Genomic DNA, 57,671 nt, shown 5'->3' on the forward strand with positions numbered 1-57,671 from the left:
GGATGCTCAATGGGTTCAGCTACAAACGCTCCATCCAGTTCATACTGAAGAACTCCTTGAATATGTTGGTCGGTAGGCCCTGTTTTTAAAGTGAGATCAACGTCTGGGTAGTCTTTATGGTATTTTGAAATGAGAGCCGGTAATCGAACGGCAGCCGTTGTTTCCATCGAGCCGATAACTAAAGGACCCTTTGGTATGTGATCATCATTGATTACACTTTTTGTTTCTTCTATGAGATTAAATATTTTTTCTGTATACGCTAATAACATACTTCCTTTAGCCGTTAAGGTCGTGCCGCGATTATGTCTATAAAATAAAGTTGTTTGAAGATCCGTTTCCAGCTGCTGAATTTTCATGGTGATATTAGGCTGTGCATATTGGAGTTCCCTTGCTGCCTGAGAAATACTACCTAACTTTGCAACAGTTTGGAAAATTTTTAACGCATGCAAATCCATAAAACCTCTCCTCCAGATATGTCCTTTTATCTATATATCTTATTAATAACAAATAACTTTTATATACATTATATTATATAGCAAAATAAGGGTATGCTTAAAATCCAATCGAGCTTAACTGGAGACAAGCCGTTTAAAGAAGTAGCCGTTCAGAACTTTTATGATGTATATAGATTCATAGATCCTCTTCTTTCAAGGTACTCTTCTATATATATTTTATTGATACCTGTAATCATTTTTATATATTATGCTATATATCAAAATAAAGGTATGCTTGAAATATAATATATGGACAAATAAAAACCCTGAGGTGGAACTTATGTTACAGAATGAAATGACAAAACGCTTGAACATTCAGTATCCAATTATACAAGCCCCTATGGCTGGCGGAATCACGACTTCGAAATTAGTGGCTGAGGTTTCTAATACTGGCGGTTTAGGAATGATTGGCGCAGGCTATATGACTCCTCTTCAAACAAAAAAACAGATCAGGGAAATCAAACAGTTAACACCCAATCCTTTTGGCGTCAACTTATTTGTACCCAACGAATTTTACGTGACAGAAGACCAAGTGCAGTCAGCTAACCAGCTTCTACACCCTGTTCGTACGCAATTGAATATTGAGCCAGCCGATCACCCTGATATTCCGGAATTCAGCAGTATTTTCCAAAGCTTTACGGAACAAATTAGCGTGATTATTGAAGAAAAGGTCCCTGTTTGTTCCTTTACGTTTGGTATTCCTTCCAAGGAAGTAATAGCTGAATTAAAGCAGCATAACATCATCCTTATCGGAACAGCTACCACGGTTAGAGAAGCTATTGAAAATGAAAAATTGGGAATGGACATGGTGGTCGTGCAGGGCAGTGAAGCGGGCGGGCACCGCGGGAACTTTATCGATGAGCACCAAGAGAGCTTAATAGGTTTAATGTCTCTCATCCCGCAGGTTGTGGACCATGTAAGCATTCCTGTTATTGCTGCTGGAGGCATTATGGATGGAAGAGGATTAATGGCTTCTATCTGCTTAGGAGCAAAAGGTGTCCAAATGGGGACAGCTTTCCTGACTTGTGTAGAAAGCGGCGCACACAAGGTACATAAAGAAGCTATTTTAAATGCGGCTGAAGACCAGATGACGTTTACCCGTTCTTTTTCAGGCAAATGGGCAAGAGGCATCCAAAACAAATTTATTGCAGATATGCAGGAGCACGAAATGCTTGTGCCTGATTTTCCTGTTCAAAATCAACTCACGCAAATGATTAGAAAAACGAGCAGTGCACAAAACAATCAAGATTTTATGTCCCTTTGGTCTGGCCAGAGTCCGAGATTAGCCAAAAATCAAACCGTTGGAGCATTAATGAAAGAGATCATAGAAGAAGCGAACAAAATGGGTGTCCATATATAATAGTTTCTTGCTCTCCATTGCTTCTTATTTAACTCAGCTGCTTCCACCAGAGAAGCATAAAAAGCCGAAATACTTTTCGTATTTCGGCTTCTGTTTATCATGCCCGGCGAGAACAGCGGACGTTCATTTACAAAAGCGTGACTTGCTCGCCATAGGTTGTGCTTAAAGCTCAAGAGACGGCTGCTCTTTCACCAGTTTAGAAGGATTGTTGATTTTATACGGCACCGGAACATCTACCATAAACTTTTCTTCAACGTCTTTTCCTTTTGGGAAGCTCTTTTTGACAATCTTCCCGTCAAATTGGAGGTTTTCTCCCGGCTGCAGCTCCAGCTTTTTAAGCGTCTTGCTGTGACTGCACCATGCAAAGCCAATACTCACGGGTTCTTCCTGTTCTTGTACAATCCGAACATCTTCCAGTACGACTACTTCATCGTTTTCTTCACTGAAATGGTTCCAGCTTAGGGCAAACTGCTTCACTGTGGCGGTAAAATGAACTTTTTCTGCCGGCAGCTCAAGAGCAGGCTGCTTCGACTTTTTGGCTTTAGGTGCTGGCTGAGGGGTGCTCTCTTCTGTACTTTTAGCTCTTTCTTTTTTGGCAGGAGGCGTAGCATCAGCAGGAGGTTCTCCCCCTTCTGCCACGTTCACTCTGCTTTCTTTCCCGAAATTAGAAGACTGCATATCCTTTAAATAGTCTGGATAAATACAGCTTAAATGGCCGTCTTGAAATTCAATGACCAGAATATTAACGGCGTTTTCGGTGCCGTATTCCTCGTAGCCTTTTATTGTCACGAGCCGCTTATACGTTTTTCCTTTGTACCAAAATTCTTTTTTCGCTTCTTTTGCGGAAGAAAGCCCCCACTCTCTTACCTTTTTCGCATAATCCTCTTCATTTTCAAACACCTTATATTCCCCTTTTGGCGGAATATAGGATGTTAAATTTGAATCCTCAATATGGGGATATGTAATAGCCATATATGATACGTCCTCTCTGTTGGTTCTCTCAAAGATATTGTTTATTTTAACAGAAAGTCTACTCTTTTTATCGAGTTTCTTTATAGGATGATCATCAGCTCTACACTAATCTCGTTCGTCTTCCGGTAACTATTTTCTCTTCTTTAATAAACCATTCCATAAACAAGGCAGCTACATCTTTAAGTAATATAGCCCTTACACCTGCTAATCATTATCACTCTCTATGAATTGTTTTAAAGCGGACAGCTTTTCATCCCAATATTGCTCAAAAAAGAAAAGCCATTCTTTTAATTCAATCAGCGGTTCCGAGTGAAGCCTGTACCGGGTTTCCCGCCCGATCTTTTGACTGGTCACAAGGTTCGCATCGGCAAGCACTTGCAGATGCTTGTTCACAGCAGTGCGGCTTATAGGGAAATATTCTGTTATGGCGGCAATAGACATTTCCTTGTCAGCAAGTAATTGTAACAAACTGCGGCGAGTAGGGTCCGCAATGGCTTGAAATACATCGTGCTTAGGCGATGATGCGGTCATGTTTAAGCCTCGATATGTTTTGGAAGCTTTTCTTTGATAATGCTCTCCCAGCCGCCATCCATAATTCCACGAACGACTAAGTGCGGCTGTCCAAACTCCGTGACTTTTTCTGCATCCCATCCGGAATGAATGAGTGTGAATTCCGTTTTGTTCTCTTCAAGCTTTTTTAATTCAAAAGCAAGATGCCAATCCTTACCCCAATCAAATCCAAGGCGATGAGGAGGATCGAGTTCTGTTACTGTACAAGGTGAATCACCAAATGGACCTGCATGAAGAATAAATTCATGTCCTAAAACAGGTTCAAAGGTGTTTGGCATCCACCAGGCCGCAATCCCTTCTGATGTAGAAACGGCTTTCCATGCCTTTTCAATCGGGGCATTGAGTACAACTGTTTTACGGATTTCTGTTACATTTTCATTTTTGTGCATGATAAACCTCCACGTTTAAAAATAACACCAAATGGTGTCAAATCATTATAACACCTTTTAGTGTTACTTTATAATCTCTAGTTGAATATAATCAAAAGCCATTATTTCCTGAAGAAATGGCTACTCAAGCACGAAGCTCAAGAGTTACACATGTTTAAAACAACTGATGCATACTTTTGAAGTGGAATTCATTTAGCATTTTAAGGGGGGTCAAATGATGGCGGAACTTTTTGTAAGCCGTTCTTTAGACGAAATACGATTCTGGTCCAGAATCATGAAAGAACATGCCTTATTTTTAAGTTTAGGTTTTACCTATGAAGATAAACAATTGATCGAGGAAGCAAAACAGTTTATTGGTGTATTTGAACGGATTGAACAAGAACTAAGCACATACACCGTTGATGCTGATCCCCAGCTCATTAAACAATTTAACAGCAAAGTGTATCAGGCCACCGCCTCTATATGGGCTTATAAACGTAAAGTGTTAGGCTTAATTTTACGCTGTCAAATCAGGTCAAATAATTATGCCCTATTAGTGGATCATACAAGCCGTGAAGCCGCTTATTTTGCTAAGCGTTTAAAAGAATTAAACGAAGGAAAATTAAAGCCTTTGCCAGAAGCGATTATTAAAGAAAATGTATTTTTCCTTAAAATCATGGCCGATCATGCGAAATTTATTGGTCATTTACTGGACCCATCTGAGAGAAAACTGGTGGAGCAGGCACGGGAGTTCAGCCATGACTTTGACCAGCTGCTTTATCAAGCAATCGATTTGGATTCTATGCGCCCGCAGTCCGAAACAGCCCCTCTTCTAGACCAATTTTTAGATCAAAATCGGGTTTCGGTCGTTTCGCTGCGAAACTTTAAAAAGACAGCAAGAGACTTGATTGAAGAATGTAGAATTAAAAGTAACATCCATCCCCTCCTGGCCGACCACGTTTTTCGTGAAGCGGAAAGATTCTTGCACATCATTGATACGTTTGAAGCCAGCTTAACGAAAGAAAATGACCAGAAAAAATAACAATAATGGACAAGGATTCTATAATATATGAAACGCCCATCTTTATCCTAATACACACTCGTACTGTAAGTGCTGGCCGTATTGCATGATGTATAACTATTTTGATCATCGGATCACTCGTTTTGATAAATGAAACGTCAAAGCCCCTCACGCAAGACAAATAAAAAGAGGGAGAATACTTCTCCCTCTTTGCTGCTTAAGCTGCTTTTTTAGTGAATGTCATTTTAGATACTTTTGTTTTTGCGAAGATTATCGTTAAAATAAGTGGTACCACAATCGCGGCAGCCATCGCTACTGCGAACATGATCATGTGCTGCGGCTGGATCGACAGAATACCAGGCAAGCCGCCTACCCCGATGGAGTTTGCCATTACCCCGCTTCCTACAGAGATAATCGCAGCAGTCAAAGATCCAATCATGGCTGCTAGGAATGGGAACCCGTATTTAAGGTTGATACCGAAGATAGCCGGTTCTGTTACCCCCAGGTAGCAGGAGATGGCAGCTGGAATTGATACCTGCTTTTCTTCTTCATTTTTTCTATTAATGTAAATCATGGCCAAAACAGCAGAACCTTGTGCAATATTGGACAAAGCGATCATCGGCCATAGGTTTGTGCCGCCGAGTTCACTCATAAGCTGAAGGTCGATTGCATTCGTCATGTGGTGCAATCCAGTAATAACGAGCGGCGCATAAGCAAATCCAAAGATAGCCGCAAACAACCAGCCAAATGATGAAGTTAAACCTGAATACACAACGTCAGAAACAAATGATCCAATGCTCCATCCAATAGGACCCAGCACCGTGTGTGCAATTAAAACGGTTGGAAGTAAAGCGAAAAACGGTACGACAATCATAGAAATAGCATTTGGAACGATATCACGTAATTTACGCTCTAAGAACGCCAACACAAGACCGGCAAGAATCGCAGGAATCACTTGTGCCTGGTAACCGATCATTTCAATCTGCGCGAAGCCAAAATCCCATACAGGTATATCGCTGGCTTTGGCTCCTGCTACTCCATATGCGTTAAGAAGCTGAGGAGAAACAAGGGTAATACCAAGAACGATACCAAGAATTTGTGACGTTCCCATTTTCTTTGTAATCGCCCATGTGATCCCTACAGGCAGGAAGTGGAATACCGCTTCACCAATTAACCATAAAAACGCATGTACACCAGCCCAAAACTGAGAAACCTCTATCAGTGACTTTGTTCCGTCTTCGAGCATTTTTATGTCACCGATTACATTTCTAAAACCTAAAATCAAACCGCCGACTACAAGCGCCGGAATCAGCGGCGTAAAGATATCCGCAAGGTGAGCGATCATTCGCTGAATAAAATTCATATTTTGCTTTGCCGCCACTTTTGCTTCTTCTTTGGAAGCGCTGTCTATATCAGCGTATTTAACAAACTCGTTAAAGAAGGAAGAAACCTCATTTCCAATGATGACCTGGAACTGGCCCGCTTGTGTAAAGGTGCCCTTTACAAGCTTAATCGCTTCTATTTCTTTCACATTTGCTTGTTTCGGATCTTTTAAAACGAAACGCATTCTCGTTGCACAATGTGTAACGGCAGCGACGTTTTCTTTTCCTCCAATGCGTTCCAGCAGTTCTTTCGCTGGATCTGTATACTTACTCATTCCCTTATCCCCCTGATGAATTGGAGTAACTCCAATCCTTTCTTAATTGTATAATAATCAAACCTTTGTATATAGAAGATATTGACGCTTTCAAACTAACTCTTTCCCTGTATATACAAGCATCTGTTTACGCTTTCATTTTATCTTGTATATACAGGGTTGTCAACAAGGATTTTTAAAATGATTTTCAAAAAATGAATGCTTATAAATAAGGATCCGGATATTTTTATACAGCCACTCACATCTTCAATATCTTTGCTTTTACATTGGCCGCATCGCTTAACTGGCGCGAATAGAAAAACACCTCCAAGTTGGTTTTTTAGGTAATTACATACCCGCTTCTCAACTTAAAGGTGTTTTTATTTGGCTCGCCCGGTGCCGTAAACTGATGTCTAATCCACAATCAGTGAAGTTTATATGTATGGACGAGCTGTTTAGTGAAATTTGAGTTCCTATGTTTTAAACGGTGAAATTCATATTTTATAAAAAGAAACAGAAGACCGTTCTGGGTTTCTCTGTTTTATTCAATAAAAGCATCTATAGTTTATATTTTTTAACTCTCTCTCGATCACTCGGCTATTTGTTAAGAATGTCAGTCCTTTAGCTGCTTCCGCAACATCTTCAAATTTCATCTATAACTTATTTTTTAGTTAATAGCTATTCTTCAATAAGATCTTCAACGTTTGCTGATCATGACGACCTTATATACCGGTTTGTTAAAAATAGTTAACCCAACTAAGTAGATAAATAACAGCATTGCATCATTCTTATCGTAATGGGATAAATTGATTGTTGGTTGACTTCTAGCTTTGTGTTTAAATGGAAAAGTCTTATTCAGTCAATCAGGAATTTTAGGAGGAAACATGAAGAAAATTATTGCCGCAACACTGCTTACCGTCTCTCTAATGCCATCTCTTGCCTCAGCAGCCACCACCTATACGGTTCAATCTGGAGATACAATGTGGAAGATTGCCAGTAAATATAAGGTTGGAACCTCAGAAATTATTACAGCAAATCCATCGGTAAAGAACCCAAACATGATTTATCCGGGCCAAACGCTAAACATTCCGACGGTTTCCACAGCTGTAACAAATGCGGAAGCAGAAGTGATCCGTTTAGTTAATATTGAGCGTCAAAACGCAGGCCTTAAGCCGTTAACACAAAATTGGGAGCTTTCTCGTGTCGCTCGAATCAAATCTCAAGACATGATGAAAAATAATTATTTCGCCCATAATTCACCTACATATGGTACTCCATTTAACATGATGAAAAATTTCGGTATTACATATAAATCAGCAGGAGAAAATATCGCCAAGGGGCAGACAACGCCTGCAGCAGTCATGAAAGCTTGGATGAATTCTCCTGGTCATAGAGCAAACATCTTAAACAGTAACTTTACTCAAATTGGTGTAGGCTACGAGCCAAACGGAAATTACTGGACACAGCAATTTATCCAGAAATAAGGGGAAAAGGGCAAGCTAATTAGCTTGCCCTTTTTGTCTTTATATTGAAAAATACTTGTTCTGTCGGTGTGTATCAATCAAATTTTACGCATATTTTAAAACAAAGACAGAAAAAAGAGCGGTTCAACAAGCCCACTCTCTTCCCTACTAAGATGTTTAGGATTTTGCGAATACCATCGCCGTTTTTTTATTGTACAGGTGCATTCTATAAACCATTAAAGCAAATTGACCTCTTGTTAAAGGCTCAGTTGTACCAAATCGGTTGTTCGATTTTCCTTTAATGATACCACGTTCTACAAGGGAGTTTACAGGCTGTACATAGCGGCCTGTTAAATCTGTGAATTTGGTTGATGTGCTATTTTCAGAAGTGCCTTCAAGCAACTCCATTTCAAACGCGTTCATAAAGATAATAGCTGTTTCGCCTCGCGTTATGTTGTCCACAGCTCCCAAGTATACATCTGACTTACCATTTACAATTCCAGCATGTTTAAGAGCAGCCACGGCTTGAGCTGCACGAGCCAGCACATCTTTAAAATTCGTCTCAGGGGCATTCTGGAGATCAAGTTCCAAGTATTTGGCTATCATAATAGTAGCATCCACTCTTTTAATTGGCATCTCTACTCCGAATACCTCGGATTAACCATCAGAGATATAATTATCCATAAGGAAATCTACAGCCTCTTCGTAAATTGTCCCCTTAGTGTGCGGACGCTGGTGAAATGGACGACGTGAAAATGGCTCCTGCTACTAGTGATGCAGCTAAAACATGTAACGGCTTTTTCATTATGCCTTTCTCCTTATATCAGCTTTGATTCTACAACCTAGTACAATAAAACAATAAATGGATGAACATACAAAAAAAGTATTACTTTCTGTTTTGCTCTTAGGCTCAATATTCTCACTTTTTCCTTTGCTGCTTTTCAATTGGTATAATAAAAGCAAAAACTAAGGAGTTTTATAAGTGAATCATTCAGCTTTGTACCTGGTAACGGATCCAGCAGTTAAACAAACGAATCCGGACCAACATGTGTTTATGGAATTTGAGCGGCTTTACTATGTAACGAATCCCATTAATCGCCATGTCAACTTAATTGGAGAAAAAGCCCTTCGAGAACCTTCTGATGAGCTGAATTTCATTTTCGGTGTTCCAACTATGAAAGATGTCGCGAAACTGGTAAAGCATGATCGTGTGTTTCGTCAGGCTGTAATGGAAGTGTATGATGAAATAGACAGCGAAGATGAGATAAGGATAGATATGGTTGTTCGCTTGGTTTGTCTTGACGAGCTGCTAGGATTCTTGGACGGGGCTTTTAAATTGTTTTCCTATATAGGTGATGTATCCGAGCGGTTCACTACCCCCTACCCTAAGCAGATTCTCATACAAGAAGGCCCTTATCAGTGGGATGATGAGGGCTGCTGTTATAAAGAAGTCTTGCCTAGTACAACAATAGACTGAGCTCTTCTGTTTGGTTTTGCAACGACAACAAAAAAGAGCGGCTTCTATTTAAGACTGCCGCTCCCCTATTTATTAAAATGCAGACATAAGAGATGTAACCATCACGAACAAGTTAACGCATGAAGCCATCGTTACCAGGCGAAGAATCCCTTGCTATTTCCTCCCACAGCTGCTCTGCCTCTTCCATTTTCCCCAGATCGATTCAATCACTTATCCTAGAACACATGCAAATAAATAAGCCAGGGTGATAGCAGCAGGCCTATAAATAACATTTTTGTCACTGTAGTACACCCTCTTCACAACATCTTTATCGCTTCTCTTTCAAAAAGTCAGCGCTTACAAAGAAAAACAAAGTATATATGATTAATCTTAAATAAAGTCTACTGCAGCCATCTAGCACATTTGAGCGTAATTCCATATGCTATCCAAATTCCTGGTATGCTTTGTTTCCCTGACTAAAAATGGGATGAAGCATGTTAAGGCCTGTAATTTGTCTATTCTTAGAAGACCCTTTATGGTCTTTCATTAACCGTTTGAATTATTTTTTTAACTAATGCATTTACATTCTTTGCTTCAATTGTCGTTAACTGAATTCGGCAGAATGGAGTCACCCGACATTCTAAACATCGTTTAAAACAACCAACTACTATGGGTTCTACTATACCTTGATAATCACGTTGCAAAATGTTTATCACTTTTCCAGCTTCGGTTGCTTCAATATTGCGCTTACAAAACTTAGCCACCCGCATTCTTTAACGTCCTTCCATAATATGCAACCAAATATTAGCTTTACTTATCACTGATCGTAATGAGTAAATTGAATGTCTAAAGTACGTAGATACGTTTGAAGCCCCGCATCCTGAATCGGTATAATGTATGCGGCCTCTCCAGACTCATTGTGATGGGAATGCCACAACCCAGGAGGTGTAACGAAAGCTTTTCCTGTCACCCAATCGATGCGAACAGGATCAATGATTTTCTGAGAATCTGGGTCTATCTGATCTCCAACCAATGTGTACGTACCAGGTGCTGCATAAGCAACAAAATCAAGAGCAACTGATTTATGGCTGTGAGGAGCTTGATTAGATCCTACTGGAACAATCCCAAACATTGCCCATAATACATGCGTAATGGTTAATGTTTGATCGAATTTTTGGTTATTTAGCAAGATAGAGATACGGTTTTTTAAATGGGCATCGGGTGCATTTGCTACTTCATCCAAATATGCTTTAGCTTGCTCTGCCGTATAAAGTGTTGGTGTAAAACGGGCTTCTGTTGCTTTTACACCTAGATAATCTAAAAGAGGAGTATCTAAAATGTAGTAGATCGTTGTATCTTCCGCTGCAGTATGAATGCTGAGTGATCCTGATGGAAGTGTTAAAAAATCTCCTTTTTTCCAATTGATCACCTGGCCATTTGTTTCGGTACTGCCAGCACCAGAGATAATGTAATATAATTCACTCGTTGCATTTGGCTCTGTTTTAATCAAATCTCCTGCTTTTATGCGTATGAAGTGTGCAAGAAGAGAAGGGCTGGTTGCTGGATAGTCTGTTCCTAATTCTTCACTTAAATCCAGCGTTTCAATTCGGGTTTCTCCAGAATTGTATAACTCCGGTTCGAATTCTTTAGCGGGAATCGGGCTAATAATTCCGCTGCCGATTGGATCAGCAGCATTCGTGTACTCGTAAAAGCGGGCATCTCCAGTCCAGTTCTCTTTTACCTTCCCAACAGATAATTGACCTGGCTTTGCATTTGTAGTCATGTGTAAGCCTCCTGTCATAATTTATACAGTTAGTTTATCTTGTGAAGAGATGCGAGTAAATTATATAATTTATATAACTATTATATGTTTTTTAAATAACTGAATATCAGGTGACGGAAAATGGAACTTAGACAGCTGGAATACTTTATGGCTGTAGCTGAAGAACTTAATTTTAGCCGTGCGGCGAAACGTCTTCGAATTACACAGCCCCCATTAAGCTTACAAATTCGGAATTTAGAGAAAGAGTTAGAAGTCATTCTTTTTTACCGTAATAATCGGCATGTGGAATTAACGGAAGCAGGAAAAGCATTTTATAAGGATATTTCGAAACTATTCGATCATCTTCAGTGTGCTGTTGAGAATGCTCAACGCAGCCACGAAGGAAAGCTTGGAAACCTTCGAGTAGGTTTTGTTGGTTCAGCGACCTATGATATTCTTCCTTCTGTTCTGAGAGAATTTCGTTGTCTATTTCCGGACGTTCAAGTACACCTTCATGAACTATCGACCCCGCTGCAAGTGGAAGCATTACGTCAAAACGAAATTGATATAGGCGTTTTAAGACCACCTGTGCTGGATCATTCTTTATGTACTGAAATTGTGTCCATTGCTCCTTGTGTATTAGCTGTTCCAAAACAGCATCCATTACTAAAAAAACAAAACATTTCCCTTGCCGATCTTAAACCTTATCCATTTGTTATGTTATCGCCAAAAACGTGGGCAGGTCTGTATAATGAAATTTTGGGTTTATGTAATCCTATTATTCAACAAGAAGCTCTCGAGTTCCAAACCGTTATTGGATTGGTTGCCGCTGGAATGGGAATAGCAGTGGTCCCTCAATCAGCTACAAATCTTCATACCCAAGAAGTAGTCTACAAAGATATAAACAATCAGTTACCCCTTGCTTCCATGGGGGTTTCTTATCGACGGAACGATCAGTCTCCTCTCGTTAAAGCTTTTGTCAAGATAGCACAAGAAAAGGGCTAATATAAAATCAGTTTGTAGTGAACCTCTCCACCTAAATCAAAGATTTTGATGGAGAGGTTCACCCGGCCCGAGCTAGTTTAAAGACCATTTTTTTACTGCCGCACTAACTTATTTCTATAATAAAAAGAGCCGCCCGTAGGCAGCTATAAAATAGCGATTATGAATACAATTAACTCTCCAATCTACTTCGTAACTGTGGCAAAAGTAGCTTCAGGTCTCGCTACCTTTTCATAGAAATCTACAAATCTATCCCGGTCTGCACTATCCCGGTAAGCCATAGCGACACGCGGATGTTCATTGAGCACACCAGATATCATATAAGGAATAATGTAGCCCCATTCCCATTTTTGACGCATATCCAGCATGTACTTTTCAATGATGCTAAGGACTGGTTTAAGCTCATAGCTCGGTTTTGGAATATAGCTAATGAGAAGCTCTGTGTTGCAATTGCCAGCTGCACGCCCCATTCCGTAAACAGATGAATCAAGAAACGCAACCCCATTTTGAAACGCAGTTAATGTATTGGCAAATGCCAGCTGCATGTTGTTATGCGTGTGGACGCCAAGCTGTTTGTTGGGAATCATGGATTGAAACTTGTTCACCTGATGCTCGATATCTGCCGGTTCCAAACTGCCAAAGGAATCTACAATATACACAACATCTACCGGACTTTCTTTCACCATTTCAAATGCTTCAATAAGTTGATGTTCAGGTGCACTTGATAAAGCCATAATGTTGAGCGAAGTCTCATAACCTAAATCATGAAACATTTGTACAAGCTCTAAGCCTTTATTTACTTCACGGATATAACATGCCACCCGAATCATATCCAAAACACTTTGCTCCCGCGGCAGAATGTCGCTTGGATCTACTCGGCCAATATCCACCAAAGCAGACAGTTTTGTAAACTTTTTCTCAGGAATAATTTCTTTCAGGAAATTATCATCAAGAAATCTCCATGGGTTAGGCTCAGATACATTCAGAAGTTTAGCAGAGTTTTTATATCCGATTTCCATATACTCAACACCTGCCGCACTTAAACCGTTATACAAGTCCTGAACAAATTCAACACTGAAATCCCAATTGTTGACCAAGCCCCCATCACGAATAGTACAATCTAAAATTTTGCTGTGATCATTCATAATATCAACTTCTCCTTTTGTTTGTGCTTGTGAGTCACCCTATTGTTTTAAACATGTATGTTTTGTATTGTAATTCTTTAAAAAGCATTAACTTCAGGTTTTCAAATGTTGAATATTCAAAGCTGGACTTGAACTAAGTGCCTTTTTGCCTTCGGGAACCGGAAAAAATGGAGTAAATCCTTCACCAAATACCTCAGTTGCCTCGCACAAGATGATAAAAGCATGAGGATCAATTTCCTGTACAGCAGATCTTAAGTCTTTTACTTTTGATTGCTCAAGGACAATCATCATAATGACTCGTTCACTACCGCTATAACCCCCTGCCCCTGATACTTTCGTTAAACCCCTGCCTAATTTATGTAGAACCCAATTGGCTATCCTTTTTTCAAAATTTTCAGAAGATATAACATAGACTATATTTGACTTCGTGTTTTTCCCTTGAATAATGTCCATTGTCTTTCGAGTTACAAACGCTCCAGCCAGAGCATACAATGCTTTTTCGGGAGAAAAAATAATCCCTCCTGCTATCATAACGGCTGCATCCATATACATAATCGAAGTACTATGTTTAACATTCTTTATTTTATGTAGAATTTGAGCAATTAACGTAAAACCCCCGGTATTCCCACCTGCTCGAAAAACCAGCCCCAAGCCGGCCCCTACCCCCAGACCGCCGCAGATAGAAGCCAATAGAGGATCGTTCGTAAGCGGGGGCAAATCGTTTGTAAGGTAAACAAAAAACGGAATTAGCAGAGATCCAATCACCGATTTTAAAATAGAATGCACGCCTAAAAAGTAACAACAAACAACTAATAAAAACAAGGTGGTTATCCATAAAATGATGGCTGAAGGAGCGTTGAATATAGAACTAAGAACAAGAGAGGCTCCTGTTAAACCTCCAGAAGCTATTTGATTTGGCCCCTGCAGGAGTGTGAAAGATAAGGCAATAATAAACGTGCCTGCTAACATAGAGGTATAGTGCTTTACTTGATTCATAATGCAGCTCCTTCCTTTTAAGAGATTATATTTTTAAAATGATTTTCACGCAAAGACTCCAATCAACGCTTTGCTGTTTTCTCGCTTTTACGCTTTTACTCACTAAATTGCAAAAGTTTATTAATAAAAAAATAGAAAAGATACAAAAATATCTCCAAAAACATGCATGCTTTATTGCGTTAAAATCATGATGCTGTAAAGAGTATTCGCGTTAAAACAAGCGTTTGCTTGATACATTTTTATGTATTATGATTTGAACCATTACCACCTGTAAAGACGAAAAATTCTAACAAATTGACAGGCCAGAAAGAAACAGGAGTTGAGCGAAAGACCTGGTCTCCTTCTAAGTTTCATTAATAAAACCGGAAACAATTTACACGTCCTCAAGCAGGAACTAAAAAGAAAATCTGCGACAATCAAAAATTTGAAAGGAAAGTGAAGTAATGAAAATTATGCTGCCCAAAAATGATCAGGATCTAAAGGTTTCCATGACGACAGATCTATTCGAAAAAATGCAGGAACATGAGCAGGTCGTGTTTTGTAATGACCCGGAAACCGGCCTAAGAGCCATCATCGCTATTCATAACACTACAGCGGGTCCAGCCCTCGGAGGGACTAGAATGCGAAATTATGAAACTGTTGAAGAAGCATTGGAAGATGCCTTGAGACTGTCTAAAGGCATGACATATAAATGTGCTGCTGCCGATCTAGACTTTGGCGGCGGAAAAGCAGTTATAATTGGAGACCCTGCCAAAGATAAAACACCAGAATTATTTCGAGCATATGGACAATTTATTGAATCGTTAAACGGAAGATTCTACACAGGAACAGACATGGGCACTGTACTAGAAGATTTTGTACACGCTTCCAAAGAAACACGCTGTATTGCTGGTTTGCCAGAAGAATATGGGGGTGGCGGCGAAACTTCTATTCCGACGGCACTTGGCGTTCTTTATAGTATAAAAGCTGCTGCAAGCTATTTATGGAACAGCGAAGATCTATCCGGAAAAACTATTTCGATTCAAGGTTTAGGGAAAGTTGGATTTAAAGTAGCTGAACATTTGTTGAATGAGGGAGCAGATTTATATGTAACAGATGTAAGTTCGGATGCTATAGATCAAATTAGAATAGCTGCTGAAAAGATGGATCGAAAAGTTATTGCTTTAGAAGGCAATGAGATTTACGGGGTTGAGGCGGATCTGTTTGTTCCTTGTGCTATAGGAGGCGTTATTAATTATACAACTATTGATCAGCTCAAAGTTAAAGCGATTGTAGGAGCTGCAAATAACCAGCTTCTAAGTGAAGACTGCGCTGAGCTTTTGAGAGAAAAGGGAATCCTATACGCACCAGATTATATTGTAAACAGTGGCGGGGTCATTCAAGTGACAGATGAATTATACGGACCTAATAAAGAAAGAGTCCTTCAAAAAACGAAAACAATTTATCATACACTTTTAGATGTTCTTCACAGAGCAGAATCACATAATATTACCACTGTGGAAGCCGCAAATCTGCTTTGTGAAAGTCGAATTGAATTTAGAAAAAATAGAAACAGCTTCTTCTCACCACTAAAACGCCCGAAGTGGGTAATTGGTTCTTAAAATAAAGCAGGAAGACACATTACTTTAAAAAAAGACTTCTATCAATAAAGTGTTCTTACACGAAAATTGGTTGAATGTAAGCTCCCTGTTCCCTTTCGTTTTTTTAAAACAAGCATTATACCAATGGCTTTATATTTAGTAAATTTTAATACAAAAAAGGTGCACTTACTCGTTAGAGCAAGGCATCTTAACTAAATTCTTTTGATTTTTCAAAACCATATTTAGTTTTTAAAGAACTGAAGCCGTTTTATATATTAACTGTAATTAAACATGTTACTTCATACTTCCTTCTTTTTCTGGTAACCGTTCTAAAACCTCGCGTAAACAGCTTTTCTCTCTTTGCAGACTTTTTTTCATACGAAATATTAAGTTTGATCTGGCATTGGTTTCTAAATTAATCATTTCATATGTTTCTCCGTTCAGAATTCTTCTGGCTACATGAAACCTCTGTGTAAAAGCCTCTAGTTCTTTTAGCGTACATAAATCATCAAAAAAATCAGCACATTCTTCCATTGTATTTAATGAAAGAATAGCTTTAAAAAGTTGTTCTCTTGCTGCTTTCTTTTTGTTTTCATCCATACTTATTCTCCTGAAGTATATGAAATTTTTTATAGTTAAAGGGAAGCTTCTCTTTACCCTGGAAGCTCCCTATCTTTGTCCAAATTACTTTTGATTTTGGCTTATAAACTGGCGGCGGGCTGATATTGCATCTATCTGTCCAGTTACACTACCTTTTTTCGTAAGACTCTATGCGATCTAAGGCGATCCGATATCCATCGTTTCCATAATCCATTAGCTTTTTAATTCTGGAAATCGTTCCTGAAGCAGCTTTGGTTTCCGTCTGGATAAAGTCATAAGTACATCCTTCTTGAAGCAGCCTTGCAACTTCCAGCCTTTGTGTAAAGGCAGCCAGCTCATTCATTGTACATAAATCATCAAAAAAGGCCCTGCACTCTTCGTGTGTCTGTAAAGAAAGAATAGCATTAAACAATTGCTGTACGTTTTTTTCAGGCAATTTCTTTATATACATAGCGTATCTCCTTTAACGTCTAATACACCAATTTAACTAATATGCACATTTCGGTTGCTCAATGGCTCTATTCACAGCAAGCAGAGATCAACTTTTCGAATATTCAGTCACTGCTTGCTGTTAGATTGATTAATGCTAGTTGCGGCTCTATCTGTCTTTTTTTGATGGGTGCTCATAGAACCGACCATAATAAGGGCACCGCATAAATAAAATACACCCGACATACCTAATGAACTGGAGATTGCCCCCAACGATAAAGGTCCGATAATTTGTGTTAATTTGTTAAACATCAGCCGCAAGCCAAGCCCCTCTGCCATTCTTATGCTTGGCAAAGATTCTATGGTCATAAAAATAGACAGCGGCTGTCCAATCCCTGTAAAAAAGCCAAGGATAAAAGATAAAAGACTAAGCCCGATTACGTTGTCTGTTAAAGGGTGGAACAAGTATATTAAACCTGAAATGATGATAGATACTGTCATAACTAGATTTCTTTTAAAAAGATGAGAAAGCCACGGCAAAATATTATGAATTAGTATACCTGCCCCTGCATTCAATGCGATAATGACCCCAATAGCAGCGTTTGAAATTCCTTTATCTGCTGCCAGCAATGGAAAAAAAGCTGTGTATGTTTCACGCGCAAGTAAAATCACGGAACTTACCATAATCGCTTTGCGCAAATTAGATATACGCACCAAATTGAAAGAGTTTTCCGTTTGCATCTTCGGTTTATCTAAAAACGATTTTTCTTTTTTGAACAAAAAAGAGGCCGGCAATAAAAGAAAGAGAATAGCACCCAGCAAAAGAAAAGCATAGGTGTAGCTGTAAATATCCGATAGAAAGCCTCCAATTAAAGGTCCTATAAAACTCCCAAATGCAATTCCAATACTTAATAAAGTAATGTAATGTTCACGAAGCTTTCTTTTTAAAAACTGACCTGCATAAGCCTGAATAGCGAGAACAAATATTAATTGCGAAAGGCCGGAAAATACTTGGGAGACGTATAAGCCTAAAATATTGGTAAACACAGAAAGCAGGATCATGGAGGCACTCCCAAAGAGAATACTGACAGCTATCGGAATTTTTATCCCAATCCGATCTATAATTTTTCCTGACTTAATAGATAAAAATAGCGGCAGAAAAGAAAACAACGCCACGATAACACCGATTTCAGCATGACTGGCACCTAGATCATTTGCATACAGGGGAACAAGAGGACGGCTCCCCGCAATGCTGCTCATAAATATGCTGGTACAGATAAAAACGAGATATTGGTCAGGCCTTTTCCATTTTTTCATTCCATCTACCTTTCAAAACAATTTATAGAAAATAAGCAGACTCGTCTTACATGGGACGGTCTGCTTGATAACTGTTTCTACAAAGGCAGAAATTATTTGAGAACATTTTCTTTTTCGATGATGTCCTTCTCTTTATACCTTATCCCATTTTTTACGTACTGAAGAGCTCCTTCTTTAGCACGTTCTATATTTTCCGGTGTCAGTTTTCGAATTACTTTGGCAGGAACTCCAGCTGCTAAAACGCCAGGTTCAATTACTTTCCCTTCTGGAACAAGTGCACCCGCAGCGATTAAAGCTCCTTCTCCGATGACAGCTCCATTTAAAATCGTTGCACCCATGCCAATCAGTGCGCCATCTTCCACTGTACATCCATGTAAGACCACATTGTGCCCTATGGTAACATGTTCACCCACATTAACTGGATAGCCTGGATCAACGTGAACAACAGCCCCATCTTGAACATTGGATCCTTTTCCAATTGTAATTTTCTCATTATCCCCTCTTAACACAGCATTGAACCATACGGATGTTTCCTCCTGAAGCTCTATGTTTCCAATTAACTGAGTTCCCGGAGCTATATATGCACTTGGGTGTATATTCGGGTGGTACCCTTTAAACTTATACAGCATTCTTCATGCCTCCCTGTTGAACGAATAACGATTCCTCTATAAAACAAAATTTCAAAGGAATCAATCTTGTAAAATTTTCTCTTAAACCTTTTTAATAAAGCGAAAAGAACTGATAACGAGCTTTTCGTCCACAAAAACTACACATTTTTCCGTGGTATTTTACCTTAGCAATGTGTGGAAGATGGACGACTTTCAAAGCCTCGGTTACGTGTTTTTGACAACAATACTTTCCTGCCCCCGCTTGTCCAGTAGTATGCAGCATAGATTCATTGTTAACAGCCAGCTTTTTCATATTCGTCATCCTCCACACCTCTTGATGTTTTGTTATGGTTATAAAGAAATGGTTCCTTGAAATACCCCTACAATGATATAAATCAGTAGAATCCCTACAGACCATTTAGCAGCATGTTTATGAAGGTCTGACAGACTGATCCCTGTTATGTGAGTTAATAAATAAACCGATGCGACGAGCGGGCCCATAATACCAAATGATGTTCCATATAAAGAGGCGGTTCCGAGTGCCAGAGTATCGATCCCGTATGCAGCAGCCGTTTCAGCCAGTACTGGCAAAATACCGAAATAAAATCCGTCAGGACCGATCAAAAAGAGCGCAGGAGCACTGACCACGGCAGTAATTAGTCCCATAAAGGCGCCGAGGTCTGTTGGAATAATTGCTACCAATGATTGAGCCATTGACTCAGAAATGGGGGTGCCTTTAAAAATCCCTGAGAAAATCCCGGCAGCAAGTACCATACAGACAACCGCCAGTGCATTTGGTGCGTGAGCTGCCAATCGCTCCCGCTGATCATTGATAACTGGATAATTAATCAATAGACCAAGTGCTGTACCCATAATAAAGAGAACAGCCGCCGGCAGCCATTCCAGTACAATGGCGACCATAATAACTGTAGATAAAAGGAAATTGATCCAAATTAACTTTGGACGCTTTAAACTCGAATCTGCAGAAGGAATGTTTTCGATTGTTGCACTTTCGATCGCTGCATCTTTGATTTTAGCTGTCTGCATCGAAATAAAGTCAATGTTTTCCTTTTTGCACCGGGCACGTTCTTTTAAGCCGATAAAATAGGCAACTCCAATAACATATAGCAAACTAATCAGCATTCCTGGCAGCATTTGAAGATATAGTTGAGTCGGGTCAAGCTTTAATACGCTCGCTACCCTGCCCGCAGGACCGCCCCATGGAACTAGCGTGGTAATTCCAATTTGCATGATTGTAATCGAAGCCAGAATAACCGGGCTGATGCCGAGCTTCTTATATAATGGAAGAAATGCGGTCACAACGATCATCATTGTGGTAGATCCATCGCCGTCAAATCCAATTAGCCCGGCTAGCACAGCAGTTCCAACAATGATTTTCAGAGGGTCACCTTTGGCCAACTGGATGATCTTTGATGTCAAGGGGTCAAACAATCCCGTATCCAGCATGATGCCAAAATACATAATAGCAAACAGCAGGAGAACCGCGGTAGGCGCTACACCCAAGATTCCTTCCATCATTAATTCTCCTAGCTCTGGACCAAAGCCCCCTAACAATCCATACACAATAGGCACAATGGTTAAGCCGATAAATGGTGAAATACGCTTTGTCATAATTAGAAACAAAAAGGTGAAAATCATGGCAAACCCCAAAATAGACAACATATGCTTTATTCCTCCCCACGCCCGTTTTTGGTACCGCTTTCAAGAGTGCATAAAATTCAAATCGGCTTAACCGTACCCCTTATTTAAATTTCTGATTGCCTTTTTACCAGAATTGACAAAAAGGCAATGATCAATAGGCTTAACATACTTTAATCAATTTGAATGACTATTTAGGCTGAGTTAATTTTTGACCAATGACTTCTTCGTTATGCTGTCCTAATTCGGGGCCAATCCATTCAATGCTGCCCGGCGTTTCAGATAGTTTTGGCACAATCCCAGGAACGAGCACCTGCTCTCCATCAGGCAATGTCACAGTTTGCAACATATCCCGCGCTTGAAATTGCTCATCATTCACGATATCTTCAATGCTGTAGATAGGACCTACCGGCACTCCAGCTGCATCAAGAATACTTTGTACTTCTTTTTGTGTATGGCGCTTTGTCCATTCTTCAATTACCTGGTCTAAGTATTCTGCATTTTCGGCCCGTCCCTGATTGTTTAAATAAATTGGGTTTTCAGCAAAGTCGGGACGTCCAATCGCCACTGCGAACCGCTTAAAGATACTGTCACTGTTTGCCGCAATGACAATATACTTTCCATCAGCGCATAAATACGTGTTAGATGGGGCGATACCTTCCAATGTAGCACCCGTCCGTTCTCGCACAATCCCTTTCATGTCATACTCCGGCAGAACACCCTCCAATAAAGAAAAAACAGACTCTGTCAAGGCGACATCTACACACTGTCCTCTTTTTAAGGGATCCATATCTCTAGCTCTCAATGCCATTAAGGTGCCATTCACCGCATACAGACCTGCAATTGAATCTCCAACGGCTAATCCGACACGGACTGGCGGACGATCAGGGAATCCTGTCAGGTAGCGGAGACCGCCCATGGATTCAGCAACGCTTCCAAAACCTACTTTGTCACGATAAGGCCCTGTCTGGCCGTATCCAGAAATCCGAGTCATAATGAGGCTTGGATTTATTTTCTTTAAGTCTTCATAGCCAATTCCCCATCTTTCGAGCGTGCCTGGACGAAAATTTTCAATAATAACATCTGCATCTTTTGCTAGCTCCCGGACCATTTCCTGCCCTTCTTCTTCGCGAAGGTTAAGCGTAATTGATTTTTTATTTCGTGCATGTACATACCACCATAGTGAAGTCCCTTTGTGCATAACACGCCAGTTGCGCAGAGAGTCCCCGTTCTTCGGATCCTCTACTTTAATAACTTCCGCACCAAATTCCCCAAAAATCTTTCCTGCAAATGGAGCTGCTACAAAGTTCCCCAATTCTAGTACTTTAATGCCTTCTAATGGTTTTTTCACAAGGCTCCCACCCTTCATTTATTCATTTTTTAATGCAAAGGTTGATAAATTAAGTAAAGGTTATTAAATAGACAGAATATTCTAATAATGTATGCAATTAAGATTACACTTTTTTATTTCTGCTTCTCTTACACTGTTTTGGTTAAAACTTGTGCGCTGCTTAACAATTGAGGGAATTCAATATCTAATTTCTTTAACTGTTCCAAATCTAAACCAGTTTTAATATTTTGCTGTTCTAAAAATGCTACAACACGACTTGCCTGAATATTTCCAGGAGACCCCGGAGCATATGGACATCCTCCCAGCCCAGCTTGCGCCACATCAACTAGATGGACACCTGCTTGTATTCCAGCCATAACATTTGCCAGGCCATATCCATACGTGTCATGCAAATGAAGGCCAATCGGAACATCCGGGAATTTCTCTGCCAAACGGCTGCAGTATTCGTATACCTGCCTTGGTGTTGCTTTGCCAATTGTATCTCCCAAACCTAACTCATTAATGCCATGATTGACTAGATGCTCCGCCACTCTTTCCACTTCTGAGTACGGTACAACTCCGGCAAATGGACAAACAAACGCAGTCGAAATGGCACCAATTGTTTTTCTGCCTTCTTTGTTGGTTTCATGGATTAACTCTTTTATTTCTTCTAAGGATTGGTCTGTCGTTTTATTCAAATTTGCCTGGTTATGCTCTGTACTAGCAGAAAGGAAAAAAAGTGCATTGTGGATTTTTGACTTTAGAAACCTGTCTAATCCCCTTTTATTTGGAACGAGTGCTTCATATTCTACTCCAGGAGACATTGGCAAGTTCTGCCCTAGTTCATCGGCATCTTGCATAGCAGGAACCCATTTTGGATGAACAAACGATGTTACTTCCAAGCGGTCAAACCCTGCCTCAATTAAACTTTTTATTTTATTGATCTTTTGATCAGTTTCTACAAATACAGGTTCGTTTTGTAACCCATCTCTCAATGTGACATCACGAATTTTAAGTTTTTCTGGAAAAATCATAGCGGCCACTCTCCATTTGTAAATTTTTCAGCATATCTATACTTTGTAAAGTAATAGGATTAATATTTATCCTCTTTAGCACTCGAATACATGGAGGTATAAAACTGATAATCACGCTGAATATGCACTCTCATTAACTCCTCAGCTGCTTTTCCATCCTGAGTTTGAATTGCCTGCCATATCGCCTGGTGTTCTATAGCACCTTCCTCTATGCGCAGAGGGATGTTTAACACAGCATTTCGATAAAAAGAAATTAATGAATTCAGCTGATTCATCATTTTCACTAAATATGGGTTTTCACTCGCCTCTACAATGAGGGAATGAAATTGACTGCTTATGCTTTTTAACTTTTCAAGATCTTTTTTCTCAACCATTAGATTCATTTCATCTACTACATTTGACAAACAATCACGCTGTTTATCATTCATGCGTAAGGCAGCATAATATGCCGCAGTAGGTTCCAAACTTAACCGGCATTCGTAAAGATATTTAAAATCTGAAAAACTTGCGCGATACACTCTTACTCCGCCTCTCGGACTTACGGAAACCAATCCATCACTGTTTAGCCGGCGAATTGCCTCCCGAATTGGACTTCTGCTGACACCCGTTTCCTGAGAAATTTTCTCTTCTACAATTCGCTGGCCAGGCGGTATGTTTCCGCTTACAATTTGGTCGTGTAAATACTCATACACATGATTTTGAAGAGTTTGAGACTGAGCTACCTTTGATTTCAACTTTACCACACCCATAGTCATAATTTTCAGATAATGTATACAAAAATGTTTAAAGCAAAAATGATTCGAACAGTTCTTATCTTATAACAAATTTCTACTTTTGACTACAGGATGGCTGAAATTTTTCCCAGTTCTAAAAAAATATTTGCCTTTTTTATTAGGTATCTTCCTCCTCCCCCCTTATCTAATGTGCAAATAGTGTTATTAAAACAAATTAATAGCCACTTTGCTCATTTTTCTAAATATTATAATAAGTTTTTCGGGTCTGCAAGACTACACTCAAAAGCGTTTTACCGGTGCATCATCTATCTTTCACCGCGTTAAAGCAAAAAAAATTGGTCAAAAATGAAGAGCGTGCGGGCATGCCGCATCGCTCTTTGCTTTAGGTACCCAATTTCATTTGTTCAACTTTGATGGATCCATTTTTATCAATATCAACTTCAAATAAGCCCTGCTTGGATAAAAAGATCGCATACGCATTCTTGCTAACTTTCTCATTGTTTATCTGGCGGATTGCCGAAGAGAATTTGCGTATGAAGTAATTGATATCTGTCCTTGAGACATCCACTTCGTTCATTAAATAACTACGCAGGTACACCATTTCTGTATTCGGAAATGTTTTATAAAAAAAATCAAGAAAGCTGCTTTTTTGAAAATGGTCATCTGAGGAGTAATACGTAACACGAAGCATGCCGCCTTCTGTAAACCCGGCTAGTATGTAGACAGTGGCGTAATCCTGTCCAGGGTATGATTTTTTAAACAGTTCTAATGAATGTTTAAATAATTTTTGGGATTGTGCTTCAATCTCTTTAAAAGAATGTGTATTGAGAGAAAATAATTTTAACTCTTCTATGACCATATCAATGACATTTTTAACACCCGCAAAAGCAAAGATGACATTTTGGTTCAATACGATTATCTTTTTTTCATTGTCGCTGAAATGATTCGTTCCTCGATAGGTTATTCTCTTATCGGCCATTATTAAAATACCGTTTTCGAACTTTTTCCCAATTAATGCTGTCATAATGTACCCCTTCAGAATCAAATAATGCCCTACTATCCATGCAAAAGAACAGCACTTGGAGTAGGGCTTTTACACATATTATCATAAATTGACTTTTTCTGAAGGTTTGTGTTTTTTTTAAAAGAGCAACTACTTAAGCGTCGCAGTCATCGATCAAACATTTATCACTACAATTTCTTTTTCTTTATGATTGTACCGCTTCTTCCTGTTTAAGCCCGGCCACATGCTGGTCGATTTTTTCATAAAGTTCATCTGGATCATCGGCAACAATGTTTTCACCATTTACAAGCGCAAATGGTTCCATTAAGCATTGCCCACAGTACAACAAGCATCTTTCCTCAATAACCTCCAGGTCGCTGCGCTTCATTAATTTTTCTTTAGTCGCTTCTAATTCATCCTCAAAATTGCAAGGACAGAACTTGACGTTAATTTCCATATTTAACTCCCCCTTGTTTTGATTGCCAACATTTTAAGTGGATATGCAAAAAAGATGCAAGAGTGCGCTCAAACGCATATATGCTTTAATGCGGTAAAATGCTGACGCCGCAAAGACTAAACGCGTTAAAAGGCGTGTTTGCGCGGTGAATTTTTATGTATTATGATGTGAACCATCACAGACAGCAAATTTTGAAAATTCTGTTTGTTCAATAAAAAATTTAAGGGAGCGATAAAAATGGCAGAAAAAATGGTTGCAGCACCTAAAGCGAAAAAAGAAGAATTATTTCCAGTAAAAAATGTTCATTACGTCGAAATTTATACCGGCAATGCAAAACAAGCAGCTTATTATTACGCAAAAGCATTTGGCTTTAAACTTGTAGCTTACAGAGGATTAGAAACTGGATCGCGCGATCGTGTTTCTTACGTTATGGAACAAGGTGCCATTCGATTAGTGTTAACAGGTTCTCTATCTGATCAAACTGACATATCAACTTTTACTAAACTTCATGGTGAAGGTGTAAAAGATATCGCCCTTCTTGTAAAAGATTTAGAAAAAACATATAAGGGAGCCATTGAACGCGGCGGCATCGCCATTCGTGAACCATGGGTAGAAGAAGATGAAAATGGAAAAGTGAGAAAAGCGATTTTAGGCACATACGGAGATACCATCCATACACTTGTTGAACCGATTGATTATAAAGGCGTTTTTATGCCAGGCTATGAAGCACGCAAAGATATTTTCAATGCCCAGTCTTCAGGCTTGATCGGCGTTGATCATCTTGTTGGCAACGTAGAAGTAATGGAAGAATGGACGGCTTATTATGAAAGCGTATTCGGATTTACGGTTCTTAAACATTTTGATGATGAAGACATTTCAACTGAATATTCTGCTCTGATGTCTAAAGTGATGATGAATGGAACAGGCCGCATCAAATTCCCAATCAATGAGCCGGCAGAAGGAAAACGCAAATCGCAAATTCAAGAGTATTTAGACTACTACAATGGACCAGGAGTGCAGCATCTTGCCCTTTTGACAAATGACATCATTAGCACGGTAGCTGCTTTAAGAGAAAACGGTGTTGAATTTTTGCAGACGCCTGATACCTACTACGAAGACCTTGCTAATCGTGTAGGCGATATCGACGAAGATGTAAAGCGTTTACAAGAGCTGAATATTCTTGTTGACCGTGATGATGAAGGCTATTTGCTTCAGATTTTCACAAAGCCTCTCGTAGACCGCCCTACTATGTTTATTGAAATCATTCAGCGTAAAGGTGCGCTTGGATTCGGAGATGGGAATTTTAAAGCACTGTTTGAATCTATTGAACGTGAGCAGGAACTCCGCGGAAACATCTAAATTTAATCCGGTCACGCCAAGGCTTTCTTGGTGTGACTTCCTTTCATGGGAGGTGTGAGGTTATTGTTAACAAAAATAAATGTAAAATGGGAAGAAGCCGCTGTTAGTCATTTTATGACAGAGCTTATTGACTATGCAGGACTGTTTCCGCCGGCAGCACTTCCGCTTGCAGAAGCCATTTCAAACTATCATTCTTATATCCATGGTTCTGACAGCTGGATGCTGGGCCCTTTTGTTATTCCTGCTTCACGATTAAATGAACTTCAGCCTTTTGCAGCACAATTTAATGACCAGTATCCACTGCGGTTGTCCGTTATCTTATCAAAATCAGAAACAATTGAAAAAGAGATCGAGGCCATGAATCTCTTTTTAGAAACATATGACACGGCCGGTTCCATAGAAGCAGTTGAAGTTCCGCTTCCTGAAAAAGTTGATTTTTCGTTTCTAGAAAAACTGGAACAGTATACAGGAAATTATCCAGTTTATTGTGAAATGACCGGAACGAATCAAGAGATTCTCACAACATTAGATGCTATCTCTTCGCTTAATCAAATTTCTTCAAAAAGCATCGGTGTTAAAATGCGCATGGGCGGCATTAGAGCTGACTTATTTCCATCTGCCGAGCGTGCTGCTTTCATTATTCATGAAACCCAAAAAAGAGGGCTGGCTATTAAATTTACAGCAGGCCTTCATCATCCAATCCGTCAATATCGAAATGAAGTCGAAACAAAAATGCATGGATTTGTAAATGTCTTTACAGCTTCCATTATGGCTTATTGCCGTTCAATTCATATAGAAACCATCCAAGCTATTTTACTGGATGAAGATCCTACAAACTTTTCATTTACAAAAGAGGCTCTTTCCTGGCGCAACTTTACAGTCAGCTCAGCTGAAATCGACAAAGCCCGCACTTTATTTGCGGCTTCATACGGAAGCTGCAGCTTTGATGAGCCTCGGGAAGAACTAGGAGAGCTGACTATTTTTCAAGGGGAGGCAGCACAATGAACTATTCCTTTATAGAAACCATACCAGATTCACATTTTCCCATTCAGAACTTGCCATACGGCATTTTTCAGCCCATAGGAAAAGAACCGCGTGCGGGTACAGCAATCGGTGATTATGTTCTTGATTTATCTGTAATGGATGAAGCTGGATTTTTAAATGGGACAGGTGCAGAAGGAAAAGATATTTTTTCATCCTCTTCACTCAATCAATTTATGGCCCTCGGCCGCCCTGTCTGGAGCGCAGTGCGAAAAAAACTTCAATATCTTTTAGACGCTGACACACCTGACTTACGTGATAATGAAGAAATTCGCTCACAAGCGTTTTACTTAATGAGAGATGTAGAAATGCTTCTTCCAGCAAACATTGGGGACTATACCGACTTTTACGCTTCAAGAGAACATGCAACCAATGTAGGTACCATGTTTAGAGGAAAAGATCATGCACTGATGCCAAACTGGACACACCTGCCAATTGGCTACCACGGCCGCGCCAGTTCTATCGTTCCCAGCGGAACTGCGGTACGCCGTCCTCTAGGACAGCGCAAGCCGCCAAATGAAGAAAATCCTGTTTTTGGACCGTCTGTACAGCTTGATTTCGAGCTGGAAATGGGCTGGTTTATCGGTTCCGGCAACCGTCTAGGAGAACCAATTCCTGTTAACCAGGCGGAAAATCATGTTTTCGGGCTTGTTCTTGTGAATGACTGGAGCGCCCGGGATATTCAAGCGTGGGAATATCAGCCTCTTGGTCCCTTTCTCGCTAAAAACTTTGCCACCTCTATCTCGCCTTGGGTGGTGCCGCTAGAAGCACTGGAACCTTTTCGTGCATCAGGGCCCGAACAAGAACCAAAGCCGTTCCCATACTTACAGCAAGCAAAAGATGGGGCCTTTAATATTAATCTTGAAGTTCATTTACAGCCAGAAAATACAGAGGAAGCCACAAAAATTACAAACACCAACTTCAGCTACATGTACTGGTCGATCGCTCAGCAGGTAGCTCACCACACGATTACAGGGTGCAATATTCGTCCTGGTGACATGCACGCTTCTGGTACCATCAGCGGTCCAGAACGTGCCGAACGCGGCAGCCTGCTCGAACTTTCCTGGCGTGGTGCTGAACCAGTTCAGCTTAATGGCGGCGGTCAAAGAAGCTGGATTGAAGATGGTGATCAATTGACGATCACGGGCTGGTGCCAGGGAGATGGCTACCGGATTGGTTTTGGCAGCGTCACTGGCAAGGTTTTGCCGGCTCTTTCAGAAGCAGAAATTTTAAATGCCGAGAATGTAAAAGTATAAGGTGCAATGATAAAGAAGATAAAGACAGCGAACGAAGGGAGTTTGACCAATGACACACTATGTTAAAATGGGCCGCATTCCTCATAAGCGACACACCCAATTTCGCCAGGAAGATGGCAGCCTTTACTATGAACAGTTAATGGGCACAAAAGGTTTTTCAAGCATCCAGTCTCTTATTTATCATATTAACCAGCCGACACAGGTAAAAAAAGCAGTAAAGATTCGCGATGTGAAATATGAATTTGAAGAAAAGGATGCCCTAAAACACCGGCATTTCCGTACTTGGAATACGGAAGCAGGCGGCGATTTTCTTGAAGCGCGGAAAATTTTCATGGCAAATGATGACGTAGCACTCGGCTTGGCACGGCCTAGCCGCCAGATGGATTATTTTTACCGGAACGGGGAAGGTGACGAGCTGCTGTTTGTTCATGAAGGAACAGGCAAAATTGAAAGCATCTTTGGCGAACTGAGTTTTGGACCTGGCGATTACCTCGTCATTCCAATTGGCACAACCTATCGTGTCGTTTTAGAATCAGAAGAAGCCCGCTTCTTTATTCTGGAGTCTAACTCATCAATTGTACCGCCAAAACGCTACCGCAATGAATTTGGTCAGCTGTTGGAGCACTCTCCTTTTTGCGAACGCGACTTCCGGACACCAGAAAAACTGGAACCAAAAGATGAAAAAGGAGAATTTGAAATACGGGTGCGCGCACAAGGTATGATTACATCCTATACGTACGATTTTCATCCACTTGATGCGGTAGGATGGGATGGCTATCTCTTCCCTTATGCGTTCAGCATTCATGATTTTGAACCAATCACAGGGCGTGTTCATCAGCCGCCTCCCGTACACCAGACATTCGAAGCGCACAATTATGTTGTATGTTCATTCGTACCGCGCATGTATGATTATCATCCGGAAGCCATCCCGGCTCCTTATGTACACAGCAATGTTGAAAGCGATGAGGTATTGTATTACGTAGACGGCGACTTTATGAGCCGCCGCGGAGTAGAACAAGGCTCCATTACGCTGCATCCAAGCGGCCTGCCGCACGGCCCTCACCCGGGCAAGATTGAAGGAAGCATTGGCAAGAAAGAAACACAGGAACTGGCTGTCATGGTTGATACATTCCGTCCGCTGTATATTGTAAAGGACGCCCATGCAATCGAAGATAAAGAATATATGGACAGCTGGCTAGTAAAATAACTTTTAAAAAATCATTAAATTCCGATTCCAATTAAAATAATTGATCTTCTCCCCGGATAGATCGATTTTCCCTTAATTTAAATATAAAGCCGGAGCAAGTTTCCCCCTTGCTCCGGCTTTTGTTTGCCTGCTTTTTTAATCACTGTTTGTCCAAAAAATCCACACAAAATAAAGCGCTTACTAATTAGAGAAGCATATTTTTTTAATTCTTACTTGTTCTGCTGTGTGTATTTAGGCAGAGTTATAGAGAAATATGTACCTTTCCCCTCTCCGCTTTCCACTTTAATTTTCCCACCCATTCCTTGGATGACACTGAATGAAACCATCATTCCAAGCCCAGTTCCGTTTTCCTTTGTCGTAAAATAAGGCTCGCCTATACGATCTATTTGTTGAGGCGTCATACCTATTCCTTCATCTTTTATAGTCAACGTTATTGTGGAGGCTTGTTCATAATCTAAAGCAATTTGTATTTCCCCTCCCTCTGGCATTGATTCAATTGCGTTTTTCAATATATTTGCCAAACATTGTCCGAATTTGTTTTGTTCTCCCAAAACAAAACAATCCCTATTTTCCAGGAGAGAAATGTTTATTTTAATATTATTTATTCTTGCTAAAGGAGTAAGGTTCTTGACCACATACTGAATCTCTTCAAAAATAAAAATTTTCTCTTTTTCTTTAGGCGCTGGTTTTGCAAAGATCAAGTAATCATCAATAATGTCTATTGCCTGATCCAGCTCTTGCGCTGCAATTTCCAGGTAATCTTTTCGTGTCTCAAAAGGAATTTTTTCATCTGACAACAGCTGTATAAATCCTTTAGTCGCGGTAAGTGGGTTTCCTACTTCATGTGAAATGCTTGCAGCAAGATGGCTTGCAACTTCCATTTTCTCTGCTTTCATTGATTTGCGCAGCAACGCAAAATTAATCAAAATCACTTCAGTAAGAAGTGTTGAAATCACCATGCCAATGACATTGATAAGCAGATGTTCCAAACGAATATTCATTACCATGGCCACATCAAAGACCTGGGTAGAAAATAGTGTTGAAAAAAATAACGAGAGAACGATTAACACACTGCTTGTCAGTATTTTCATCTTTAACGGCATCTTTAGATAGTATTTAGACATCAACCCTGCACAAACAGCGGTCAATATTAAAATAAAAAATGAATTGTAAAAAGCCTCCCCGCCAATTAAATAACGATGTGTTATAACCACAGATAATAATAAGAGGGCGACTTTATATCCGCCATATAAAGCGCCTAGAATTAGCGGAATCCTGCGAAGATCCAGAAGAAGTGGTTCGATAAAAACAATAGGAAAGGTCATACACATTATAAGAGAGAGTACAGGGAAAACAGCGAACATCCACCTTTCTACCCACCCAAACTTATAAATGTAGTGTAAAAGATAAAACATTTGCCATAAAAATAAAGGAAATAAAACAAGTAAAAAATTAATAACTAAATCAAATGTATAAATGTTCATACCCGCACCAAATTTTCGCTGATTTTCAAAAAATTAAATAATGGATAATTGAATCATACCAAGAAAATATAACTTCTACACAAAAAAATTGCTATAAAAACAGCATTATCTTATAAAATGTGTTTTAATATCACCTTTTTTCACTTTACTGGGATATTTTTGATTTTTGATTTAGTTGCTTCTAGACAAACTATAATTTTTACACCGCCACAAGTGAAAAAGTCATTAATCGTAAGCTGCGATTGCAGAATGATTTGTGGTTAGCCAGTTGGAATAAGGAGCTGCAGGTTTATTATCAGCCTAAAGTAAACTTAAAAACCGGGAAAATGATTGGAGTGGAAGCTTTACTTCGTTGGAATCACCCTAATTATCAGCCAGGGACCTTCGGAAACAGTTCATCATGTCTATAACCGTTCTTTAAATCAAGCTAATTGCTTCTTTTTTTCATGATTCAGTATACTTGCAAAGGAAAATAAAACGCTGAATCAATGATAGAAAGGTTTGTGAACATGCAAAAGAACTCATTTAAAAAACGGATGGAATTGGCGATTATGCTTAGTATGCTAGGTGCTCTGGGCCCGCTGAACATTGATATGTACTTACCCGCATTCCCTGATATTGCAGGAGACTTAGAGGCACACGCCTCTCTTGTTCAAATAAGCCTTACGGCGTGCTTAGTCGGACTTGCTGTCGGTCAAATAATCATTGGACCCATCAGTGATGCTCAAGGCCGCAGAAAGCCTCTCCTTATTTCAGTTACACTATTTGTAATAGCCACGTTACTGTGTGCCCTCGCTCCATCCATTGAAATTTTAATTGCCGGCCGCTTACTGCAAGGCCTTACCGCTTCCGCTGGAATTGTCATATCACGGGCAATCGTTCGCGACATTTTCAGTGGAAAGGAATTAACAAAGTTTTTTTCGCTTCTAATGGTCATCAATGCGGTTGCACCCTTAGCGGCACCAATCGCGGGCGGCGGGATTTTGTGGTTTTCTTTTGCAACTTGGAAAACGATATTTCTTTTTTTGGCACTCACAGGGTTATTTATTGTGATCCTGCTTTACTTCCGACTGCAGGAAACCCTTTCTATTGAAAATAGAATGCCAAGCTCTCTCGGCCATTCCATCCGTACAATGGGTGACTTATTTAGAGATCGTTCATTTATCGGCTATGCCCTTACACTAGGTTTTGTACATGGGGGGAGTTTTGCTTATGTATCCGGCACGCCATTTGTGTATCAGGATATTTATGGTGTATCACCGCAAATGTTTAGTGTACTGTTTGGTATTAACGGGATTGCTATTATTTCGGGAAGCTTTATGGTTGGACGTTTAGCAGGAATTATAGAGGAGAAACGGTTATTACAAAGCGGCGTCATTCTCTCCACTTTAGCAGCTTTATTTTTATTCATTATGACTATCACAGAAGGACCGCTTGCCCTTATCGTTATTCCGATTTATGTATATATGACAGGCATGGGAATCGTACTTACCAGTTCTTTCACAGTCGCTATTGCCAAGCAGGGGCATCGTGCGGGAAGCGCAAGTGCTTTGCTCGGAATGCTGCCTCTTTTGATCGGTTCTATTATGTCCCCGCTTGCTGGAATAAAAGAAGGATCGGCTGTACCAATGGGGACAATCATTTTCATTACATCACTTATTGGAACCATAGTCTTATTTGCTTTAGGAGAAAAAACTCCCTCTCGCAGAGAAGAAAAAGATATATAAACAACATTTTTCTGCTTTAACAACTTATTAATGATCAAAAAATATTTTATCATTTTCGGCGAGAACACTCCCACTTCAACCGTCTGGTAAATGGGTGGTAGTTCAAAAAAAAAAACAATAGTTAATGTAAAAAAACCGCCAGATTAAATCTAGCGGTTTCTTCTGTATTCATTTACTTTCCGATAAACATTTGTGTCCAATGCCCATCTACATAACCTACACCAATATGAGTGAAGTTAGCACTTAAAATATTTTTACGGTGTCCATCGCTGTTCATCCACGCCTTCATTACTTCTTCAGGTGTTTTTTGACCTTTTGCAATGTTTTCACCAGCCGTTTTATACGTAATACCGAATTGCTTCATCATATCAAATGGTGAACCATACGTAGGTGATTGGTGAGAAAAATATCCTTTGTTTTTCATGTCTGCTGATTTTGCACGAGCAACTTCGCTTAGTTTTGTATCTAGTTGAAGAGCTTTCAAGCCAGCTTTTGCACGCTCTTGATTTACAAGTTCAAATACTTTCTTCTCAAACTCGTTAACAGAACCAGTAGTTGCTGCTGGTGTTTGAGCTGGTGCCGGAGCTGGAGCAGTTGTTGTTGTCGGAGCTTTCGCTGGCTCTTGAGTAGTCGTTGTTGGTGCTTTTGCTGGCTCTTGAGTAGTTGTTGTTGGCGCCTTTACCGTTGTTGTTCCTGGTGTTGTTTGTGCCGGTAGTTTAACAAACGAAACAGTTTGTTTGCCATCAATATATTTAACAATTACCTGGTATTGAATGGTTTGAACAGTCGGTGTAGCTGCATGTGCTTGTCCTGCTGAAAGTAATCCTAATGAAAGAGCACCAGCTGTAGCGATCATACGTAGTTTCTTTTTCAAGTTAATTCCCTCCTGCAATTCTTAGTTGTTTGTCGTGACCATGTTGCTCGGCCTCTGCCACTAATAATGCAAGAAAAGAAGTTTTATCGCAATAGGTTTTAAACCTCCAATTTTAACTAGAATTCCACAAAAATTCTTTCCATTTTTAAACAAGGCTTCAACCTTAAGTGTGGCCTGGTGCTATAGTCATATCGATATTAAAAAGAAAAATCATTTTTCATTGCTTGTAATGGAATTGTTATATTTTTTACACAAATGTTTAACCGAAAAACACGATAAAAACGCGTTTCGTGTTTTAAATGTTTCATTTGAAATCTGCATAAAAGCATTTTAAACAGAAAAAGTCGAACCTTTGATGTCTCTGAAGACACGTCAAAAGCTCGATCTCGTTTCCAGCCCACCCCTAAAGGAATGAGCTTTGCTGCTCAGAAAGTCTGTAAGCAGCTATCATTTTATAAACAGTTAAAATTATTTACATCCAGTCGCTATGGTATATCCTCTTCATCGCGTCTTTAACTCAACCATATTGCTTCTTCAGTGCCGCTAAATCTTTACTATAGCATTCTAAGCAGGTCCACGCTTTTCTACTTTTGAGACTGATAATACATTTTCCGTTAATATCCATCACATCCGGCTTATAAAACACAACATTCTTTTCTTTGTTGCAGTAATCACAAGACTTTAGGAAATTATCTGGTCCCTGTGCTTGATACACGTGTTCAACAAGCCTTATCGGCTCGTAATCAGGTCTGGCGTCCATCACTCTCAAGTTATTAAGAAATTCATTACCATAATCTCTGCCCATGTTTTTCATCCAATCACCCTTTCAATTTTTCGCTTATATTAATTTTCATTATTGTCGTATTCATAGAAAAGTATTCAGTAAAAAATATAAACTTGAACTCGTCATCCTCTTTTTTAATCATAGACATGCAGATTAAGACTGAGCCTTTTTTGACTTTTGTGCCTGTTATCTTATTGATATGTATGTAAAACAATTTTGAATTTTTCACATAAAGTATTAAGAAAAATCGATTAAATTGTATTTTATATGCAGAGAATCCTATTTGTTAAGATTTCTGTTCTTCTGCGTGCCACCCTATTTTTAAAAACAGATATAGAGAAAATCCGCTTAAAAAAGCCTTTATATTCATATACATACGTGAATACAAAAGCCTCATATGATGCCCTAGGGACTGACCCCATAGAGTGAGACAAATCAAAACACCTTCATGAAACAACTGGAGGTGTTTTGCTGTGAGCACAAAAGGAAGTTATCCAGCAGAGGTAAAAATGAAAGAATTAAATGTTAGGTACCGTCCCCCACTCAAGAGCTAGCCCCTTTTGTAGTACCCGCAAGAAGTAGACCTTTTTAGGTATGGAGTCTCCCGGTATTGGACCGGGCTCATGCCTTTTCATGTTGCCTTGATTCGTTTAGACAATACCTTCTTTTGTATACATCCTATATCAAAACCTATGTCTAAACTTATATTCTAATCTGTAGACCAATCTACACCCGTATCCTGATCTACACCTGTATCCTAATCTACATTTGAACATAAGTTTGAACCTGTCTATGAACCTAATCTAAAACTTGACGATGATGAAGAGCCGTATGCCCAACAACAAAAAACCGCCCTAAGGCGGTTTTTGCTGCTTTAACTATACACTTTTCAAAATCCTATTAATTCTTTATATATTTGTCTTTCACTCTTTATACTGCGCATCCGGGTAAAGCCGGGCTAATGTATCTTTCAATATCGGTTTTATTTGGATTCCTGGGTGGACTGCCTATACTATAGTTGTTTCCTCCTGCACAGTGGAGATATATAGAATTAACTAAAGGATGGCTGTTTTTCACTTAAACCAAGCACCTGCGCTGTTGAAGTATGAACATCGTACAGCAGATCTGGATTCTCCATTAGTGACAAGCCATAAGAAGGAATCATTTCTTTAATTTTCGGCTCCCATTCTTTTATCTGTTCAGGGAAGCATTTTGTGATTACTTCAAGCATGACATGAACAGCTGTAGAAGCACCCGGAGAAGCACCAAGCAGCGCTGCGATCGATCCATCAGACGCACTCACTACTTCCGTACCAAATTGCAGTGTTCCTTTCCCGCCAGCCTCCGTATCTTTGATCACCTGCACCCGCTGTCCCGCTACAACTAAATCCCAATCCTCGCTTTTGGCATTTGGGATAAACTCGCGCAGCTCTTCCATCCGTTTTTCTTTTGACAGCATCACTTGTTGGACTAGGTAGTTTGTTAATGACATATTTTTAGCCCCTGCCGACAGCATGGTTAAGAGATTATCCGGTTTTACGGAAGTGACCAAATCAAGCATTGAACCGGTTTTTAAAAACTTCGGTGAAAAGCCGGCAAACGGCCCGAACAACAGCGACTTTTGATTGTCGATAAACCGTGTGTCAAGATGCGGCACAGACATTGGAGGAGCGCCCACCTTCGCTTTGCCGTATACCTTTGCATGATGCTGCGCTACAACGTCCGGATTATTGCACACCATAAAGATTCCGCTTACCGGGAACCCCCCAATATGTTTCCCTTCCGGAATACCGGATTTCTGCAGTAAATGTATGCTTCCTCCCCCGCCTCCGATAAAGACGAATTTCGCCGTATGAGATTCAACCGTACCGCTGTCGAGATTCCTTACTTTCAATTCCCAGGAGCCGTCGCTCTTACGTTTAATATCATTCACACTGTGATTGTAGTGTAAATCGACGTTTTTACTTTTCAAGTGATCAAACAGCATGCGTGTTAAAGCGCCAAAGTTGACATCTGTTCCAGAGTCAATTTTGGTTGCCGCTACCGGTTCATCCGCTGCGCGATTCTGCATAATAAGCGGAATCCATTCCATCAGTTTTTTGGGATCCTCGGAAAACTCCATTCCCTGGAACAGCGGATTATTTGACAGCGCTTTAAAACGCTTTTTTAGAAACGTTACATTTTCTTCCCCCTGCACTAAGCTCATATGAGGCAATGGCATAATAAAGTCCTCTGGATTATGCAGCAGCCCGCTCTTTACAAGGTAAGACCAAAACTGCATGGACACTTGAAATTGTTCATTAATGTTGATGGCTTTGCTGATGTCTACAGAGCCGTCCGGTTTTTCGACCGTGTAATTCAGCTCACACAGTGCCGCATGCCCCGTTCCTGCATTGTTCCATTCGTTAGAGCTTTCCTCCCCTGCTTTTGAAAGCTTCTCAAATACTTTGATATTCCAGTCCGGTACTAGTTCTTTCAGAATTGTTCCCAAAGTTGCACTCATGATTCCAGCACCAATTAAGATAACGTCTGTTTTTTTCTGTCTGCTGCTCATTATATCCTTCCTTATCCCCTAAGATTTGTAGAAATGATGCAGGCGCTCCTGCTTAGACGCCACAGCAAGCCAGAGCACAGCCTAGTCATTCTTTTTTTCCAGATCCATTACAAGCAAAAATAGAATACCACTATTCAATCATTACACTAATTAGTATAACTTTATTAAACGATAAATATAAAATAGTATAACACTATTGTTTGTAGATTAAAATATTTATTTACTATTATTATCCTGGCTTTAAGTTATTTAAAAGCTGATAAGAAGTGAGAAGTCCATCCACAATATCTTAAAAACACAAAAAACAAATCCTTAATCTACATTCTTCTAAGAGTTAAGGATTTGCTTTGTTATTACCAGTAAACGCCGCCGTCAAGTTTTCTCGGTTACTTATGGTTTAGTTTATCTCAATTGTCTATTAGTTAATCCGCGAAGTATTTACGCCTGAATTCAAAAAAATGGTTCAGCTGTACTAGTACGGGAAATTAAAAAAAGCGTAAAGATTCCCCTTCACGCCTTTTCATATGCTTCCTTTCAGTTCCTGTCCTTTTTCCATTAACTTAATGCTGCAAGACGGCCGGAATCCATATTCTTTGTCCAATTTAAATAAAGAACGATCAGTTACTTTTAAACAGTTTGTTTTTTAGGGATCGTTTCTAGCTCGAACTGTTGCTTTTTATCGTTCGTTAATACCGGCTTAGTTCCACTAAGAGCAAGCTCCATTCGTTCAATCATAAGAGTTAGCCATCCAACTTCATTTTTTATCGCCACTTCAGATGCATCCCAGTTAATTAACCTTTGGGATCGGCGCGCTCTTTTTTCAGCATTTTCCCAATCTGACAGGACCGCGGCATTGTCTTCTTCCTGGTCCAGTCTGTTTTTTAACAAATAAATATAATGGGAAACAGATTTTATTTCTCTGTGCCTTCTTTCATATGATCCATGGATATCTAAAACTTTTTTCAATTCATTTGCATGATGAGCCGCTGCTTTGACGTAATCTATATTTACTTGCAACATGTTTAGCCCCCTTGATCGTTCTAGATTTAAGTTTTTAATTTAGTGCACGATAAACTGCTTATGTAGTCAAATAGGTCATTTTTTATTCACTGGCGCACAAAATGAAAGCGCTTTAATTAATCATAATCCCTCTCGCTTGTTTCTTCAATACTTGAAGTGGATTTTAATAAAGTTTTTATAGTCATGTGTTATTTTGTTCTTTTCCTAGTCCGTTATCAAGTTGATTCAGCGAAAAGACTTATTTAACGCTTAAAATAAATCCATTAAATCAGACCACTAAGGCTGCAAAATGCTTTTATCAACACTATCCTCTTTCAACAAAAAATGCCTCACAAAAAAGACCATCTCTAAAGAGATGATCTTTTCCATTAAATTCCCTCTCCATGAGAGTTTTAAAGTTCAAATCGGCGGCCTCTATTCTGTCAATGTAACGTAATCCATGTAATTATAACAATTTGAAGCAGAACGGTATTATTAGTACAAGCTTTAAATGATAAGTTCATACGGACTTAAAGGAATTCAGCAATATCACTTTATTTTCCCAAAAAGACCTCTTCTTTTTTGTTCTGGCTGGTCAGATAAAGCTTTAAACAGCAGACTGCTTGTTCTTCGAACTTCGTATATGACCACATTAATATGATCCATATTACGCTTAAGTTCTTTTTTTAATTCTGCATTCTCTTTTTTGATAGCAGTAAATTCTTCCATTATAGCAGTCAATATTTCATTCGACGCGGCGTTGTTTTGTACTTCAATTTCAGCCGTTTCGCTTGGAAGCACAATAGGTGCAGCGCCCAGCATACCCGCTATATCGTTAATGGGTAATTTAGATGAGGCTCTCAATTCTTTCATTTGCGTTAAAGTTGCAACATCCTGCTCAACAAACACACGAGATCTCTTTGGTTTCGCGATTACGTATCCATGTTTCTCAAGTGCGATACTATAATTTCGCACAGTACTCTGGGAGATACCTAATATCGCAGCCACTTCAGTTGTCGTATAGGCTTTCACGATTTCTTTATCCATAACACGAACTCCCTGAACATTTTTATTATTAACCGTCGAAATAAACTGTATAATTGCCGTAATTAAATGACCGAAAAAACAAAAAGAGCCCCAGCGTGTTACAGGATGGGGCTAACCATCCATCGTAACCGTCTATCACGCCTCAACCGTGACAAACACCTGCTCAAGCCCTTTGTACAAACTATTTTATGGGAATAATTTTATCGTATTTTAGTAGCTTTTTCAAGAAGTTTAATTCTTCCTTTACGTCTAAAAGCGCTGCCTGTCCTGTGCGCCTTTGTTCAAACGAGCAAAGTTCCAATAACAGCAGACTTTTTAAAAAGATACAGAGGAATCGTTGGATTTCTGATTCCTAACGGGGCTGAACTAGCGACCTCTACCCTATCCAGGCAGATAATTACGAAAACGACCATCTAAGGAAGTGTGAATAGCCTGTAGAACCTGACAGCTTTTTAAAAAAAAGCTTCATAACCCATTTAAGAACTGGTTTTCTTCATAAGGCTTTCCCATTCATTTCTCGCATGGTTCCATGTGCCATTCGGAAGACGGTCTCTGTATAAATATTGCTCATAATGGGCGGTGAGACCGCTCATTGTGCTGCTGGAAAACTGAGTGTCGATTTCCTTTGCATAGCCGCTCAGCGTTTGGCCTTTTTTTCTCTTCAGTCCAGAGCGGTCCAGCTGGGCAAGAAGAACAAGGTATGCTTCCGGGAAATGGTGATCCTCTTTCTTTTGTTTAAACATGAAAATGTAATAGAAAGGCATCCATTTTCTCCGGTACCGGTAGCATAGCGCAGCAAGAATAAGCGCTGCTCCAGCCAGAAAAGCAATGGTTTTCCAATTCGTTTTCAGAAATGATTCTGTAGTCGCCTCCGACGCTTCTCTAGAATCTTCATCAAGACCCTCTTCTGCCTGTGTCGGATCTTCCACTGTAGACTGTTCTGGCGTTTCGGTTGGTGTTTCAGCCGGTATTTCTTCATTTACTGGTGTTTGAGATGTTTCCTCTAATTCTGGAACCGCTGCATTCGTAAACCCCTGTGTCGGTTCAAAAGGAACCCAGCCAATACCCGGAAAGAACACCTCGACCCACGAATGCGCATTTTCACCTGTCACCTGATACAGCTGATTTCCGGATTCCGTCGTTTCCAGGTAGGTTCCTTCTGTGTAACCCTTTACCCAGCGGGCAGGGATGTCAATTGTTCTTAGCATAACAGCCATCGAGGTTGAAAAATTGTCACAGTAGCCGCGTCTCGTATCAAATAAAAACTGGGCGACGTAATCTTCACCTTCTGACGGAACAGGCACATCCACCTGCTCATACGTAAAGCCGCTGGAGCTGAAATAGGCTTCAATCGCTTTTGCTTTCTCAAACCACGTTTCATGCTCCTCTGTAATATCCAGCGCCAGTTCTCTTATCTGTGGCGGTATATTTTCGGGAAGCTGTGTGTACCTGCCGGCAATGGCTTGAAAAGAAGAGCCAGCTTCCTCCAACGAACTGTTTTGAAGTTCTTCTGCCCGGAAAGAAGCGTGTTTATACTGAATGGAATATGATGCAGGCGCTTCTTGTTCATCCCCGTTGATTGCTATGATTTTACCGGTCCCCTCATTTAGCTCGTATCGGTAGGAGGAGGATGCTTCAATTCTCTCCAGGCCGTGCGGATATGGGATATAGCCATGATCTTCTTCGTTATAGACAATGCTTGTCCTTTCCTCTGAAGGGACTTCCTCTGTAAAAGAGAAAAAGGAAGGCGGTACCCTTCGCCTGAAAGTGAGCGGCTGCTCGTCTGGAGTGGAAGAAATCCATCCTTTTCCGGTGTATTCATCTCTAGTATCGACCTTCCAGTAATGTTCTTCTTCTACTTCGGCTGTAAAGACCACTTCACTACTAGGCAAAAACGGACCGCCAAGCTCAGAATCATCGGAACGAAATCCGCCTCCTCCTGTTTCGTCTGTCGACGTATTGCCTGAACCGCCCAGTGACTTCACGAAGGGAACAGGATTGGGCCAGACAGGGTCCGCTTTGGGAGCAGCAAAGGCAATGACTGTACTCCCGACAACGAAGACGGCCACCGAAGCCATCCATTTCAGCTTCATCATACTTTGCGTTTCAGAGTCCGTCAGCCGCCGGAAAGCCAATATTCCCATCAGGACAAAACCAATCAAAACGGACCGGATGATCGCTGTTTGTGCTGAATAGGGAGAAAACGTATCTAAAACTGTAATAAACACAATCGTAGCGAAAAAAAAGAACAGGATATTGTTTCGGATCATCAGCCAATAGTGAATTAAATACACAGTAATCCACAAAAGAGAAAAGAACAGCAGCGTCCGGATTGAATCGGACAGCCCTGTCCACTGGCCTTTTAATATCAGCTCTGTATTCTGAATCACATCGCCTAAAAACAAATTTACCATGACGCTGAAGCTGCCATAATGAATAAATTGAATACAAAACAGAATATAAATCATCTTTGAAATAGCAGAGACTAGGCGGGGTACTTCTAAAAAAGCCAGCAGCAGTGCTCCAGCAATAAAGCCAACAAAAAAGACGATATGACTTGTATCGGTTAACTGTTCAACAGGACGCAGCCACTCCCATAGAAGCAGAAAGCTGAGAACATGCAAAAGAAAAGAATTAATCGTCCACTTTGTACGCTGTTGATTCATGCCCTGCTCACCTCCGAAAAGGCCTTCGCAAATTGACCTTTATGTACCATACAAACTTTAATCCCGCGTTCTTGCTGAACCAGCTTGTGTTCCGAAGCATTTTGGCTGCCGGCAGCCAAAAAGACGATTACGAACTGGCCCTGACTTGCATAATAGCGGGCTCGTTCGATCACTTTTTCAGTCAGCTGCACGGTCACAAGCAAAAGAGTACGGCTCTGCTGGATAAACGCTGTTTCATTTTCCAGGACTTTTGCAAAAGAAACAGTCCCTGCCTCTTTAATGGTCGCCAGGTGATAAAAAAGCTGCTGCTCCTGTCCCTCGCCGCCGCGAATCGCAAAACTGCCGCCGTTATCGCTTGCTGTCAGCAGCCCGACTTGTGCACCTGACCGGATGATGCCCTTAATAGCAGAAGCCGTAAACGAAACAACTGTTTCAAACTGCGCTGAAGGCGTGCAATCCATCACAATCATGACATCGTGAGACCGGTACTGTTCGAACTCCTTCGTCATTAAGCTGTTACATTTCGCCGTGGCTTTCCAATTGATCAAGGATAGTCGGTCACCCGGCTGATAGCTGCGAATGCCGACAGACATGGAAGTGTCCTGGTTTTGATATGCCCTTGCTGTCATCGCAGAGCCTTGACCAGCCGAACCAGAAATCGGCCGGTATTGAAGCTCTTCGAAAGAAGGATACACCACTATTTTATTTTCGATTGCAATCTGTTTTTCTTTTTCAATAAGACCGAATAAATCGCCTGTTTTCACACGAATTCCCGTGAAGTGGTGTTCTCCTCTTGGCATCTGGCTGATCTCATAGCTGAGCGCCAGCTTTTTTTTAAAGCCAGGAACCAGGACTTTCTTTATCTGCTGTTCAGAGAGTAAGGAGGAGCTGCTAATCATTTCTTCTGCGATGATATAAAAAAGCGGGAATCGGTTTTTTCTTGAAAGTGTGATTTGAACGCGGACCTGCTCTTGGAAAAGAAACTCTTGTTTAAAAAATGTTCTTTCACCTTTAAGGGACAAAGGATAAAAAAACAACATGAACGCATAAAAAGCGATGGGAAGAAAGCTGTAAAATAAGAACCAGCTGACAAATCCTCCTTGAAACATCGCATACGAAAAAGCAAGAACAGTCAGCCCTATTAAAAATAGGAATCGGCAGAATTCTTTTTTTTTCGAGAAGGCGCTGTTCATTCGGCCACGTGCCTTTGAACCGGCACTGAAACCAGGCCTAACAATTGCTCAATTACATTTTCGACATTGATCCCTTCAAAACGGGATTCTGGTTTTAAAATAATCCGGTGGGCAAAAACAAACGGAGCGAGATACTGTATATCATCAGGAAGCACATAGTCTCTGTTATGCATAAAAGCCAGCGCTTGTGAGGCTTTCATGAGGGCAATGGAACCACGGGGGCTGACGCCTAGGAAAACACTTTTGTGAGAACGGGTGGCCGCAGAAAGCTCGGCAATATACCTTCTGACAGATTCGTCTACATAAACGCCTTTAATATCGAGCTGCAGCTGCCGGAGTTCCGGAAGGCTGACAACCGGCTGAAGATCTTCAATAGGCGGTACATTTTGAGCTCTCTTTAAAACATCCATTTCTTCCTTTAAAGTAGGATAGCCCATTTTCATTTTTAATAAAAAGCGGTCCAGCTGAGCTTCTGGCAGAGGATAAGTGCCTTCATATTCGATCGGATTTTGTGTAGCCATGACAAAAAACGGCTTTTCAAGCACGTGGGTTATACCATCCACTGTAATGCTGTTTTCCTCCATGCTTTCGAGGAGCGCAGACTGGGTTTTAGGCGACGTCCGGTTAATTTCATCGGCGAGAATGATATTGCCCATAATCGGACCCGGGTAAAATTGAAAGTCCATATCGCGCGGGTTATAAATCGATACACCCATAATATCGGATGGAAGTAAATCCGGTGTAAACTGGATTCTTCGCAGCTCTGCACTAATCGACTTTGCCAGTGCCCTGACCATCGTGGTTTTCCCGACACCGGGCACATCTTCAAGCAGCACATGGCCTTCGGCGAGAAGCGCCACCAGTGTTAGTTTAGCCACCTCCTGTTTGCCCGCTATCACTTGTTCAATATTTTGAAGAATTTTATCAATCTCAGGATGCAGCTGGTTCATCCGTTCCGTCCCTCCTGGCTTTATGACACAATCAATCCATCTGATAAAAATAGATTAATAAATGATCAGAAATTTCGATTTATTTCATCTGAATATAAGTTTAACGTATGTGTCTTGTATGGTGTCAAATTTTAACTATTAAATCAACAGCATAATGTCTCCAAACGAGACTTCCGCCACTAAATTTTGGATAAAGAATTCATTTCCTTTCGATTTTGGCATCGGCTCCTCACTCAATTACAGTGCTTCTATACCACCAAATCGGCTAACAACAATGCGTTTGTTTGCTAACATTTCTATCCTGCATACCTTGATTTATTCGGACAAAAAAGTGTGAACCCCGCCTATCTTATCGGGATTCACACAGCAGCTTCACTCAGTGCACCATTGTCGCGCAAAACTCTCTATGATCTTCAACACAAGCTTTATTTTTTCTTCAGATTTTCTTTGAAGAAGGACTCGAGCTTGTCAAAAGGGATTAAATTCACCCGGTCGTACAGATCCACATGACCTGCGCTCGGAACAATGTAGAGTTCCTTCGGTTCGCCTGCCAGCTTGTAGGCGTCTTCGCTGAACTCTCTGGAATGAGCGTTTTCACCCGTGATGAAAAGCATCGGACGAGGAGAAATCGTCTCTATGTCTTCGAACGGGTAAAAATTCATGAACTTGACGTTACTGGTCAGCGTCGGGTGTGTCGTGAGTTCAGGTGACGAGCTCTTGGGAGTAAATTCACCTCTTGGAGTCCGGTAGAAGTCATAAAACTCACGTTCAATGGCGGTAGAGTTTTCATTCAGTTCATGTACTGTCCCACTGGTGTATTTGGTTTCACCGCCTGTGAACTCCACATAGCGCTGCTCTGCTGCCTCTTCGAGAATCTTCTTTCTCTGCTCGAGAGTCTGCGAGTGTTTAAGCCCGTTACGGTTGGCGGCACCCATGTCGTACATACTGACTGTCGCAATGGCTTTCATGCGTGGGTCGATCTTGGCTGCGCTGATAGCAAAGCTTCCGCTGCCACAAATCCCGAGAACACCAATCTGCTCCCTGTCAACAAACGAACGGGTGCCTAGGAAATCCACCGCAGCACTGAAATCCTCGGCATAGATATCCGGCGAAACAGCATTGCGAGGCTGACCCTCACTCTCTCCCCAGAAAGACAAATCCAGGGATAAAGTGACAAATCCCTTTTCGGCCATTTTCTGGGCATACAAATTCGCACTTTGTTCTTTTACTGCACCCATAGGATGCCCGACAATAATCGCGGGATTTTTAGTGTGTTTCTTCAAACCTTTGGGAATAAAAAGATTCCCTGCAACATTCATGTTGTATTGATTTTTAAACTCAACCTTCTTCATGGTTACCTTGTTGCTCTTGTAAAAGTTGTCTGCTCCATTGGACAAGTCCGGCGTGTATGCAGCGCCAGCGCCAGACTTGGATGCAACGATGGTCGTGGATAAAAGCAAGCCCAATGCTATCACTGTGAGTACACGCGTAATAATAGATTTCTTTTTCATTTTAAGTCCCTCCAATGTTTTTCCTGATGTTATTACTCTTCTGTTCACGTTCGCAAATTGTCCGAAATATATTTTGCTAGCGTGCTTTATTCCCCCTCTCTAGACAAGTTAAAGTCAGGGTACAACTTTAAGTGAACTTTAAGTCAATAGAATCCATCAAAAATTCCATCAAAAGATTAAAAAGACTTATTTTATTACATATTTAACCTTTTTTATATACCTTCCAACAGTACTTTCCCGCATATCACAGAAAGGACGGATAGAAGGGATAACTAATAAACTATATTTCTATTTCCTCTTTTCTATAAATTCTTTATACAATTCAATTCATGCTTTCAAATACTGCTGCAATCCAACTTCTAAACACCCTCTCAGCGTACATAGAGCCAAAATGAGCCTAAAGCTTTAACGTGGGCTTGATGATCATTTTGGTGCAAAGCTTAATTAAACGAAAAACACCGTTTCTGTCTGGCTTAATTGGAAATGCCCAAATTCCAAGACCAAACAGAAATGGTGTTTCGTTTTTCAGTAACCCCATGCTTTCTGATTTAAAAAGCAATGCAGGTTTACCTATATACACCTGGTTCAACTGGCAAACTGTACTTTTGTTTCACCAAGAAACTCTATTTGCTGGAAAGCAGCTGATAATGAGGATTACTTTAGCATAGAACCTTATTTTGCTCTGCTGCTTAAAACCTGATTTAATACTTCCTCGGCATTATCGGCTTCTTCTTTGCCTACTTCGTCTTCAAGGACTGACACCACGCTCTTCATTTGATCCTCCGTCAGTCCGGTATTAAACCCAATATTAAAATGCGCCTGCAGCTGAGAATTGACACCTTCCATATTGGCCAGTGCCGCAATGGTTGCCAGCTCTCTGCTCTGGAAATCCAGATTGTCTCGTCCGAAGATATCTCCGAACAGGTGCCCTTTCAAAAACTCATCGATGGCTGGAGTGAATGTATAAATTGCTCCTGTAACTGGCGCTCCAACCAGGCTCGTTTGAATGTCCGTTCCAAGTTCAATGCTGCTTTTATCGGCCGGAAGCTGGCTTGCTTCAGGACCCATTTCATCCTTGATGCCTGCCGCTTCCCGCTCTTCTATAACAGCCATAAGGGTATTGATCCCGTTTAAACTGCGAGGGAATCCCGCATAGGCATACATCTGCACAAGGACTTCTTTTATCTCATTGACAGTTAAGCCCGCATCCAATCCTTCGTTCAAGGCGGTTTCTAGTTGCGGCAAATCACCATCGGCGGTAAATGCTGCAATCATCACGATGCTTTCTTGTCTTTCATTTAAAGCTTGTATTTCCTTTTTCTCTTTTTTGATTTTCTCTTTTTTACTTTGCGCACCATATTGCTCGTCGCTAACCTTCTCCAGCCATTCAGCGTTTTTACCATCGAGCACTCCTGTAAGAGCAACGTGTGTCATGGCTTCCGTAGATGAAGCTCCATGCCAGTGTTTGACGCCAGGCGGAAACCAGATCACATCACCTTCCCGGACCTCCTTAATCGGGCCACCCCACTCTTGCACCCAGCCAACACCTTCTGTAATGATCAGTCTCTGCCCTGTCGGATGAGTGTGCCAGGCGGTTCTTGCTCCCGGCTGGAATGTCACATATGCACCAGAATAAGGGGCTGGTTCATTTTCAGTAAATAGAGGATCAACGCGTACATTACCAGTAAAATATTCAGCCGGCCCCTTATAGGAATCCTCCAGGCTGCCTTGAGTAATGGTCATTGAATCAGAGTTTTTTTCAGCTGCCATCGCCTGTCCTGCATCGGTACCTCCTGAAGCGAAGAAAGAAAGTGACAAAGTTAGCGCTGTAAGTTTTTTCATTGTTTTCTCCTTTCAATTCCAGTTTCAAAGTTAGTAAAAGAATACGAGCAGAATACTGTTTTAAAATGCCGCATGACGTACAACCAGCATAGCGAGAACTCGATTAAAAATTTTCACATTAGTTTTTTTGAACTAATAGAGAACTAAAATTCTCTTAATCTTATTCCGTATAACCATTTCGTGATAGAGGTGTATTGTGGTTCTGCAAAGATTTATTGACCTGCTCAACGAAATTAGACAACAGAATTCAAAGTCTGCTTCAACAATGGATCGTCGATTTGACCATTTATCCCAAAGGTATCTGCCTTATTAAGTCGAGAATCCAGTTTCATCGCTCTTTAGAAATTGTCAATCCTTATGCATGATTATTTTCCGTCAAAGGTTAACATTTCATTTCCTCCTCTTTTTTAAGCAATAATCCGTCATAGTATTTAATTTTTTTATCTAGTCTTTTGACTGTTTCTTCAATCTCTAGCAATTTCGCTGCTAATCGCTGTCTTTCTTCAACCAGAATATTTTTGCGGGCTTTTAGAGTCTTATCTCCTTCGGTAAATAAAGAGGTGTATTCAATTAATGACTCAATACTTAAACCGGCATTTCGCATACATTTTGCAAACTCAATCCATTTAATGTCCTCTTCACCATAGTTACGAATGCCATTTTCTTTACGCTTTACAGGCGGGATCAAGCCTATGCGTTCGTAATATCTGAGAGTGGCTGCTGTTAGATCAAACTGCTTTGCAACTTGTGCAATATTCATCCTCTTCACTCCAACTCTTTTATGTATGAAGATTCAATCGTTTAAAGTTAGCTTTAAGAACTGCTAACTACATACTCGCTTCCGGTCAACATATTAGTACAGTCCATTGATTAATCAATATCTGTCTATAATTTTTAAACAGAAACATCGTGCTTACAATAGGCAATCCAATCCTATCTGTTCATTAGTGAACAAATCAATCGGATTTGTTGATTATTTAAAGGTATTGAGACAATCTTAATCAAGGTATCCAACCCACTGCCTAGAATAATACACGCATAAAAGTGTAGTTATACGAATGGGTTAAGGGACTTTGATTTAAACTAACCCTGCTCAATATATAAGGATAAAACCTATTTAAAAACTTTAAGTTATGATTACTGATTTAATAAATAAACTTACCTGCATGTTGTCTATTTCAATTTAAAAAGGCATGTTTTGATACTTAATCAAAACATGCCCAGAATCTCAATTTTTAATTGTATATTAGTTAAATCCAAACGGCTAAGTTTTTTAACTGCTTGCACTGGTATAATTCACAAGTGCGAACTTCCAAAATCGGCGTGCCAGCCAAAAGAAGATGACAGCTACAATGATTGATATAACCGTTGACCGCCCATCCCACTGACCAATTCAAGAACTTGCCGAGGTAAACGTAAGAAATGCTGATGGAAAAATATAGATTAAAGCTATACGCAGCCACCCTTTATACACCGTAATAGGGAACCGCGTTGTATAAATTAATAATGATTATGAAGCTCTTAGAGAATGTTGAATTTATTCCTTATCTAGAAAGTTGTTGTTTAGGAATAAACATATAGTTTCTAAGTAAAATAGTTACCAAACTTAGTAACAATGATAGGATTCCCACGAATACGACGTATTGTGTACCCATTCCAGATATAAATAACCCGCCTAGAGATGCACCTAATGTTGTTCCTACGTTACAGGATGATATAAATAATCCATTGGCAAAATCAGGCGCTTCGGGTGCTGAAGACGCAATCAAATATTGATTAATATTTGCCATTATTCCTCCAGCTAATATTCCCCAAATTAAAGTTATAACTGCCATAGGTATGGCAAACTGTCCTGCGAAAAATAAAATGATGTAAACAGCACTCATTAACAAAGGAAAAGATACTACAGATTTGGTGGCACTATGAGTAAGTAACTTTCCTGCGACAATGTTTCCAATAATATTGGCTCCACCGAAGATGAATAACGTTAAACTTATGGTATTCGGAGCCATATTCGTTACTGTTTTCAGATATTCAGCAAGATAACTATAAACCCCAAACACGGCTGAGTTTAATAAAATGACAGTCACGATGGAAATCCATATAATAGGTTTTTTTAATATGGAAAATTGTGTACCATAAGAAAGTCTTTCTTCAACAGGCATCGATGGTACAAAAATCAATGTAGCAATGAATACAATAGCATTCACAATAGCAAAGAATGCCATCGCCATATCATACGAAACGGCACTTTCAATAAAACTTGCGATCGGTACGCCGGCTACCATACCAGCAGATACTCCTATAAATACTTTAGAAACAGCTTTTGGAGCTTCTTCTTTACTTACTGAGGAAGCAGCTACGGTAAATGCCAAGGAACAATAAACTGGATGAAAAAAGGCTGGAATGATACGAGAAGTTAATAGAATGGTGAAGTTAGACGCAAATAAGGACACAATGTTCCCCAGAACAAAAATGCTAAGAACCAGTAACATGACTTTCTTACGATTCATACCCGAGAACAATAACGGCAAAATTGGGCCAGATACTGCAACACCAAGGGCAAAAATACTCACCAGTAGCCCTGCTTGAGATACACTGACGTTAAAGTGATCAGCGATGGAAGGCAATAACCCAATAACCCCCATTTCAGTATTTAAAATACCGAAAACACCGACGGTTAATATAAATATAAGCAAATTGTTTTGTTTGGCCAAAAGTAATATACCTCCTCATTTCTTCTTTTAATCAATTTTTTCTATTTGAACTGTAAAATTGTCCTTAATGCTTTCAAACTTTTCTACTCCAGATTCAATCTTTCCTAATTTAATAAGTCCATTTGAATACCCAAAATCTTTATAAAATATAGCCAAATTTCCCCGGGGAGCATAATAAGTAAAATCTCCAGCTAAAGGTTCACTGCCTGACGAGGCTTTTTCTGTAGATAGTTTTTTTGATAAGTAACTAATTTTTTCTGTTTGGGCATAATCTTCTAACGTTATTGTTAACGGCAGTTGTGATAAAAAATCCCTGCTTGTTGGATTATCATACATATTTACAAGTACTTCTTCGTTGCTAAACGTTAATTTTACTTTAGCATCTTCCATAACAACTAACCCCCCATTATTAATTATAGAATCCTTGCCATTCTGCTTGTTCGGTTCATCGATTTTAACTAATTGTTCACCGCTTGAATTTGTATTTGCCGTATCATCATTGGCTTTTCCCCCATTATCACTGTTTCCGCAAGCCTCCTGCGTTGTTATAGAGTACATTGACACGGCCATATTTTCCGATTGCTGTATCGATAACTGCTTGTACTTCCTCTTTATTCGTTACATCTGCTGCCTCATATGAAATTTCAGCATATGGCAATGATTCAACAAGTGCTTTCAAGCGATCCTCACGACGGGCTGCAATGACTAATTTTGCTCCTTCTTGTGCAAGCTTCTTGGTAGCAGCTTCACCAATCCCACTTGAGGCGCCCATAATAACAACAACTTTATCTTGAATCGTAGACATAATTGATAACATCCTTTCTTTTGGTTAGGAAGACAATTTATTTTTGCAGCTAGAGTAGTAGACATTGACTTTGTCCAGAAAAGAAAATCATCATTGATTGATTAATCAACATATGTTTATAATTTTAAAGAGAAGCAAGTTGCTTTCAATGGTTAAATGAACGTAATTCGTTGATTACTCAACAAATTTATAAAAATTGTTGAGTATCTTCAAGGGAGCTTGGTGACTTAACAATGACTAAAGTGGATAGAAGAATAACCAAAAGCCAGGAAGCCATTAAAAAGGCCCTTATTGAACTGATGTCCGAAAAGGGTTTCGATGATATTACCATTCAGGATATTGCTGACAGGGCAAATGTTAACCGAGGAACGATCTATCTTCATTACTTGGATAAATTCGATTTACTGGATAAGATAATTGAGGAACATATAAACAACATGAGTGATTTTTGTGAATCGGCAACTGAAATGGATTGGATTGAATCGACTGTACACTGCATGGAATATCTTGAAAGTAATTTTTTATTTTTTTCGACGATGTTGAAGAGTGAAGGCGCCTCATACTTTCGTAATCAGTTCCTTAAGTTTAATATCGAAGAATTCAAGAAAGATGTGGATATAACAAAAGGGAAAAATTATGGTCAAAGTGAAGACGTAATTGTTCAATTTGTTGCGAATGCTTACGTAGGAATAGTGGAATGGTGGTTAAAGAATGGAATGCCTTATCCACCCCGTGTTATGGCAGAAAAAGTGGGGGATTTGTTAGAAAGGATTGTATAAACATCCCTTACATTAATGAAGAAAAAAGGATATCCATGAACTTCATGGCATTCTTCGTTTAAAGTCATGCAAAAATACATTGCTGTGTTAGATATAAAAAAGAGCTTGTGCCACACAACGATCCTGAAAACATAAAATGGCTCAACACGGTTATAATTTCTTATTCAACACAACGAAAATATGGCTCATAACGAATAAAAAACAGAAGATGCGGTAATATACTGCATCTTCTGTTTTTTGTATGATCCCATGCAAGTATCAAAATTACATAATATTGTGGGACAAAATTTGCTGTTCATGTCATCATGGAAGTAATGCGCTAGGAAAAAAGAGAAAATAACATTCGCTTAACCATTATTTCATCAGGAGCTGTTTTAACTAAGCTTTATAAAGCGACTAATGACCCCGGCATTTGTTGAGATGGCAGAGAATACTCCCGCTGACATTGATTTAGATTTAAAGTCAAGTGACAATGCAGATGCAGTAGCTTATGCCATTAGCACCCCTGAAACTGTTACAGTAAGTGAAATCTTGATTCGTCCAACGAAACAAATAACCTAATTACGTAAGCGGCAGTAAATGATACACACAAAAACCACCTGGATTTCATATGCACCGTTATGAAATCCAGGCGGTTTTCTGTTAATTAGTAATGAAACTCCCTATTTTATCGTTTTTATGGATATCTTCCGTTCCTGCATCCAATGCAGTCTTGTAATACATACATTTATGATCGATGACTTCCATTGTTTTTCTTAGTTCTTCCATCTGTGCTTCTACACTAGCTTTTCGTTCCATAAACATGTCATATCTTTGCTGCAAGGTAGAATCTCCTTCAGAACACCAATCAATGAAACTCTTAATTTCCTTAATAGGCATCCCGGTGGCTTTTAAACATTCAATTATTTTTAAAGCGCCGATATCGGATTCTTTAAATACTCTTGTTCCGCTCGGTGTCCGTTCTACAAAAGGCATAAGCCCCTCCTTGTCGTAGTAACGCAAGGTATACACTGTAAGATTCAATTCTTTTGCAGCTTCGCTGATAGAATATGTTTTCATCATTTATTTCCTCTTTTTCACCATCTATACTTTGAGTTAACTCTATGTTTTGAGGGAATTTTATCACGGTATTTGTGGAATGTCAAAATCAACTTATAGGGAAAGCAGAAATGGACTCTGTTTAACGGGGATAGGCTTACTAAAAAAAGAATGCAGCTAGCTTTAGGGCTATATTGATAGATGATATGAAACCTGTATGGGCGGGAATCTTTTAAAAAAATATAAGCTATCCACTTGACCTAGAGTTAACTATAGGGATTAACATTGTTATGCAAGAGAAAAAAGCAGGGACGGAAATGAATGAAAAGATTTTTAACCTGGTTTATTCATTTATACCTGACACAGGCGCCTTCTCTTGAAAAATATACATTATAGGAGGATTTTTTATGGTAACTGCTAAAGCACGGGCTGTCGACGGTCCAGACAAACCGTTTCGAGCTGCCGAAATTAAACGACGCGATCTGGATTTGCATGATATTTTGATTGAAATTAAGTATGCAGGCATATGCCATTCTGACATCCATACTGCTCATGGCGAATGGGGTCCCGTGAACTATCCTCTCGTACCTGGACACGAGATTGCGGGAATTGTCACGGATGTAGGAGCCGAGGTCACAAAGTACAAGGTCGGTGACCGGGTAGGAGTCGGGTGTATGGTTGACTCCTGCGGCGAATGTGAGAACTGCCGTAAAGGAGAAGAACAATACTGTCTCAAAGGAAATGTTCCTACCTACGCTGGCGTTGACAAATACGGCGAACCAACTCAAGGCGGCTATTCTACTCACATTGTGGTAACTGAGGATTTCGTAGTCAGAATTCCTGATAGCATTGAGCTTGACGCCGCAGCACCATTACTTTGCGCAGGCATTACAACCTATTCGCCACTAAACCATTGGGGAGCTGGTCCAGGCAAAAAAGTAGCTGTGGTTGGCATGGGCGGTCTTGGTCACATGGCCGTTAAAATTGCACATGCGATGGGTGCGGAAGTCACTGTTCTGTCACAAACATTAAGTAAAAAAGAAGATGGCTTACAATTTGGTGCTGAAAATTACTATGCCACAAGCGACCCAGAAACATTCGTGAAACTTGCCGGAACCTTTGACTTAATTATTAACACGGTAAGTGCAAAAATTGACATTAATGCTTACTTCTCACTGTTAACGCTGGATGGTACTCTGGTAAACGTTGGTGCGCCTGCAGAGCCATTGTCAGTAAATGTGTTCTCTCTCATCGGTCACCGCCGTTCATTTGCAGGTTCAATGATTGGAGGCATCCGTGAGACTCAGGAAATGTTGGAATTCTGTGGAAAACATAATATTGTTCCTAAGATTGAAATCATTTCAGCCGACCAAATTGACGAAGCTTACGAACGCGTATTAGCTTCAGATGTGAAGTATCGATTTGTGATTGACATCAGCACAATGTGAGTTGCGTAAATAATAAATTCTAATGTTAATTTCGAGAGTGTACTCCCACAATTTAAAGACAAAACACCGCCTGAATAAAATTCAAGCGGTGTTTATCTATATAAGAGGAGGTGCTTGCTATAGCACCCGCCTTTTCTTTATAGGTTTTCCAAAAATCAAATTCTTTCTCATGGAAGATGTTCCCGAAATAAAAAGAACAGCTTCCGCTGTCCTCATCCTCACTGCTTGCCTGGCGGCGTCCTGCTCTCACAGGGGGAAACCCCCAACTACCATCGGCGCTGAAGAGCTTAACGGCCGTGTTCGGGATGGGAACGGGTGTGACCTCTTCGCTATTGCCACCAGACTATGTATGGAACAAAATTGTTCCTTCAAAACTGGATAATCTCTGTAAAGTAACGGCATACCGTGCCATGTTAATCTTGATTAAGTCCTCGATCGATTAGTATTCGTCAGCTCCATGCGTCACCGCACTTCCACCTCGAACCTATCTACCTCGTCATCTTCAAGGGATCTTACTTACTTGCGTAATGGGAAATCTCATCTTGAGGGGGGCTTCATGCTTAGATGCTTTCAGCACTTATCCCGTCCACACATAGCTACCCAGCGATGCCTCTGGCGAGACAACTGGTACACCAGCGGTGTGTCCATCCCGGTCCTCTCGTACTAAGGACAGCTCCTCTCAAATTTCCTGCGCCCGCGACGGATAGGGACCGAACTGTCTCACGACGTTCTGAACCCAGCTCGCGTACCGCTTTAATGGGCGAACAGCCCAACCCTTGGGACCGACTACAGCCCCAGGATGCGATGAGCCGACATCGAGGTGCCAAACCTCCCCGTCGATGTGGACTCTTGGGGGAGATAAGCCTGTTATCCCCGGGGTAGCTTTTATCCGTTGAGCGATGGCCCTTCCATGCGGAACCACCGGATCACTAAGCCCGACTTTCGTCCCTGCTCGACTTGTAGGTCTCGCAGTCAAGCTCCCTTGTGCCTTTACACTCTGCGAATGATTTCCAACCATTCTGAGGGAACCTTTGGGCGCCTCCGTTACATTTTAGGAGGCGACCGCCCCAGTCAAACTGCCCGCCTGACACTGTCTCCCACCCGGATTACGGGTGCGGGTTAGAATTTCAACACAGTCAGGGCAGTATCCCACCAGCGCCTCCACCGAAGCTGGCGCTCCGGCTTCCAAGGCTCCTGCCTATCCTGTGCAGACTGTGCCAAAATTCAATATCAGGCTGCAGTAAAGCTCCACGGGGTCTTTCCGTCCTGTCGCGGGTAACCTGCATCTTCACAGGTACTATAATTTCACCGAGTCTCTCGTTGAGACAGTGCCCAGATCGTTGCGCCTTTCGTGCGGGTCGGAACTTACCCGACAAGGAATTTCGCTACCTTAGGACCGTTATAGTTACGGCCGCCGTTTACTGGGGCTTCAATTTAGACCTTCGCTTGCGCTAAGCCCTCCTCTTAACCTTCCAGCACCGGGCAGGCGTCAGCCCCTATACGTCGCCTTGCGGCTTTGCAGAGACCTGTGTTTTTGCTAAACAGTCGCCTGGGCCTATTCACTGCGGCTCTCTCGGGCTTGCACCCTACCAGAGCACCCCTTCTCCCGAAGTTACGGGGTCATTTTGCCGAGTTCCTTAACGAGAGTTCACTCGCTCACCTTAGGATTCTCTCCTCGCCTACCTGTGTCGGTTTACGGTACGGGCACCTTACATCTCGCTAGAGGCTTTTCTTGGCAGTGTGGAATCGAAGACTTCGGTACTAAAATTCCCTCGTCATCACAGCTCAGCCTTAACGGAAATGGGATTTGCCTCATTTCCAGCCTGACTGCTTAAACACGCGTATCCAGCTGCGTGATCTCCTATCCTCCTGCGTCCCCCCATCACTCAAACGATGCTTGGTGGTACAGGAATATCAACCTGTTATCCATCGCCTACGCCTTTCGGCCTCGGCTTAGGTCCCGACTAACCCTGAGAGGACGAGCCTTCCTCAGGAAACCTTAGGCATTCGGTGGAAGGGATTCTCACCCTTCTTTCGCTACTCATACCGGCATTCTCACTTCCAGGCGCTCCACCAGTCCTTCCGGTCTGGCTTCACAGCCCCTGGAACGCTCTCCTACCACTGACACCATAAGGTGTCAATCCACAGCTTCGGTGATACGTTTAGCCCCGGTACATTTTCGGCGCAGAGTCACTCGACCAGTGAGCTATTACGCACTCTTTAAATGGTGGCTGCTTCTAAGCCAACATCCTGGTTGTCTGGGCAACTCCACATCCTTTTCCACTTAACGTATACTTTGGGACCTTAGCTGGTGGTCTGGGCTGTTTCCCTCTTGACTACGGATCTTATCACTCGCAGTCTGACTCCCAAACATAAGTATCTGGCATTCGGAGTTTGTCTGAATTCGGTAACCCGGGATGGGCCCCTAGTCCAAACAGTGCTCTACCTCCAGTACTCTTCGTTTGAGGCTAGCCCTAAAGCTATTTCGGAGAGAACCAGCTATCTCCAGGTTCGATTGGAATTTCACCGCTACCCACACCTCATCCCCGCACTTTTCAACGTGCGTGGGTTCGGACCTCCAGTGAGTGTTACCTCACCTTCATCCTGGACATGGGTAGATCACCTGGTTTCGGGTCTACGACCTCATACTCATGCGCCCTATTCAGACTCGCTTTCGCTGCGGCTCCGCCTTATCAGCTTAACCTTGCATGAAATCGTAACTCGCCGGTTCATTCTACAAAAGGCACGCTATCACCCGTTAAAGGGCTCTAACTACTTGTAGGCACACGGTTTCAGGATCTCTTTCACTCCCCTTCCGGGGTGCTTTTCACCTTTCCCTCACGGTACTGGTTCACTATCGGTCACTAGGGAGTATTTAGCCTTGGGAGATGGTCCTCCCGGATTCCGACGGAATTCCTCGTGTTCCGCCGTACTCAGGATACACTCAAGAGAGAAGAAGATTTCAGCTACAGGGCTGTTACCTTGTACCGCGGATCTTTCCAGATCGCTTCACCTATCCTCTTCCTTTGTAACTCCGTATAGAGTGTCCTACAACCCCAAGAAGCAAGCTTCTTGGTTTGGGCTATGTCCCGTTTCGCTCGCCGCTACTCAGGGAATCGCGTTTGCTTTCTCTTCCTCCGGGTACTTAGATGTTTCAGTTCCCCGGGTATGCCTCCTCCTGCCCTATGTATTCAGGCAGGGGTGCCATCCCATTACGGATGGCGGGTTTCCCCATTCGGAAATCTCCGGATCAAAGCTTACTTACAGCTCCCCGGAGCATATCGGTGTTAGTCCCGTCCTTCTTCGGCTCCTAGTGCCAAGGCATCCACCGTGCGCCCTTTCTAACTTAACCTAAAATGGCGATTACTCGGTATTGCTTGGTGTTACTTTACGA

Annotated in this window: 52 protein-coding genes and 2 rRNA genes (1 of these 54 running past the window's edge); 14 read left to right on the forward strand and 40 right to left on the reverse strand. The window is 40.8% G+C overall.

Going from position 1 to position 57,671, the window contains the following annotated elements; translation table 11 throughout:
- On the reverse strand, positions 1 to 455 hold the 5' portion of the coding sequence (locus RRU94_RS00755; RefSeq protein WP_315691382.1) for a LysR family transcriptional regulator. Its footprint begins 433 nt before the window's first position; 455 of the gene's 888 nt are visible here — the first part of the coding sequence; its start codon is at positions 453 to 455; its stop codon lies off the left edge, out of view.
- Between the two features lie 319 nt (positions 456 to 774).
- Here RRU94_RS00755 and RRU94_RS00760 point away from each other — a divergent pair, with 319 nt between their 5' ends.
- Complete coding sequence (locus tag RRU94_RS00760) at positions 775 to 1,854, forward strand: NAD(P)H-dependent flavin oxidoreductase (RefSeq protein ID WP_315691383.1); 1,080 nt, start codon at positions 775 to 777, stop codon at positions 1,852 to 1,854.
- 162 nt (positions 1,855 to 2,016) lie between these two features.
- Here the strand turns inward: RRU94_RS00760 and RRU94_RS00765 are convergent, their stop codons facing one another.
- From RRU94_RS00765 to RRU94_RS00775, 3 genes are all read right to left on the reverse strand, one after another.
- Positions 2,017 to 2,826, reverse strand: coding sequence for a hypothetical protein (locus RRU94_RS00765; RefSeq protein WP_315691384.1), 810 nt, complete (start codon positions 2,824 to 2,826; stop codon positions 2,017 to 2,019).
- A gap of 204 nt (positions 2,827 to 3,030) precedes the next feature.
- Complete coding sequence (locus RRU94_RS00770; RefSeq protein WP_315691385.1) at positions 3,031 to 3,357, reverse strand: ArsR/SmtB family transcription factor; 327 nt, start codon at positions 3,355 to 3,357, stop codon at positions 3,031 to 3,033.
- Between the two features lie 2 nt (positions 3,358 to 3,359).
- A complete protein-coding gene (locus tag RRU94_RS00775) occupies positions 3,360 to 3,785 on the reverse strand; it encodes an SRPBCC family protein (RefSeq protein ID WP_315691386.1) in 426 nt (141 codons plus the stop codon).
- A gap of 217 nt (positions 3,786 to 4,002) precedes the next feature.
- Here RRU94_RS00775 and RRU94_RS00780 point away from each other — a divergent pair, with 217 nt between their 5' ends.
- Positions 4,003 to 4,806: a DUF2935 domain-containing protein gene (locus RRU94_RS00780; RefSeq protein WP_315691912.1), complete on the forward strand. Its 804-nt coding sequence runs from the start codon at positions 4,003 to 4,005 to the stop codon at positions 4,804 to 4,806.
- A 196-nt stretch (positions 4,807 to 5,002) separates the two neighbouring features.
- Here RRU94_RS00780 and treP read toward each other — a convergent pair whose 3' ends face one another.
- Positions 5,003 to 6,442 carry a PTS system trehalose-specific EIIBC component gene (treP, locus tag RRU94_RS00785; protein WP_315691387.1) on the reverse strand — a complete coding sequence of 480 codons (1,440 nt, stop codon included), beginning with the start codon at positions 6,440 to 6,442 and terminating at the stop codon, positions 5,003 to 5,005.
- Positions 6,443 to 7,305: 863 nt separating this feature from the next.
- On the opposite strand from treP, the gene safA reads away from it, so the two are divergent.
- Complete coding sequence (safA, locus tag RRU94_RS00790; RefSeq protein ID WP_315691388.1) at positions 7,306 to 7,905, forward strand: SafA/ExsA family spore coat assembly protein; 600 nt, start codon at positions 7,306 to 7,308, stop codon at positions 7,903 to 7,905.
- Positions 7,906 to 8,061: 156 nt separating this feature from the next.
- Here the strand turns inward: safA and RRU94_RS00795 are convergent, their stop codons facing one another.
- Positions 8,062 to 8,490 carry an S-layer homology domain-containing protein gene (locus tag RRU94_RS00795; protein WP_315691389.1) on the reverse strand — a complete coding sequence of 143 codons (429 nt, stop codon included), beginning with the start codon at positions 8,488 to 8,490 and terminating at the stop codon, positions 8,062 to 8,064.
- A 376-nt stretch (positions 8,491 to 8,866) separates the two neighbouring features.
- Here RRU94_RS00795 and RRU94_RS00800 point away from each other — a divergent pair, with 376 nt between their 5' ends.
- Positions 8,867 to 9,361, forward strand: coding sequence for a hypothetical protein (locus RRU94_RS00800; protein ID WP_315691390.1), 495 nt, complete (start codon positions 8,867 to 8,869; stop codon positions 9,359 to 9,361).
- A 512-nt stretch (positions 9,362 to 9,873) separates the two neighbouring features.
- Here the strand turns inward: RRU94_RS00800 and RRU94_RS00805 are convergent.
- Together RRU94_RS00805 and RRU94_RS00810 are read right to left on the reverse strand one after the other, a co-directional pair.
- Positions 9,874 to 10,110 carry a DUF1450 domain-containing protein gene (locus tag RRU94_RS00805; RefSeq protein ID WP_315691391.1) on the reverse strand — a complete coding sequence of 79 codons (237 nt, stop codon included), beginning with the start codon at positions 10,108 to 10,110 and terminating at the stop codon, positions 9,874 to 9,876.
- A 47-nt stretch (positions 10,111 to 10,157) separates the two neighbouring features.
- Positions 10,158 to 11,123 carry a cupin domain-containing protein gene (locus tag RRU94_RS00810; RefSeq protein WP_315691392.1) on the reverse strand — a complete coding sequence of 322 codons (966 nt, stop codon included), beginning with the start codon at positions 11,121 to 11,123 and terminating at the stop codon, positions 10,158 to 10,160.
- A gap of 120 nt (positions 11,124 to 11,243) precedes the next feature.
- Here RRU94_RS00810 and RRU94_RS00815 point away from each other — a divergent pair, with 120 nt between their 5' ends.
- Positions 11,244 to 12,107: a LysR family transcriptional regulator gene (locus RRU94_RS00815; RefSeq protein WP_315691393.1), complete on the forward strand. Its 864-nt coding sequence runs from the start codon at positions 11,244 to 11,246 to the stop codon at positions 12,105 to 12,107.
- 182 nt (positions 12,108 to 12,289) lie between these two features.
- Here the strand turns inward: RRU94_RS00815 and RRU94_RS00820 are convergent, their stop codons facing one another.
- Positions 12,290 to 13,249, reverse strand: a complete 960-nt coding sequence (locus RRU94_RS00820; RefSeq protein ID WP_315691394.1) for an aldolase catalytic domain-containing protein — start codon at positions 13,247 to 13,249, stop codon at positions 12,290 to 12,292.
- Positions 13,250 to 13,342: 93 nt separating this feature from the next.
- Positions 13,343 to 14,245: a YitT family protein gene (locus RRU94_RS00825; protein ID WP_315691395.1), complete on the reverse strand. Its 903-nt coding sequence runs from the start codon at positions 14,243 to 14,245 to the stop codon at positions 13,343 to 13,345.
- 488 nt (positions 14,246 to 14,733) lie between these two features.
- On the opposite strand from RRU94_RS00825, the gene RRU94_RS00830 reads away from it, so the two are divergent.
- Positions 14,734 to 15,846 carry a Glu/Leu/Phe/Val family dehydrogenase gene (locus RRU94_RS00830; RefSeq protein ID WP_410492961.1) on the forward strand — a complete coding sequence of 371 codons (1,113 nt, stop codon included), beginning with the start codon at positions 14,734 to 14,736 and terminating at the stop codon, positions 15,844 to 15,846.
- A 273-nt stretch (positions 15,847 to 16,119) separates the two neighbouring features.
- Here the strand turns inward: RRU94_RS00830 and RRU94_RS00835 are convergent, their stop codons facing one another.
- From RRU94_RS00835 to RRU94_RS00885, 11 genes are all read right to left on the reverse strand, one after another.
- Positions 16,120 to 16,425, reverse strand: coding sequence for a YerC/YecD family TrpR-related protein (locus RRU94_RS00835; protein ID WP_315691397.1), 306 nt, complete (start codon positions 16,423 to 16,425; stop codon positions 16,120 to 16,122).
- 148 nt (positions 16,426 to 16,573) lie between these two features.
- Positions 16,574 to 16,876, reverse strand: a complete 303-nt coding sequence (locus RRU94_RS00840) for a YerC/YecD family TrpR-related protein (RefSeq protein WP_315691398.1) — start codon at positions 16,874 to 16,876, stop codon at positions 16,574 to 16,576.
- Positions 16,877 to 16,983: 107 nt separating this feature from the next.
- A complete protein-coding gene (locus RRU94_RS00845; protein WP_315691399.1) occupies positions 16,984 to 18,171 on the reverse strand; it encodes an MFS transporter in 1,188 nt (395 codons plus the stop codon).
- A gap of 92 nt (positions 18,172 to 18,263) precedes the next feature.
- Entirely contained in the window at positions 18,264 to 18,800 is a 537-nt protein-coding gene (locus RRU94_RS00850; RefSeq protein ID WP_315691400.1) for a gamma carbonic anhydrase family protein, read from the reverse strand.
- A 91-nt stretch (positions 18,801 to 18,891) separates the two neighbouring features.
- On the reverse strand, positions 18,892 to 19,092 hold the full coding sequence (locus tag RRU94_RS00855) for a hypothetical protein (RefSeq protein WP_315691401.1): 201 nt from the start codon (positions 19,090 to 19,092) through the stop codon (positions 18,892 to 18,894).
- Between the two features lie 38 nt (positions 19,093 to 19,130).
- Entirely contained in the window at positions 19,131 to 20,462 is a 1,332-nt protein-coding gene (locus RRU94_RS00860) for a CitMHS family transporter (protein ID WP_315691402.1), read from the reverse strand.
- A gap of 166 nt (positions 20,463 to 20,628) precedes the next feature.
- The gene (locus RRU94_RS00865; protein WP_315691403.1) at positions 20,629 to 21,789 is read right to left on the reverse strand and encodes a CaiB/BaiF CoA transferase family protein; all 1,161 of its coding nucleotides are present in this window, start codon (positions 21,787 to 21,789) and stop codon (positions 20,629 to 20,631) included.
- Between the two features lie 128 nt (positions 21,790 to 21,917).
- The gene (locus tag RRU94_RS00870) at positions 21,918 to 22,802 is read right to left on the reverse strand and encodes a hydroxymethylglutaryl-CoA lyase (RefSeq protein WP_315691404.1); all 885 of its coding nucleotides are present in this window, start codon (positions 22,800 to 22,802) and stop codon (positions 21,918 to 21,920) included.
- Positions 22,803 to 22,861: 59 nt separating this feature from the next.
- A complete protein-coding gene (locus tag RRU94_RS00875) occupies positions 22,862 to 23,536 on the reverse strand; it encodes a GntR family transcriptional regulator (protein WP_315691405.1) in 675 nt (224 codons plus the stop codon).
- A gap of 382 nt (positions 23,537 to 23,918) precedes the next feature.
- Positions 23,919 to 24,560 carry an Ntn hydrolase family protein gene (locus RRU94_RS00880; RefSeq protein ID WP_315691406.1) on the reverse strand — a complete coding sequence of 214 codons (642 nt, stop codon included), beginning with the start codon at positions 24,558 to 24,560 and terminating at the stop codon, positions 23,919 to 23,921.
- A gap of 184 nt (positions 24,561 to 24,744) precedes the next feature.
- Positions 24,745 to 24,996, reverse strand: coding sequence for a DUF1450 domain-containing protein (locus RRU94_RS00885; RefSeq protein ID WP_315691407.1), 252 nt, complete (start codon positions 24,994 to 24,996; stop codon positions 24,745 to 24,747).
- Between the two features lie 237 nt (positions 24,997 to 25,233).
- On the opposite strand from RRU94_RS00885, the gene hppD reads away from it, so the two are divergent.
- The 4 genes from hppD to RRU94_RS00905 all read left to right on the forward strand — a co-directional run bounded on the left by hppD (position 25,234) and on the right by RRU94_RS00905 (position 29,859).
- Positions 25,234 to 26,355 carry a 4-hydroxyphenylpyruvate dioxygenase gene (hppD, locus tag RRU94_RS00890; RefSeq protein ID WP_315691408.1) on the forward strand — a complete coding sequence of 374 codons (1,122 nt, stop codon included), beginning with the start codon at positions 25,234 to 25,236 and terminating at the stop codon, positions 26,353 to 26,355.
- 63 nt (positions 26,356 to 26,418) lie between these two features.
- Positions 26,419 to 27,360, forward strand: a complete 942-nt coding sequence (locus tag RRU94_RS00895) for a hypothetical protein (RefSeq protein ID WP_315691409.1) — start codon at positions 26,419 to 26,421, stop codon at positions 27,358 to 27,360.
- Positions 27,357 to 28,652 (forward strand): fumarylacetoacetase, encoded by a 1,296-nt coding sequence (gene fahA / locus RRU94_RS00900; RefSeq protein ID WP_315691410.1) that lies wholly within the window; start codon positions 27,357 to 27,359, stop codon positions 28,650 to 28,652. The genes RRU94_RS00895 and fahA overlap by 4 nt, the downstream gene beginning before the upstream one ends.
- A gap of 49 nt (positions 28,653 to 28,701) precedes the next feature.
- Entirely contained in the window at positions 28,702 to 29,859 is a 1,158-nt protein-coding gene (locus RRU94_RS00905; protein WP_315691411.1) for a homogentisate 1,2-dioxygenase, read from the forward strand.
- A gap of 209 nt (positions 29,860 to 30,068) precedes the next feature.
- Here the strand turns inward: RRU94_RS00905 and RRU94_RS00910 are convergent, their stop codons facing one another.
- Positions 30,069 to 31,343 (reverse strand): ATP-binding protein, encoded by a 1,275-nt coding sequence (locus tag RRU94_RS00910; RefSeq protein ID WP_315691412.1) that lies wholly within the window; start codon positions 31,341 to 31,343, stop codon positions 30,069 to 30,071.
- A gap of 254 nt (positions 31,344 to 31,597) precedes the next feature.
- On the opposite strand from RRU94_RS00910, the gene RRU94_RS25615 reads away from it, so the two are divergent.
- Positions 31,598 to 31,753: an EAL domain-containing protein gene (locus RRU94_RS25615; RefSeq protein ID WP_410492945.1), complete on the forward strand. Its 156-nt coding sequence runs from the start codon at positions 31,598 to 31,600 to the stop codon at positions 31,751 to 31,753.
- 99 nt (positions 31,754 to 31,852) lie between these two features.
- Positions 31,853 to 33,070, forward strand: coding sequence for a Bcr/CflA family efflux MFS transporter (locus tag RRU94_RS00915; RefSeq protein ID WP_315691913.1), 1,218 nt, complete (start codon positions 31,853 to 31,855; stop codon positions 33,068 to 33,070).
- Positions 33,071 to 33,242: 172 nt separating this feature from the next.
- Here the strand turns inward: RRU94_RS00915 and RRU94_RS00920 are convergent, their stop codons facing one another.
- The 15 genes from RRU94_RS00920 to RRU94_RS00985 all read right to left on the reverse strand — a co-directional run bounded on the left by RRU94_RS00920 (position 33,243) and on the right by RRU94_RS00985 (position 51,012).
- The gene (locus RRU94_RS00920; protein WP_315691413.1) at positions 33,243 to 33,944 is read right to left on the reverse strand and encodes a CAP domain-containing protein; all 702 of its coding nucleotides are present in this window, start codon (positions 33,942 to 33,944) and stop codon (positions 33,243 to 33,245) included.
- A gap of 517 nt (positions 33,945 to 34,461) precedes the next feature.
- Complete coding sequence (locus RRU94_RS00925) at positions 34,462 to 34,758, reverse strand: hypothetical protein (RefSeq protein ID WP_315691414.1); 297 nt, start codon at positions 34,756 to 34,758, stop codon at positions 34,462 to 34,464.
- Between the two features lie 1,021 nt (positions 34,759 to 35,779).
- The gene (locus RRU94_RS00930) at positions 35,780 to 37,282 is read right to left on the reverse strand and encodes a malate:quinone oxidoreductase (protein WP_315691415.1); all 1,503 of its coding nucleotides are present in this window, start codon (positions 37,280 to 37,282) and stop codon (positions 35,780 to 35,782) included.
- 627 nt (positions 37,283 to 37,909) lie between these two features.
- Positions 37,910 to 38,302 carry a hypothetical protein gene (locus RRU94_RS00935; RefSeq protein ID WP_315691416.1) on the reverse strand — a complete coding sequence of 131 codons (393 nt, stop codon included), beginning with the start codon at positions 38,300 to 38,302 and terminating at the stop codon, positions 37,910 to 37,912.
- Between the two features lie 528 nt (positions 38,303 to 38,830).
- Positions 38,831 to 39,328, reverse strand: a complete 498-nt coding sequence (locus RRU94_RS00940; RefSeq protein WP_251274739.1) for a MerR family transcriptional regulator — start codon at positions 39,326 to 39,328, stop codon at positions 38,831 to 38,833.
- Positions 39,329 to 39,804: 476 nt separating this feature from the next.
- Complete coding sequence (locus tag RRU94_RS00945; RefSeq protein WP_315691417.1) at positions 39,805 to 41,994, reverse strand: transglutaminase TgpA family protein; 2,190 nt, start codon at positions 41,992 to 41,994, stop codon at positions 39,805 to 39,807.
- On the reverse strand, positions 41,991 to 43,187 hold the full coding sequence (locus RRU94_RS00950) for a DUF58 domain-containing protein (RefSeq protein ID WP_315691418.1): 1,197 nt from the start codon (positions 43,185 to 43,187) through the stop codon (positions 41,991 to 41,993). The genes RRU94_RS00945 and RRU94_RS00950 overlap by 4 nt, the downstream gene beginning before the upstream one ends.
- Positions 43,184 to 44,137: an AAA family ATPase gene (locus RRU94_RS00955; RefSeq protein WP_315691419.1), complete on the reverse strand. Its 954-nt coding sequence runs from the start codon at positions 44,135 to 44,137 to the stop codon at positions 43,184 to 43,186. The genes RRU94_RS00950 and RRU94_RS00955 overlap by 4 nt, the downstream gene beginning before the upstream one ends.
- A gap of 425 nt (positions 44,138 to 44,562) precedes the next feature.
- On the reverse strand, positions 44,563 to 45,648 hold the full coding sequence (locus RRU94_RS00960) for an alpha/beta hydrolase (RefSeq protein WP_315691420.1): 1,086 nt from the start codon (positions 45,646 to 45,648) through the stop codon (positions 44,563 to 44,565).
- Between the two features lie 672 nt (positions 45,649 to 46,320).
- The gene (locus RRU94_RS00965; RefSeq protein WP_315691421.1) at positions 46,321 to 47,490 is read right to left on the reverse strand and encodes a (R)-mandelonitrile lyase; all 1,170 of its coding nucleotides are present in this window, start codon (positions 47,488 to 47,490) and stop codon (positions 46,321 to 46,323) included.
- Positions 47,491 to 47,872: 382 nt separating this feature from the next.
- A complete protein-coding gene (locus RRU94_RS00970; protein WP_315691422.1) occupies positions 47,873 to 48,250 on the reverse strand; it encodes a MerR family transcriptional regulator in 378 nt (125 codons plus the stop codon).
- 513 nt (positions 48,251 to 48,763) lie between these two features.
- On the reverse strand, positions 48,764 to 48,883 hold the full coding sequence (locus tag RRU94_RS25620) for an ABC-2 family transporter protein (RefSeq protein WP_410492962.1): 120 nt from the start codon (positions 48,881 to 48,883) through the stop codon (positions 48,764 to 48,766).
- A gap of 151 nt (positions 48,884 to 49,034) precedes the next feature.
- Complete coding sequence (locus RRU94_RS00975; RefSeq protein ID WP_315691423.1) at positions 49,035 to 50,207, reverse strand: MFS transporter; 1,173 nt, start codon at positions 50,205 to 50,207, stop codon at positions 49,035 to 49,037.
- Positions 50,208 to 50,234: 27 nt separating this feature from the next.
- A complete protein-coding gene (locus RRU94_RS00980) occupies positions 50,235 to 50,765 on the reverse strand; it encodes a cyclophilin-like fold protein (RefSeq protein WP_315691424.1) in 531 nt (176 codons plus the stop codon).
- Positions 50,725 to 51,012: an SDR family oxidoreductase gene (locus RRU94_RS00985; RefSeq protein WP_315691425.1), complete on the reverse strand. Its 288-nt coding sequence runs from the start codon at positions 51,010 to 51,012 to the stop codon at positions 50,725 to 50,727. Before RRU94_RS00985 ends, RRU94_RS00980 begins: the two co-directional genes overlap by 41 nt.
- Positions 51,013 to 51,245: 233 nt before the next feature.
- On the opposite strand from RRU94_RS00985, the gene RRU94_RS00990 reads away from it, so the two are divergent.
- Positions 51,246 to 51,791 (forward strand): TetR/AcrR family transcriptional regulator, encoded by a 546-nt coding sequence (locus tag RRU94_RS00990; RefSeq protein ID WP_315691426.1) that lies wholly within the window; start codon positions 51,246 to 51,248, stop codon positions 51,789 to 51,791.
- Between the two features lie 642 nt (positions 51,792 to 52,433).
- Here RRU94_RS00990 and RRU94_RS00995 read toward each other — a convergent pair.
- On the reverse strand, positions 52,434 to 52,850 hold the full coding sequence (locus RRU94_RS00995) for a MerR family transcriptional regulator (RefSeq protein ID WP_315691914.1): 417 nt from the start codon (positions 52,848 to 52,850) through the stop codon (positions 52,434 to 52,436).
- A gap of 386 nt (positions 52,851 to 53,236) precedes the next feature.
- On the opposite strand from RRU94_RS00995, the gene RRU94_RS01000 reads away from it, so the two are divergent.
- Complete coding sequence (locus RRU94_RS01000; protein WP_315691427.1) at positions 53,237 to 54,277, forward strand: NAD(P)-dependent alcohol dehydrogenase; 1,041 nt, start codon at positions 53,237 to 53,239, stop codon at positions 54,275 to 54,277.
- A 227-nt stretch (positions 54,278 to 54,504) separates the two neighbouring features.
- On the opposite strand, the gene rrf is transcribed toward RRU94_RS01000, so the two are convergent.
- Both rrf and RRU94_RS01010 read right to left on the reverse strand, forming a co-directional pair.
- Positions 54,505 to 54,620, reverse strand: a 5S ribosomal RNA gene (gene rrf, locus RRU94_RS01005).
- A 76-nt stretch (positions 54,621 to 54,696) separates the two neighbouring features.
- A 23S ribosomal RNA gene (locus RRU94_RS01010) occupies positions 54,697 to 57,629 on the reverse strand.
- Between the last annotated feature and the right edge of the window lie 42 nt (positions 57,630 to 57,671).

It is taken from the genome of Domibacillus sp. DTU_2020_1001157_1_SI_ALB_TIR_016, from assembly GCF_032341995.1.
GTDB lineage: Bacteria > Bacillota > Bacilli > Bacillales > Domibacillaceae > Domibacillus > Domibacillus indicus_A.

Excerpts from the sequence above, each read along its gene's own strand:
- RRU94_RS00995 (WP_315691914.1), bottom strand. The coding sequence starts at position 52,850 with ATGAAAACATATTCTATCAGCGAAGCTGCAAAAGAATTGAATCTTACA.
- RRU94_RS00930 (WP_315691415.1), bottom strand. The coding sequence starts at position 37,282 with ATGAGCAGCAGACAGAAAAAAACAGACGTTATCTTAATTGGTGCTGGA.
- RRU94_RS00935 (WP_315691416.1), bottom strand. The coding sequence starts at position 38,302 with ATGTTGCAAGTAAATATAGATTACGTCAAAGCAGCGGCTCATCATGCA.
- RRU94_RS00760 (WP_315691383.1), top strand. The coding sequence starts at position 775 with ATGTTACAGAATGAAATGACAAAACGCTTGAACATTCAGTATCCAATT.
- RRU94_RS00985 (WP_315691425.1), bottom strand. The coding sequence starts at position 51,012 with ATGTCTACGATTCAAGATAAAGTTGTTGTTATTATGGGCGCCTCAAGT.
- RRU94_RS00955 (WP_315691419.1), bottom strand. The coding sequence starts at position 44,137 with ATGAACCAGCTGCATCCTGAGATTGATAAAATTCTTCAAAATATTGAA.
- RRU94_RS00905 (WP_315691411.1), top strand. The coding sequence starts at position 28,702 with ATGACACACTATGTTAAAATGGGCCGCATTCCTCATAAGCGACACACC.
- RRU94_RS00795 (WP_315691389.1), bottom strand. The coding sequence starts at position 8,490 with ATGATAGCCAAATACTTGGAACTTGATCTCCAGAATGCCCCTGAGACG.
- RRU94_RS00850 (WP_315691400.1), bottom strand. The coding sequence starts at position 18,800 with ATGCTGTATAAGTTTAAAGGGTACCACCCGAATATACACCCAAGTGCA.
- RRU94_RS00820 (WP_315691394.1), bottom strand. The coding sequence starts at position 13,249 with ATGAATGATCACAGCAAAATTTTAGATTGTACTATTCGTGATGGGGGC.
- RRU94_RS00940 (WP_251274739.1), bottom strand. The coding sequence starts at position 39,328 with ATGGATAAAGAAATCGTGAAAGCCTATACGACAACTGAAGTGGCTGCG.
- RRU94_RS00990 (WP_315691426.1), top strand. The coding sequence starts at position 51,246 with ATGACTAAAGTGGATAGAAGAATAACCAAAAGCCAGGAAGCCATTAAA.
- RRU94_RS01000 (WP_315691427.1), top strand. The coding sequence starts at position 53,237 with ATGGTAACTGCTAAAGCACGGGCTGTCGACGGTCCAGACAAACCGTTT.
- hppD (WP_315691408.1), top strand. The coding sequence starts at position 25,234 with ATGGCAGAAAAAATGGTTGCAGCACCTAAAGCGAAAAAAGAAGAATTA.
- RRU94_RS00965 (WP_315691421.1), bottom strand. The coding sequence starts at position 47,490 with ATGAAAAAACTTACAGCGCTAACTTTGTCACTTTCTTTCTTCGCTTCA.
- RRU94_RS00950 (WP_315691418.1), bottom strand. The coding sequence starts at position 43,187 with ATGAACAGCGCCTTCTCGAAAAAAAAAGAATTCTGCCGATTCCTATTT.
- RRU94_RS00825 (WP_315691395.1), bottom strand. The coding sequence starts at position 14,245 with ATGAATCAAGTAAAGCACTATACCTCTATGTTAGCAGGCACGTTTATT.
- RRU94_RS00830 (WP_410492961.1), top strand. The coding sequence starts at position 14,734 with ATGACGACAGATCTATTCGAAAAAATGCAGGAACATGAGCAGGTCGTG.
- RRU94_RS00885 (WP_315691407.1), bottom strand. The coding sequence starts at position 24,996 with ATGGAAATTAACGTCAAGTTCTGTCCTTGCAATTTTGAGGATGAATTA.
- RRU94_RS00960 (WP_315691420.1), bottom strand. The coding sequence starts at position 45,648 with ATGAAAAAGAAATCTATTATTACGCGTGTACTCACAGTGATAGCATTG.
- RRU94_RS00945 (WP_315691417.1), bottom strand. The coding sequence starts at position 41,994 with ATGAATCAACAGCGTACAAAGTGGACGATTAATTCTTTTCTTTTGCAT.
- RRU94_RS00840 (WP_315691398.1), bottom strand. The coding sequence starts at position 16,876 with ATGTATATAAAGAAATTGCCTGAAAAAAACGTACAGCAATTGTTTAAT.
- RRU94_RS00910 (WP_315691412.1), bottom strand. The coding sequence starts at position 31,343 with ATGAACATTTATACATTTGATTTAGTTATTAATTTTTTACTTGTTTTA.
- RRU94_RS00855 (WP_315691401.1), bottom strand. The coding sequence starts at position 19,092 with ATGAAAAAGCTGGCTGTTAACAATGAATCTATGCTGCATACTACTGGA.
- RRU94_RS00765 (WP_315691384.1), bottom strand. The coding sequence starts at position 2,826 with ATGGCTATTACATATCCCCATATTGAGGATTCAAATTTAACATCCTAT.
- RRU94_RS00970 (WP_315691422.1), bottom strand. The coding sequence starts at position 48,250 with ATGAATATTGCACAAGTTGCAAAGCAGTTTGATCTAACAGCAGCCACT.
- RRU94_RS00805 (WP_315691391.1), bottom strand. The coding sequence starts at position 10,110 with ATGCGGGTGGCTAAGTTTTGTAAGCGCAATATTGAAGCAACCGAAGCT.
- RRU94_RS00775 (WP_315691386.1), bottom strand. The coding sequence starts at position 3,785 with ATGCACAAAAATGAAAATGTAACAGAAATCCGTAAAACAGTTGTACTC.
- RRU94_RS00835 (WP_315691397.1), bottom strand. The coding sequence starts at position 16,425 with ATGGATGAAAACAAAAAGAAAGCAGCAAGAGAACAACTTTTTAAAGCT.
- safA (WP_315691388.1), top strand. The coding sequence starts at position 7,306 with ATGAAGAAAATTATTGCCGCAACACTGCTTACCGTCTCTCTAATGCCA.
- fahA (WP_315691410.1), top strand. The coding sequence starts at position 27,357 with ATGAACTATTCCTTTATAGAAACCATACCAGATTCACATTTTCCCATT.
- treP (WP_315691387.1), bottom strand. The coding sequence starts at position 6,442 with ATGAGTAAGTATACAGATCCAGCGAAAGAACTGCTGGAACGCATTGGA.
- RRU94_RS00770 (WP_315691385.1), bottom strand. The coding sequence starts at position 3,357 with ATGACCGCATCATCGCCTAAGCACGATGTATTTCAAGCCATTGCGGAC.
- RRU94_RS00815 (WP_315691393.1), top strand. The coding sequence starts at position 11,244 with ATGGAACTTAGACAGCTGGAATACTTTATGGCTGTAGCTGAAGAACTT.
- RRU94_RS00810 (WP_315691392.1), bottom strand. The coding sequence starts at position 11,123 with ATGACTACAAATGCAAAGCCAGGTCAATTATCTGTTGGGAAGGTAAAA.
- RRU94_RS00915 (WP_315691913.1), top strand. The coding sequence starts at position 31,853 with ATGCAAAAGAACTCATTTAAAAAACGGATGGAATTGGCGATTATGCTT.
- RRU94_RS00845 (WP_315691399.1), bottom strand. The coding sequence starts at position 18,171 with ATGAAAAAATGGAAAAGGCCTGACCAATATCTCGTTTTTATCTGTACC.
- RRU94_RS00860 (WP_315691402.1), bottom strand. The coding sequence starts at position 20,462 with ATGTTGTCTATTTTGGGGTTTGCCATGATTTTCACCTTTTTGTTTCTA.
- RRU94_RS00780 (WP_315691912.1), top strand. The coding sequence starts at position 4,003 with ATGGCGGAACTTTTTGTAAGCCGTTCTTTAGACGAAATACGATTCTGG.
- RRU94_RS00870 (WP_315691404.1), bottom strand. The coding sequence starts at position 22,802 with ATGATTTTTCCAGAAAAACTTAAAATTCGTGATGTCACATTGAGAGAT.
- RRU94_RS00980 (WP_315691424.1), bottom strand. The coding sequence starts at position 50,765 with ATGTACTCTATAACAACGCAGGAGGCTTGCGGAAACAGTGATAATGGG.
- RRU94_RS00880 (WP_315691406.1), bottom strand. The coding sequence starts at position 24,560 with ATGACAGCATTAATTGGGAAAAAGTTCGAAAACGGTATTTTAATAATG.
- RRU94_RS00925 (WP_315691414.1), bottom strand. The coding sequence starts at position 34,758 with ATGAAAAACATGGGCAGAGATTATGGTAATGAATTTCTTAATAACTTG.